Origin of the sequence: Aeromonas sp. QDB34 (assembly GCF_027705405.1) — a bacterium.
Taxonomy (GTDB): Bacteria; Pseudomonadota; Gammaproteobacteria; order Enterobacterales; family Aeromonadaceae; genus Aeromonas; species Aeromonas hydrophila.
In genome coordinates, this window is record NZ_JAPDBT010000005.1 from 114,545 (window position 1) to 170,750 (window position 56,206).

At 61.2% G+C, this 56,206-nt stretch carries 55 protein-coding genes and 2 tRNA genes (1 of these 57 only partly in view); 24 read left to right on the forward strand and 33 right to left on the reverse strand.

The features are described 5' to 3' along the window. Positions 1-10 precede the first annotated feature (10 nt). The 13 genes from truB to rlmE form a co-directional block, all read right to left on the reverse strand. Entirely contained in the window at positions 11-970 is a 960-nt protein-coding gene (truB, locus tag OKC29_RS09450; RefSeq protein ID WP_016351717.1) for a tRNA pseudouridine(55) synthase TruB, read from the reverse strand. Position 971: 1 nt separating this feature from the next. Then, positions 972-1,406: a 30S ribosome-binding factor RbfA gene (gene rbfA / locus OKC29_RS09455; protein WP_011707073.1), complete on the reverse strand. Its 435-nt coding sequence runs from the start codon at positions 1,404-1,406 to the stop codon at positions 972-974. Positions 1,407-1,461: 55 nt separating this feature from the next. Then, a complete protein-coding gene (infB, locus tag OKC29_RS09460) occupies positions 1,462-4,155 on the reverse strand; it encodes a translation initiation factor IF-2 (protein WP_016351718.1) in 2,694 nt (897 codons plus the stop codon). Positions 4,156-4,175: 20 nt separating this feature from the next. Next, entirely contained in the window at positions 4,176-5,678 is a 1,503-nt protein-coding gene (nusA, locus tag OKC29_RS09465) for a transcription termination factor NusA (RefSeq protein ID WP_011707075.1), read from the reverse strand. Between the two features lie 14 nt (positions 5,679-5,692). Further along, the gene (gene rimP / locus OKC29_RS09470; protein WP_016351719.1) at positions 5,693-6,151 is read right to left on the reverse strand and encodes a ribosome maturation factor RimP; all 459 of its coding nucleotides are present in this window, start codon (positions 6,149-6,151) and stop codon (positions 5,693-5,695) included. 167 nt (positions 6,152-6,318) lie between these two features. Beyond that, a tRNA-Met gene (locus OKC29_RS09475) sits at positions 6,319-6,395 on the reverse strand. Between the two features lie 92 nt (positions 6,396-6,487). Continuing rightward, a tRNA-Leu gene (locus OKC29_RS09480) sits at positions 6,488-6,572 on the reverse strand. 7 nt (positions 6,573-6,579) lie between these two features. Then, a complete protein-coding gene (secG, locus tag OKC29_RS09485; protein ID WP_010633113.1) occupies positions 6,580-6,906 on the reverse strand; it encodes a preprotein translocase subunit SecG in 327 nt (108 codons plus the stop codon). Then, positions 6,907-7,671: a triose-phosphate isomerase gene (tpiA, locus tag OKC29_RS09490; RefSeq protein ID WP_029299295.1), complete on the reverse strand. Its 765-nt coding sequence runs from the start codon at positions 7,669-7,671 to the stop codon at positions 6,907-6,909. Positions 7,672-7,802: 131 nt separating this feature from the next. Continuing rightward, positions 7,803-9,137 (reverse strand): phosphoglucosamine mutase, encoded by a 1,335-nt coding sequence (gene glmM, locus OKC29_RS09495; RefSeq protein ID WP_016351721.1) that lies wholly within the window; start codon positions 9,135-9,137, stop codon positions 7,803-7,805. A 16-nt stretch (positions 9,138-9,153) separates the two neighbouring features. Then, positions 9,154-9,999, reverse strand: a complete 846-nt coding sequence (gene folP, locus OKC29_RS09500) for a dihydropteroate synthase (protein WP_073351372.1) — start codon at positions 9,997-9,999, stop codon at positions 9,154-9,156. Positions 10,000-10,061: 62 nt separating this feature from the next. Continuing rightward, positions 10,062-12,011: an ATP-dependent zinc metalloprotease FtsH gene (ftsH, locus tag OKC29_RS09505; protein WP_011707080.1), complete on the reverse strand. Its 1,950-nt coding sequence runs from the start codon at positions 12,009-12,011 to the stop codon at positions 10,062-10,064. Positions 12,012-12,056: 45 nt separating this feature from the next. Then, a complete protein-coding gene (gene rlmE, locus OKC29_RS09510) occupies positions 12,057-12,686 on the reverse strand; it encodes a 23S rRNA (uridine(2552)-2'-O)-methyltransferase RlmE (protein WP_011707081.1) in 630 nt (209 codons plus the stop codon). A gap of 97 nt (positions 12,687-12,783) precedes the next feature. Between rlmE and yhbY the strand changes: the two genes are divergently transcribed. Then, positions 12,784-13,080 (forward strand): ribosome assembly RNA-binding protein YhbY, encoded by a 297-nt coding sequence (gene yhbY, locus OKC29_RS09515; protein ID WP_005298134.1) that lies wholly within the window; start codon positions 12,784-12,786, stop codon positions 13,078-13,080. 104 nt (positions 13,081-13,184) lie between these two features. Then, on the forward strand, positions 13,185-13,778 hold the full coding sequence (locus tag OKC29_RS09520) for a hypothetical protein (protein ID WP_024944268.1): 594 nt from the start codon (positions 13,185-13,187) through the stop codon (positions 13,776-13,778). Between the two features lie 47 nt (positions 13,779-13,825). On the opposite strand, the gene greA is transcribed toward OKC29_RS09520, so the two are convergent. The 3 genes from greA to pomA form a co-directional block, all read right to left on the reverse strand. Then, entirely contained in the window at positions 13,826-14,302 is a 477-nt protein-coding gene (gene greA / locus OKC29_RS09525) for a transcription elongation factor GreA (RefSeq protein ID WP_011707083.1), read from the reverse strand. A gap of 154 nt (positions 14,303-14,456) precedes the next feature. Next, the gene (locus OKC29_RS09530) at positions 14,457-15,356 is read right to left on the reverse strand and encodes a flagellar motor protein MotB (protein WP_011707084.1); all 900 of its coding nucleotides are present in this window, start codon (positions 15,354-15,356) and stop codon (positions 14,457-14,459) included. Positions 15,357-15,364: 8 nt separating this feature from the next. Next, positions 15,365-16,123: a flagellar motor protein PomA gene (gene pomA / locus OKC29_RS09535; protein ID WP_011707085.1), complete on the reverse strand. Its 759-nt coding sequence runs from the start codon at positions 16,121-16,123 to the stop codon at positions 15,365-15,367. A gap of 220 nt (positions 16,124-16,343) precedes the next feature. Between pomA and xseB the strand changes: the two genes are divergently transcribed. Genes xseB through dxs form a run of 3 tightly spaced genes read left to right on the forward strand, consistent with a single transcriptional unit; the run spans position 16,344 to position 19,373 of the window. Further along, a complete protein-coding gene (gene xseB / locus OKC29_RS09540; protein ID WP_016351725.1) occupies positions 16,344-16,595 on the forward strand; it encodes an exodeoxyribonuclease VII small subunit in 252 nt (83 codons plus the stop codon). Beyond that, positions 16,596-17,486 (forward strand): (2E,6E)-farnesyl diphosphate synthase, encoded by an 891-nt coding sequence (gene ispA, locus OKC29_RS09545; RefSeq protein WP_073351374.1) that lies wholly within the window; start codon positions 16,596-16,598, stop codon positions 17,484-17,486. A 21-nt stretch (positions 17,487-17,507) separates the two neighbouring features. Then, a complete protein-coding gene (gene dxs / locus OKC29_RS09550) occupies positions 17,508-19,373 on the forward strand; it encodes a 1-deoxy-D-xylulose-5-phosphate synthase (RefSeq protein ID WP_073351376.1) in 1,866 nt (621 codons plus the stop codon). Between the two features lie 79 nt (positions 19,374-19,452). Here the strand turns inward: dxs and OKC29_RS09555 are convergent, their stop codons facing one another. The 8 genes from OKC29_RS09555 to ribH all read right to left on the reverse strand — a co-directional run bounded on the left by OKC29_RS09555 (position 19,453) and on the right by ribH (position 27,743). Continuing rightward, positions 19,453-20,394: an ABC transporter permease gene (locus OKC29_RS09555; protein ID WP_011707089.1), complete on the reverse strand. Its 942-nt coding sequence runs from the start codon at positions 20,392-20,394 to the stop codon at positions 19,453-19,455. 3 nt (positions 20,395-20,397) lie between these two features. Further along, positions 20,398-21,372, reverse strand: coding sequence for an ABC transporter permease (locus OKC29_RS09560; RefSeq protein WP_011707090.1), 975 nt, complete (start codon positions 21,370-21,372; stop codon positions 20,398-20,400). 99 nt (positions 21,373-21,471) lie between these two features. Next, a complete protein-coding gene (locus OKC29_RS09565) occupies positions 21,472-23,028 on the reverse strand; it encodes an ABC transporter substrate-binding protein (protein ID WP_011707091.1) in 1,557 nt (518 codons plus the stop codon). Positions 23,029-23,098: 70 nt separating this feature from the next. Beyond that, on the reverse strand, positions 23,099-24,823 hold the full coding sequence (locus OKC29_RS09570; RefSeq protein ID WP_011707092.1) for a dipeptide ABC transporter ATP-binding protein: 1,725 nt from the start codon (positions 24,821-24,823) through the stop codon (positions 23,099-23,101). Positions 24,824-25,333: 510 nt separating this feature from the next. After that, a complete protein-coding gene (locus OKC29_RS09575) occupies positions 25,334-25,828 on the reverse strand; it encodes a phosphatidylglycerophosphatase A family protein (RefSeq protein WP_073351378.1) in 495 nt (164 codons plus the stop codon). After that, complete coding sequence (gene thiL, locus OKC29_RS09580) at positions 25,825-26,784, reverse strand: thiamine-phosphate kinase (protein ID WP_029299287.1); 960 nt, start codon at positions 26,782-26,784, stop codon at positions 25,825-25,827. The genes OKC29_RS09575 and thiL overlap by 4 nt, the downstream gene beginning before the upstream one ends. A 60-nt stretch (positions 26,785-26,844) precedes the next feature. Further along, entirely contained in the window at positions 26,845-27,258 is a 414-nt protein-coding gene (nusB, locus tag OKC29_RS09585; RefSeq protein ID WP_011707095.1) for a transcription antitermination factor NusB, read from the reverse strand. 14 nt (positions 27,259-27,272) lie between these two features. After that, complete coding sequence (gene ribH / locus OKC29_RS09590) at positions 27,273-27,743, reverse strand: 6,7-dimethyl-8-ribityllumazine synthase (protein ID WP_016351731.1); 471 nt, start codon at positions 27,741-27,743, stop codon at positions 27,273-27,275. 197 nt (positions 27,744-27,940) lie between these two features. Between ribH and OKC29_RS09595 the strand changes: the two genes are divergently transcribed. Beyond that, complete coding sequence (locus OKC29_RS09595; protein WP_073351380.1) at positions 27,941-29,137, forward strand: S1 family peptidase; 1,197 nt, start codon at positions 27,941-27,943, stop codon at positions 29,135-29,137. Positions 29,138-29,200: 63 nt separating this feature from the next. On the opposite strand, the gene ribBA is transcribed toward OKC29_RS09595, so the two are convergent. The 6 genes from ribBA to glyA form a co-directional block, all read right to left on the reverse strand. Beyond that, positions 29,201-30,310, reverse strand: coding sequence for a bifunctional 3,4-dihydroxy-2-butanone-4-phosphate synthase/GTP cyclohydrolase II (gene ribBA / locus OKC29_RS09600; RefSeq protein ID WP_073351382.1), 1,110 nt, complete (start codon positions 30,308-30,310; stop codon positions 29,201-29,203). 141 nt (positions 30,311-30,451) lie between these two features. Further along, positions 30,452-31,105 (reverse strand): riboflavin synthase, encoded by a 654-nt coding sequence (locus tag OKC29_RS09605; protein ID WP_073351383.1) that lies wholly within the window; start codon positions 31,103-31,105, stop codon positions 30,452-30,454. A gap of 54 nt (positions 31,106-31,159) precedes the next feature. Then, positions 31,160-32,269: a bifunctional diaminohydroxyphosphoribosylaminopyrimidine deaminase/5-amino-6-(5-phosphoribosylamino)uracil reductase RibD gene (gene ribD, locus OKC29_RS09610; protein WP_073351385.1), complete on the reverse strand. Its 1,110-nt coding sequence runs from the start codon at positions 32,267-32,269 to the stop codon at positions 31,160-31,162. Positions 32,270-32,365: 96 nt separating this feature from the next. Further along, positions 32,366-32,815, reverse strand: a complete 450-nt coding sequence (gene nrdR, locus OKC29_RS09615) for a transcriptional regulator NrdR (RefSeq protein WP_010675395.1) — start codon at positions 32,813-32,815, stop codon at positions 32,366-32,368. Between the two features lie 134 nt (positions 32,816-32,949). Beyond that, on the reverse strand, positions 32,950-33,384 hold the full coding sequence (locus OKC29_RS09620; RefSeq protein WP_164470749.1) for a hypothetical protein: 435 nt from the start codon (positions 33,382-33,384) through the stop codon (positions 32,950-32,952). Positions 33,385-33,512: 128 nt separating this feature from the next. Then, positions 33,513-34,766 (reverse strand): serine hydroxymethyltransferase, encoded by a 1,254-nt coding sequence (gene glyA / locus OKC29_RS09625; protein WP_011707102.1) that lies wholly within the window; start codon positions 34,764-34,766, stop codon positions 33,513-33,515. Positions 34,767-35,199: 433 nt separating this feature from the next. On the opposite strand from glyA, the gene OKC29_RS09630 reads away from it, so the two are divergent. From OKC29_RS09630 to OKC29_RS09660, 7 genes are all read left to right on the forward strand, one after another. Then, entirely contained in the window at positions 35,200-35,487 is a 288-nt protein-coding gene (locus tag OKC29_RS09630; protein WP_017409302.1) for a hypothetical protein, read from the forward strand. A 23-nt stretch (positions 35,488-35,510) separates the two neighbouring features. Then, on the forward strand, positions 35,511-35,915 hold the full coding sequence (locus tag OKC29_RS09635) for a GFA family protein (protein WP_024944278.1): 405 nt from the start codon (positions 35,511-35,513) through the stop codon (positions 35,913-35,915). Between the two features lie 148 nt (positions 35,916-36,063). Then, positions 36,064-36,708, forward strand: a complete 645-nt coding sequence (gene torD, locus OKC29_RS09640) for a molecular chaperone TorD (RefSeq protein ID WP_073351389.1) — start codon at positions 36,064-36,066, stop codon at positions 36,706-36,708. 7 nt (positions 36,709-36,715) lie between these two features. After that, the gene (locus OKC29_RS09645; protein ID WP_016351742.1) at positions 36,716-37,084 is read left to right on the forward strand and encodes a hypothetical protein; all 369 of its coding nucleotides are present in this window, start codon (positions 36,716-36,718) and stop codon (positions 37,082-37,084) included. 169 nt (positions 37,085-37,253) lie between these two features. Continuing rightward, the gene (locus tag OKC29_RS09650; protein ID WP_073351391.1) at positions 37,254-38,393 is read left to right on the forward strand and encodes a hypothetical protein; all 1,140 of its coding nucleotides are present in this window, start codon (positions 37,254-37,256) and stop codon (positions 38,391-38,393) included. Next, on the forward strand, positions 38,383-39,015 hold the full coding sequence (locus OKC29_RS09655) for a hypothetical protein (RefSeq protein WP_162275762.1): 633 nt from the start codon (positions 38,383-38,385) through the stop codon (positions 39,013-39,015). The genes OKC29_RS09650 and OKC29_RS09655 overlap by 11 nt, the downstream gene beginning before the upstream one ends. A gap of 106 nt (positions 39,016-39,121) precedes the next feature. Next, a complete protein-coding gene (locus tag OKC29_RS09660) occupies positions 39,122-41,572 on the forward strand; it encodes a sensor domain-containing protein (RefSeq protein ID WP_073351394.1) in 2,451 nt (816 codons plus the stop codon). 46 nt (positions 41,573-41,618) lie between these two features. Here OKC29_RS09660 and OKC29_RS09665 read toward each other — a convergent pair whose 3' ends face one another. Continuing rightward, positions 41,619-41,915: a hypothetical protein gene (locus OKC29_RS09665; RefSeq protein ID WP_073351396.1), complete on the reverse strand. Its 297-nt coding sequence runs from the start codon at positions 41,913-41,915 to the stop codon at positions 41,619-41,621. 168 nt (positions 41,916-42,083) lie between these two features. On the opposite strand from OKC29_RS09665, the gene acs reads away from it, so the two are divergent. From acs to OKC29_RS09700, 7 genes are all read left to right on the forward strand, one after another. Then, entirely contained in the window at positions 42,084-44,030 is a 1,947-nt protein-coding gene (gene acs / locus OKC29_RS09670; protein WP_073351398.1) for an acetate--CoA ligase, read from the forward strand. 266 nt (positions 44,031-44,296) lie between these two features. Further along, positions 44,297-44,746, forward strand: coding sequence for a type II 3-dehydroquinate dehydratase (gene aroQ / locus OKC29_RS09675; protein WP_016351748.1), 450 nt, complete (start codon positions 44,297-44,299; stop codon positions 44,744-44,746). Positions 44,747-44,782: 36 nt separating this feature from the next. Further along, entirely contained in the window at positions 44,783-45,238 is a 456-nt protein-coding gene (gene accB / locus OKC29_RS09680) for an acetyl-CoA carboxylase biotin carboxyl carrier protein (protein ID WP_073351400.1), read from the forward strand. A gap of 15 nt (positions 45,239-45,253) precedes the next feature. Beyond that, complete coding sequence (gene accC, locus OKC29_RS09685; protein WP_011707113.1) at positions 45,254-46,594, forward strand: acetyl-CoA carboxylase biotin carboxylase subunit; 1,341 nt, start codon at positions 45,254-45,256, stop codon at positions 46,592-46,594. A gap of 112 nt (positions 46,595-46,706) precedes the next feature. Beyond that, entirely contained in the window at positions 46,707-46,985 is a 279-nt protein-coding gene (locus OKC29_RS09690; RefSeq protein WP_016351749.1) for a YhdT family protein, read from the forward strand. After that, positions 46,975-48,453, forward strand: a complete 1,479-nt coding sequence (gene panF, locus OKC29_RS09695; RefSeq protein WP_017409311.1) for a sodium/pantothenate symporter — start codon at positions 46,975-46,977, stop codon at positions 48,451-48,453. Before OKC29_RS09690 ends, panF begins: the two co-directional genes overlap by 11 nt. A gap of 77 nt (positions 48,454-48,530) precedes the next feature. Further along, the gene (locus OKC29_RS09700; protein ID WP_073351402.1) at positions 48,531-49,958 is read left to right on the forward strand and encodes a PTS transporter subunit EIIC; all 1,428 of its coding nucleotides are present in this window, start codon (positions 48,531-48,533) and stop codon (positions 49,956-49,958) included. A gap of 2 nt (positions 49,959-49,960) precedes the next feature. Here the strand turns inward: OKC29_RS09700 and OKC29_RS09705 are convergent, their stop codons facing one another. Beyond that, positions 49,961-50,833, reverse strand: coding sequence for a LysR family transcriptional regulator (locus OKC29_RS09705; protein WP_016351752.1), 873 nt, complete (start codon positions 50,831-50,833; stop codon positions 49,961-49,963). A gap of 100 nt (positions 50,834-50,933) precedes the next feature. Here OKC29_RS09705 and OKC29_RS09710 point away from each other — a divergent pair, with 100 nt between their 5' ends. The 4 genes from OKC29_RS09710 (at position 50,934) to OKC29_RS09725 (ending at position 55,150) form a co-directional block, all read left to right on the forward strand. Next, entirely contained in the window at positions 50,934-51,950 is a 1,017-nt protein-coding gene (locus OKC29_RS09710; protein WP_073351404.1) for a zinc-binding alcohol dehydrogenase family protein, read from the forward strand. 527 nt (positions 51,951-52,477) lie between these two features. After that, complete coding sequence (prmA, locus tag OKC29_RS09715) at positions 52,478-53,356, forward strand: 50S ribosomal protein L11 methyltransferase (RefSeq protein ID WP_010675412.1); 879 nt, start codon at positions 52,478-52,480, stop codon at positions 53,354-53,356. 194 nt (positions 53,357-53,550) lie between these two features. Continuing rightward, on the forward strand, positions 53,551-54,528 hold the full coding sequence (locus OKC29_RS09720; protein ID WP_073351406.1) for a D-2-hydroxyacid dehydrogenase family protein: 978 nt from the start codon (positions 53,551-53,553) through the stop codon (positions 54,526-54,528). A 73-nt stretch (positions 54,529-54,601) separates the two neighbouring features. Next, positions 54,602-55,150 carry a sugar O-acetyltransferase gene (locus OKC29_RS09725; protein WP_045789140.1) on the forward strand — a complete coding sequence of 183 codons (549 nt, stop codon included), beginning with the start codon at positions 54,602-54,604 and terminating at the stop codon, positions 55,148-55,150. A 20-nt stretch (positions 55,151-55,170) separates the two neighbouring features. Here the strand turns inward: OKC29_RS09725 and OKC29_RS09730 are convergent, their stop codons facing one another. Further along, on the reverse strand, positions 55,171-56,206 hold the 3' portion of the coding sequence (locus OKC29_RS09730; RefSeq protein WP_073351407.1) for a methyl-accepting chemotaxis protein. Its footprint extends 44 nt past the window's final position; the window shows 1,036 of its 1,080 coding nt (coding positions 45-1,080); its start codon lies beyond the right edge, outside the window — the gene reads right to left on this strand; its stop codon occupies positions 55,171-55,173.

Here is a 56,206-nt window from a genome sequence, read left to right on the forward strand (position 1 = left end):
CGCCTGAGGATCACTCCTCGTCGTGTTCGTCGTGATAACGCACCAGACGCTTGGGTGCCACGCGCCCCTCGTCGTCGATCTCGCCCACGCCGATGAACTCGCGCTCCGGACCGACCGTCATGCGCACCTGACCGCTCTGCGGCGCCCCGGCGACCTGCACGGCCTGGCCCTGGTTCACATAGGCGGCCACGGCGGCCAGCATGTTCACCTCGGGCAGGCTTGCCACGGCGGTGTCCATCGGCAGCAGCAGCGGATCCAGCTGCTCGCGCGGCGGAATGCTCTCGGCCTTGGCCTGCTCGAAGATGCACTCGAGCTGTTCCAGGGTCAGCATCCGCTCATAGGGATAGCTGGCCACCTGGGTACGGCGCAACTGGGTGACGTGCGCGCCGCAGCCCAGCACCTCTCCCAGATCGTCCACCAAGGAGCGGATGTAGGTGCCCTTGCTGCAGTGCACCTCCAGCTTGACCTCGTCCCCTTCAAAGCTGATCAGCTTGAGCTCGAACACCGTGATGGGGCGGGCTTCCCGCTCGATCTCGATGCCTTCACGGGCGTACTCGTAGAGCGGGCGACCGTTGTGCTTGAGGGCGGAGTACATGGACGGCACCTGCATGATGGGGCCGCGGAACTGGTCCAGCGACTCGATCAGGGTACCCACGGCCACGTTCACCGGCCGGGTGGAGACCACCTCGCCATCGGAGTCGCTGGTATTGGTGCGCTCGCCCAGCTTGGCGGTCACCTCGTAGCGCTTGTCCGCTTCCAGCAGATACTGGGAGAACTTGGTGGCTTCGCCGAGGCAGATCGGCAGCATGCCGGTTGCCAGCGGGTCCAGGGCGCCGGTGTGGCCGGCCTTGGCGGCGTTGTAGATCCGCTTGACCTTCTGCAACACATCGTTGGAGGTCAGCCCGGTCGGCTTGTCCAGCAGCAGGATACCGTGCACGTCACGGCCCTTGAAACGACGTCTACGAGACATCTCAGGCGTTATCCTCAGTAGTTTCATCCGGCGCGGCATCGTCTTCTTCACGACCGGATTCGGCCATGCGACGCTTGTCTTCACGGATGGTGTTGGTCACCAGGTTGGAGAGACGCATCCCCTCGACCAGGGTCTGGTCGTAGAAGAAACGCAGCTCGGGCACCACGCGAAGACGCATGGCGCTGCCCAGCAGGCTGCGGATGTAGCCAGCGGCTTCCGTCAGCGCCTTGAGCCCTTCCTTGATGCGCTCGGCATCATTTTCCAGCTGCAAGAAGGTGACATACACCTTGGCGTAATTGAGGTCACGGGACACTTCCACATCGGAAACGGTCACCATGCCGATGCGCGGATCCTTGACCTCGCGCTGCAGAATGAGCGCGATTTCACGCTGGATCTGCTGTCCGACCCGACGGGTCCGGCTAAATTCTCTGGCCATATTCTATCCTGCGATAAAAGGGGGCCGCGGCCCCCTATTTAATCTGACTCCAGCCTTACAGAGTCCGTTGAATTTCAACGGTCTCGTAAACTTCGATCTGGTCGCCTTCGCGTACGTCGTTGTAGTTCTTGACCGCGATACCACACTCGTAGCCGTTCTTGACTTCGTTGACGTCATCCTTGAAGCGACGCAGGGATTCCAGCTCGCCTTCATAGATAACCACGTTGTCGCGCAGAACGCGAATGCGGTTGGAACGCTTGACCACACCTTCGGTGACCATACAGCCAGCCACGGCACCAAACTTCGGTGACTTGAACACGCTGCGCACTTCGGCCAGACCGATGATTTCCTGACGGTACTCGGGGGCCAGCATGCCGCTCATGGCCTGCTTCACTTCGTCGATCAGGTCATAGATGACGGAGTAGTAACGCAGATCCAGGCTCTCGGCCTCGATGACCTTGCGTGCAGAAGCATCGGCACGGACGTTGAAGCCCACCAGGATGGCGCTGGACGCGGCAGCCAGGGTAGCGTCGGTCTCGGTGATACCACCCACGCCGGAACCCACGATCTTCACCTTCACTTCGTCGGTGGAGAGCTTGACCAGGGCATCGCAGATCGCTTCCACGGAACCCTGTACGTCGGCCTTGATCACCACGTTCACTTCGGACACTTCGCCCTCGGTCATGTTGGCGAACATGTTTTCCAGCTTGGCCTTCTGCTGGCGAGCCAGCTTGACTTCGCGGAACTTGCCTTGACGGTAGAGCGCCACTTCACGGGCTTTCTTCTCGTCACGCACGACAGTGGCTTCGTCACCGGCAGAGGGAACGCCGGACAGGCCGAGGATTTCCACCGGCAGGGACGGACCCGCTTCCTTGATCTCGCGACCCAGCTCGTCACGCATGGCACGGACACGACCATATTCCAGGCCGCACAGCACGATGTCGCCCTGACGCAGGGTACCTTCTTGTACCAGTACGGTTGCAACCGGGCCACGACCCTTGTCCAGGAAGGACTCGATCACGACGCCGTTGGCCATGCCGTCAACCACGGCTTTCAGCTCCAGTACTTCGGACTGGATCAGGATGGCTTCCAGCAGGTCATCGATGCCCTGGCCGGATTTGGCGGAGACATGGACGAACTGGCAATCGCCACCCCAGTCTTCAGACATGACGTTGTAACGGGCCAGCTCGGTCTTGACGCGATCCGGATCTGCTTCCGGCTTGTCGATCTTGTTGACCGCCACCACCAAGGGCACTTCAGCGGCCTTGGCGTGCTGGATGGCTTCGATGGTTTGCGGCATTACGCCATCATCGGCAGCAACGACCAGCACCACGATATCGGTGGCCTTGGCACCACGAGCACGCATGGAGGTAAACGCCGCGTGACCCGGGGTATCCAGGAAGGTGATCATGCCACTGTCGGTTTCGACGTGGTAAGCACCGATATGCTGGGTAATTCCACCGGCTTCGCCCGCGGCAACCTTGGCCTTGCGGATGTAGTCCAGCAGCGAGGTCTTGCCGTGGTCGACGTGACCCATGATGGTCACGACCGGCGCGCGCGGCTTGGCTTCGGAGGTCTCGTCACGATCGGACAGTACCGCCTCTTCCAGCTCGTTCTCGCGGCGCAGCACCACCTTGTGACCCATCTCCTCGGCGACCAGCTGAGCGGTCTCCTGGTCGATCACCTGGTTGATGGTGGCCATGGCACCCATCTTCATCATCACCTTGATGACTTCAACGCCCTTGACGGCCATCTTGTTGGCCAGGTCGGCCACAGTGATGGTCTCGCCGATCACCACGTCGCGGTTCACCGCGGCCGCCGGCTTGTTGAAGCCGTGCTTCATGGCGTTCGGAGTGGCAACCTTGCCACGCTTGCCCTTGCGAGCACGCGGGTTGCGCGCATCGCGATCGTCTTCACGACGACCGGCCTTTTTCGGGCCCTTGGCAGCAGCGGCAGTGCGGCGGCTGGTCTCTTCCTTACGATCCAACTCATCTTCAGCCGCCTGAGCGTGCTTGTTGGTGGTCAGATGGTAATCGCTGCTCTCTTTGGCGCGAGCGGCTTCTTCTTCAGCCCAGCGGGCTGCGTTCTGTTCCGCCATGACACGAGCCTCTTCGGCTTTCTTCGCGGCGAGTTCCTCAGCCTTGGTCAAGGCTGCTTGTTCTTGTTGGCGCTTCAGTTCTTCTGCTTCGCGCTTGGCCATCTTTTCTGCCTCTTGCTGAGCTGTGCTACCGGCTGCTTTGGCGGGCTGTTGAGCCTGTCGAGCCTTTTGTTGTGCCTCGATCCGCGCCTTTTCCTCAGCTTCACGACGAGCCTGCTCAGCCTCACGGCGAGCCTTCTCTTCAGCGTCGAGACGGGCCTTCTCTTCGGCCTCGCGACGAGCTTTTTCTTCTGCTTCCAAACGCGCTGTTTCCTCGGCTTCCGCCTGGCGCTGTTCATCTTCCAGCGCCGAACGTCTTACATAGGTGCGAGACTTGCGCACTTCTACCTGCACTTCCTTGTTCTTGCCGCCAGTCCCCTGAACACTGATGGTGCTCTTGGTCTTGCGCTGCAAGGTCATGCGGGCAGGTGCGGCGACCTCGTCACCTCCATGCTGTTTCTTCAGATGGGCCAGCAGTGTCTGTTTCTCAGACTCGCTGACCATGTCGTCGGCCTTGCTCTTGCTGATACCGGCATCGACAAACTGCTGGAGAAGACGATCAACCGGTGTGTCGATGTCAGTGGCAAGTTGTTTGACTGATACTTCTGCCATTCATTTTCCTCCGTTTGATCTTACTCAGACTGCTCTTCTCCGAACCAACAGATATTACGAGCAGCCATAATCAGCTCACCGGCTTTCTCTGCCGTCAGCCCTTCAATATCAGCAAGGTCATCGATGCCTTGCTCTGCCAAATCTTCCAGGGTACCGATGCCGCGAGCGGCCAGTGCGTACGCCATTTCACGGCCAAGGCCGTTCAGATTGAGCAGTTCTTCGGAAGGTTCTACACCTTCAAAGGATTCTTCTTTGGCCAAAGCCTTGGTGGTCAGGGCATCCTTGGCGCGTTTGCGCAGCTCTTCCACCATGTCTTCGTCCAGGCCATCGATGGCCAGCAGCTCGTTGACCGGCACGAAGGCGATCTCTTCCAGAGTGGAGAAACCCTCTTCCATCAACAGGCTGGCGAAATCGTCATCGATGTCCAGAGTGCTGGTGAACAGCGTCAGGATGCGGTCGTTCTCGGCCTGGTGCTTGGCACGCATGTCCTCGACGGTCATCACGTTCAGCTCCCAACCGGTCAGCTGGGAAGCCAGACGCACGTTCTGACCGTTGCGACCGATGGCCTGGGCCAGGTTGGCGGCTTCCACGGCGATGTCCATGGTGTGGTTGTCTTCATCAACGATGATGGAGGCCACATCGGCAGGCGCCATGGCATTGATCACGTACTGGGCCGGGTTGTCATCGTACAGCACGATGTCGGCGCGCTCGCCGCTCAGCTCGGCGGAGACCGCCTGAACGCGGGCACCACGCATGCCGATACAGGCACCGATCGGGTCGATACGACGATCGTTGGTCTTCACCGCGATCTTGGCGCGGGAACCCGGGTCACGGGCTGCGCCCATGATTTCGATCATCTCTTCACCGATTTCCGGCACTTCGATGCGGAACAGCTCTTTCAGGAAGTCCGGGCTGGAACGGCTGACGAACAGCTGGGAACCACGGGCTTCCGGACGCACGGCGTAGAGCAGACCACGGATGCGGTCGCCCGGGCGGAAGGTCTCGCGCGGCAGCATGTCGTCGCGGAAGATCACGGCTTCGGCGTTGCTGCCCAGATCCAGGATCACGTTGTCGCGGTTGCTCTTCTTGACCACGCCGCTGATGATGGTGCCTTCCTTGTCCTTGAACTGGTCAACGACCTGGGAACGCTCGGCTTCGCGCACTTTCTGCACGATGACCTGCTTGGCAGTCTGGGTGGTGATGCGGTCGAAGGTGACAGAGTCGATCTGATCTTCAACGTATTCACCGATCTGGATTTCTGGCTGCTCGATCTGGGCAGCTTCCAGGGTAATCTCGGCGTAGGGGTTTTCCATCGCAGCTTGATCTGCAATGACGACCCAGCGGCGATAAGTGTCGTAGTCACCGGTCTTGCGATCGATCTCGACCCGAACTTCAATCTCGCCTTCGTATTTTTTCTTGGTCGCTGTCGCCAACGCGGTTTCCAGAGCCTGGAAAATCTTCTCGCGGGGTACCGCCTTCTCGTTGGAAACTGCGTCAACGACCAGCAAAATCTCTTTATTCATATCCGATAGCCTCGTTAACCAAAGTTCGGCACTATGTTCGCTTTTTGGATATTGGTGAAAGCCAACACTTCGTCCTTACCATCTACCGTCAGGGTGATCATGTCGCCCTGCACGGCTTTGATTACGCCTTTGAACTTGCGGCGGTTGTTTGTTGCCATCCGAAGCGTTACCGCCGCCTCTTGGCCAACGTATTTTTCGAACTGGGCAACCTTGAACAGGGGACGATCCAGACCCGGGGAAGACACCTCGAGGTAATACTCCTCGGTGATGGGATCTTCGACATCCATGATGGCGCCAACCTGATGGCTGACCTCAGCACAGTTCTCGACGCTCACGCCATGCTCGCCGTCGATATAGACGCGCAAGGTGGAGTGTTTACCCGCACGGATAAACTCAATACCCCACAGTTCAAAGCCCAAGGCAACGACAGGAGCCTCGAGCAGATCGGTCAAACGTTGTTCCAACGTAGCCAAAGTCACCCTCCGAAAAAACAAAAAAAGGGCATAAAGCCCAGATAGAAATTGGTTCAGAGTAAATTGCACATAACAAAAAGCCCCGATGTCAAATCGGGGCTTGGCGCTTTACCCTGATTGTCGCCTCGCAGCGACCGCCTTCCTGAGCGTAGGAAATGCGTGAAATTTGGTTGCGGGGGCCGGATTTGAACCGACGACCTTCGGGTTATGAGCCCGACGAGCTACCATGCTGCTCCACCCCGCGTCCGAAATCGTGCGAGATTATAGCCACTTCACTCTCGTCACACAAGACTGACTGGCTATAATACACCCGGTCACCCGGGCTCACTGCTTAATTGGTGCCGTGGGCGGGACTCGAACCCGCACACCCTAGAGCACTACCCCCTCAAGATAGCGTGTCTACCAATTCCACCACCACGGCAAAACTCTTACTCGGGAACGTCAGTGTCTTTCTTGACTGGCGCTTTGCTCTGCTCAACCTGTTGGGTTTGTTGCAGATTTTCCCATTCACTACCCTGTTTGACCTTGTTGCTGGACATAGAGCCGAGCACCAAGCTAATCAAGAAGAACAGAGTAGCCAAAATCGCTGTTGTGCGGGTCAGGAAGCTGCCTGATCCACCGGAGCCGAATACGGTATTCGATGCCCCTGCGCCGAAGGAGGCGCCCATGTCAGCCCCTTTACCTTGCTGAATCATCACTAGACCAATCAGAGCCAGTGACACCAGCAGATAAACGACCAAAAGAATCTCGTACATTTAACTTGCACCCTTTGCCGCTTCAACAATTCCTAAAAACGTCTGGTCATCGAGACTTGCTCCACCAATCAGGCCGCCGTCAACGTCGGGCTGGGCAAACAACTCTCTTGCATTGGCCGGCGTCACGCTCCCACCATAGATGATTCTGACTTTCTCACCTATGACCGGAGTATCCTCCGCCAAGCGACCACGTATAAAGGAATGAACCTCTTGTGCCTGCTCGGGTGTGGCGCATTTACCTGTACCTACAGCCCAAATCGGCTCGTAGGCGATGATAGCATTATCGAAAGCCATCGCGCCATTTTTCTCTATGACGATGTCCAGCTCTTCGGCGATCACCTCGAAGGTTCTTCTCGCCTGCCTCGCTGCCCCTGATTCACCCAAACAGAGGATGGGAATCAGACCTGCCGCTCTGGCTGCCGCAAACTTCTCTGCGACGATAAAACTGGTCTCACCAAAGAGACGCCTGCGCTCGGAGTGCCCTACCAGTACGTATCGACACCCTGCCTCGACCAGCATCTGACACGAGATTTCCCCCGTGTAAGCGCCCTGTCTGTGCTGGCTCACATTCTGAGCCCCCAACTTCATTGTCCGCTGCTCACCGAGCAGTGCGGCCGTAAAGTCGAGATGCACATGGGATGGACACAAGACCACGTCTACTCGTTCATCAACGTCCTTCAGACATTGACCAGTAAACTGCTCTAACTGCGACCTACTACCGTGTAACTTCCAGTTGGCTGCTACAAACGGCTTGCGATGTCCCATCGGCAACTCCCTTGCGAAAGCGGGGCTGATAATATCCAGAGGATTGTCAGCTGACAAGCGCTATTTTCAAATTTTCGAATCGTTTGAACAAGATACAACCAGGGCGGCTTAAAAGCCGCCCTTTTTGTTCATTAAAACGCCGATTCGACCTGTTGTGCGATGCGTTGGGCCATATCACGCACCTGCTGTTCATGTTCCCCTTCCACCATCACGCGGATCAGGGGTTCGGTGCCGGATTTGCGCAGCAGCACACGGCCACGACCGGCCAGCTCCTGTTCCACCTTGGCCACTTCCTGCTGCACGGCGTCGGCCGCCAGCGGGTCCTTGCCTTCGGCAAAGCGCACATTGACCAGCACCTGCGGGAACTTGTTCATGCCGGAGCGCAGCTTGGCCAGCGGCATCTCGGCGGTGCAAATGGCTGTCAGTACCTGCAGGGCGGCAACGATACCATCCCCGGTAGTGGTCTGATCCAGGCAGATGATGTGACCGGAATTCTCGCCGCCGATGCGCCAGCCCTTCTCGTTCATCATCTCCAGCACGTAGCGGTCACCCACCTTGGCGCGGGCGAACGGGATGCCCAGCGTCTGCAGCGCCAGCTCCAGACCCATGTTGGCCATCAGGGTGCCCACCACGCCGCCCTTGAGGCGACCGTTGCGCAGTGCATCGCGGGCAATGATGTAGAGGATTTCGTCGCCGTCGATGATATAGCCGGTGTTGTCCACCATCACCAGACGGTCGCCATCACCATCGAAGGCCACCCCCAGATCTGCCTTGCACTCCAGCACCTTGGCCGCCAGGGCTTCGGGGGCGGTCGAACCGACACCGTCGTTGATGTTGAGACCATCCGGGCTGCAGCCGATGGCGATCACTTCTGCCCCCAGCTCGCGGAACACGGAAGGCGCAATGTGGTAGGTCGCACCATGACCACAGTCCACCACCATCTTCAGCCCTTCCAGGCTCAGATTGGAGGGGAAAGTGCTCTTGCAGAATTCGATGTAACGACCGGCAGCATCGTCGATGCGCAGTGCCTTGCCCAGCTCGGCGGACTCCACGCACTTGAGTTCGTGGTCCAGCTCGGCTTCGATGGCCATCTCGACTTCGTCAGGCAGCTTGGTACCGTCGGCGGAGAAGAACTTGATGCCGTTGTCGTAATAGGGATTGTGGGAAGCGCTGATGACGATGCCGGCTTCGGCCCGGAAGGTGCGGGTCAGGTAGGCGACGGCCGGGGTGGGCATGGGGCCCATCAGAATGGCCTTGAGACCCGCGGCGGACAGACCCGCCTCCAGTGCGGACTCCAGCATGTAGCCGGAGATGCGGGTATCCTTGCCGATCAGCACCTTGCGAGTACCCTTCTTGGAGAGCACCTTGCCCGCAGCCCAGCCCAGTTTCATCACAAAATCCGGGGTGATCGGGTATTCACCCACCTTGCCGCGTACACCGTCGGTGCCAAAATACTTTCTTGCCATTGTCTGTTCTCGTTTTTTATTTGGATATGAAATCTTGTCCCGTCATGACCATCCAGCCGGTACGCAAGGCATCCATGGTCGCTCGCACATCGTGCACCCGAATGATCCGGGCACCGCGCTGCATCCCGATGAGCGCACAGGCCAGACTGCCGGCCAGCCGTTCATCAACCGAACGGCCGAGCAGGTTGCCTATCATAGACTTTCGCGACATACCGACCAAGAGCGGAAGCTGGTAATCGAGCAACTTCTCCTGCTGCGCAAGCAGCTGATAGTTGTGTGCGAGCGTCTTGCCAAAACCGTAACCGGGGTCCAGCAACAACTGCCCCCTCTCTATTCCCGCTGCCAGGCAGGCGACGATCCGCTCGTCGAAGAAAGCCCTCACCTTCCCCAGCAGATCGTCATAATGCGGCTCTGCCTGCATGGTTCTGGGCTGCCCCTGCATGTGCATCAGGCACACCGGAACATTGGCAACGGCGGCCGCGGCCAGGGCCCCCGGCTCGAGCAGGGCTCGTACGTCGTTGATAAGATGGGCACCCGCCGCGCAGCCTTCCCGCATCACCGCCGCCTTGGAGGTATCCAGGGAGATCATCACCTCCAGCTCGGCGACCATGCGCTCCACCACGGGAATGACTCTGTCCAGCTCCTCCTGCTCGCTCACATCGGGAGCACCGGGGCGGGTCGACTCGCCACCGATATCGATAAGGGTCGCCCCCTCTGCCACCATCTGGCGCGCATGGGTCATCGCCCGCTCCAGCTGATTGAAATGACCACCGTCGGAGAAGGAGTCCGGTGTCACATTGAGGATCCCCATGACGTGGGGACGTTCTAGGGAGAGGCTGAGCCCCTTGCTGGTTAGCTGCATCGTTACTTCCGTTGACATAAAGAAAAACCCCGGGGCCAGCCCGGGGTTTGTATCATCACGATTTATTTGGCCGGCAGATCGTTGGCCTTGTCGATATCGACATCAGCCACCTGCTCGGTCTCGGCTACCGCCGGCTTGGCCTCTGCTGCAACCGTGGCACCGCCTTGCGGGGTATCACCGTGCTCATCATGCCAGTTGCTGGGGGCACGCACTTCGCGGCGAGCCATCAGATCGTCGATCTGCTTGGCATCGATGGTCTCGTACTTCATCAGCGCATCTTTCATGCTGTGCAGCACGTCCATGTTGTCCAGCAGGATCTGCTTGGAGCGGGCATAGTTGCGATCGATGACCTGCTTGACCTCGGCATCGATGACGCGCGCAGTATCATCGGACATGTGCTTGGCCTTGGCCATGCTGCGACCGAGGAACACCTCGCCATCTTCTTCCGCATAGAGCATGGGACCGAGACGCTCGGACATGCCCCACTGGGTCACCATCTTGCGGGCGATGTCGGTGGCACGCTCGATGTCGTTGGACGCACCGGTCGATACCTTCTCGGCACCGTAGATCAGCTCTTCCGCCAGACGACCGCCGTACAGGCTGGAGATCATCGATTCCAGATGCTGCTTGGAGTGACTCCAGCGATCCTGCTCCGGCAGATACATGGTCACACCCAGCGCACGACCGCGCGGAATGATGGAGACCTTGTAGACGGGGTCATGATCCGGCACAAGACGACCAATGATGGCGTGGCCGGCTTCGTGATAGGCCGTCATCTCCTTCTCGGACTCTTTCATCACCATGGAGCGACGTTCCGCGCCCATCATGATCTTGTCCTTGGCCTTTTCAAACTCGGCCATGGAGACCACACGACGGCTCTCGCGGGCCGAGAACAGAGCGGCTTCGTTGACCAGGTTGGCGAGATCAGCACCGGAGAAACCAGGCGTGCCGCGGGCAATCAGCGCCGGATTGACATCATCTGCCAACGGCACCTTGCGCATGTGCACTTTCAGGATCTGTTCGCGACCACGGACATCCGGCAGACCGACCACGACCTGGCGGTCGAAACGACCCGGACGCAGCAAGGCGGGGTCCAGTACGTCAGGACGGTTGGTAGCGGCGATGACGATGATACCTTCATTGCCTTCAAAGCCATCCATTTCGACCAGCATCTGGTTCAGGGTCTGCTCACGCTCGTCATGACCACCGCCCAGACCGGCGCCACGCTGGCGGCCGACCGCATCGATCTCGTCGATGAAGATGATGCAGGGAGAAGACTTCTTGGCCTGCTCGAACATGTCGCGTACCCGGGAGGCACCGACACCCACGAACATCTCGACGAAATCTGAACCCGAAATGGTAAAGAAGGGCACCTTGGCCTCGCCCGCAATGGCCTTGGCCAGCAGGGTCTTACCGGTACCGGGAGGACCAACCAGCAGAACGCCGGTCGGGATCTTGCCGCCCAGTTTCTGGAACTTGCTCGGATCGCGCAGATAGTCGACCAGCTCCTTCACCTCTTCCTTGGCCTCGTCACAGCCGGCCACGTCGGCAAAGGTGGTCTTGATCTGATCTTCACTCATCAGGCGAGCCTTGCTCTTGCCGAACGACATGGCACCCTTGCCACCACCGCCCTGCATTTGACGCATGAAGAAGACCCAGACACCGATCAGCAACAGCATCGGGAACCAGGAGATGAAGATGGACGTCAGCAGAGACGGCTCTTCCGGCTTCTCGCCCATCACTTTGACATTGTGATTGAGCATGTCGTTGAGCAGCTGGGGATCCGGCGCCGGGATGATGGTGGTGAAGCGTTCACCGGTGCGCTTGACGCCATTAATGACCTTGCCATCCATCCGCACTTCACGGATCTGCTCTTGGGTCACTTCTTTAACGAAGCTGGAATAGTCCAGCTGGCGACTGGTGGTATCGCTGGGGCTGAAGCTATTGAACACCGACATCAACACGACGGCGATGACCAGCCACAGGATTAGGTTTTTCGCCATGTCACTCAAATCAGTAACCTCGCAGACTGACAGTTAACGATGAAGGTTAGGGTACTACAGTTTAAAACCGGTAGCCACAATGTAGACTTCTCGTGAACGGGCACGAGACGAGTCTGGTTTACGAATCTTGACAGCAGTGAAAAGTTTACGGATTTCATTGAGATAGATATCAAACCCCTCCCCCTGGAACACCTTGACCACGAAGCTGCCGTTGGCCCGCAGGACCTGGTTGCACATGTCCAGTGCCAGTTCGACCAGATACATGGAACGGGCCTGATCCACCTGCTGGGTACCGCTCATGTTGGGCGCCATGTCGGACATGACGACGTCAACCTTGTCCGGACCTACCCGTTCAAGCAGGGCGCCCAGTACAGTTTCCTCCCGAAAGTCGCCCTGAAGGAAATCGACACCGGCGATGGAATCCATCGGCAGAATATCGCAGGCGATCACCCGGCCCTTGTCACCGACCTGGTCGATGGCAAACTGGGACCAGCCACCGGGGGCCGCCCCCAGATCCACCACCGTCATGCCCGGCTTGAGCAGTTTGTCCTTGCCCTGGATCTCGTCGATCTTGAACACGGCACGGGATCTCAGTCCCAACTTCTGGGCTTTTTTGACGTATTGATCGTCAAAATGCTCTTTTAACCAGCGGGTTGAACTGGGGGAATGTTTTTTCTGGGTCATGATCGTCGACTTTAAAAAACCACAAGGGTTATTAGTATTAAGGGCTAAGTGGGGGTAGAATACGCCCCTTTCAACCCTGACTTATGAAGAAATTGCCATGATTCTCAACAATAAACAGAAACAGTACCTCAAGGGCCTTGCCCACAGTCTGAAGCCGGTCGTCCTGCTGGGACAACACGGTCTGACCGAAGGTGTGCTGGCCGAGATCGATCTGGCGCTCAACCACCACGAGCTGATCAAGGTTAAGGTTGCGTCTGAAGATCGTGAGATGAAACAGCTGGTTATGGATGCCATCGTCCGTGAAACCGGCGCGGTGAAAGTACAGAGCATCGGCCACGTGCTGACCATCTATCGTCAAGCCAACGAGCCGAAAATCCAACTGCCCCGCAAGTAACAGGAAAGAGCATCGCTCTTTCCTTCATTTCCCCTCTTCCCAAGTCGCTTGCCAAAGTAGTCGCCAGGCCCTTAACCTGCGATGAATACTCGTGGATACCCGCTATGGATCACCATCAGATTCTCACCGAAGATGAACTGGCCATGCTACGGGACTTGGGAAGCGATCAGGAGACGGCCGCCGGTCAATCCCTGAGCGGTTATCTCGCCACTCCCCTGCTAGGCCTGCTGCAACGTGCCGACCAGCTGGTGCTGGAAGCCCGTTTTGCCGGACATCAGCTCCGTTTTCCGCTGCGCTTCACTCAAGGGGATGATGGCTTTGTCGAGCCACGCATCGCCGCCCCCGTCATCAAGGAGCTGGGCTATCCCCATCCGCGCACCTGGCGGCTGGACGAGCAGGCCAGCTTCAGGATGGGTGAGCACGAGTATCTGGTGCACAGCCTGTCGCTCGATGGTCTGGTTGTCGAGGGCCTGCCGCCCGGACTGGCCGTCGGCGCCACCTTGACGGGCAGCCTGCTCATTGAGGATCTCGCCCCCCTGCCGCTCAGCGCAGAGCTGGTCAGACACATTCATCGTCGCAACGGCATCCAGGGCTGGGCACTGCATTTCCAGATGGCCAAAGCGGACCTTGAACTGCTGCGCAACTGGATGTTTCAACGTCATCAGGACGCCTTCACCCAGGCTTACCAGCCCCGCTAAATACAAACAGGGGAGCCGGGGCTCCCCTGTTCTGGCATCAAGCTACCTTAGAGGTAGGCAACTTCCAGGATCTCGTACTCCACATCGCCTGCCGGCGTCTTGACGATGGCCACATCGTCCACTTCCTTGCCGATCAGAGCACGGGCGATGGGGGAATTCACGGAGATCATGTTCTGTTTGATGTCCGCCTCGTCGTCGCCCACGATACGGTAGACCACCTCTTCTTCCGTCTCGCTCTTGAGCAGAGTCACGGTTGCCCCGAAGATGACGCGGCCATTGTTGGTCATCTTGGTGATGTCGATCACCTGGGCGTTGGAGAGCTTGCTCTCGATTTCCTGGATACGGCCTTCACAGAAGCCTTGCTGCTCGCGGGCAGCATGGTATTCGGCGTTTTCTTTCAGATCACCATGTTCACGGGCATCTGCAATCGCTTCGATAATCTGCGGACGCAGCTCGGTCTTGAGATATTCGAGCTCTTCACGCAGCTTTTCAGCGCCGCGAACAGTCATCGGAGTATGATTCATAGTCGAAACCTGGGTTGCTTGAAAAGAGAAGCTGCGGCTATCAGAGAGAGCCGCAGCTGTCGGTTCGGATGAGGCATCTTAATATGAAGCCGGCACAAAATCCATGTCAGTCCCTGCGAGCGGGATCGCGCTTTCTCATCAGAATTTGCCGGAACTATTTCTGCTCCTGCGCGCTGATCGGGGCTGACACCGTCGGTTTGCCCTGCATGATGGAGATCTCCACCCGCCGGTTCATGCGCCGGTTTTCCGGGCTGGTATTGGGCACCAGCGGCTGGGAATCAGCCATGCCCTGTACCACCAGCCGGCCGCCATCGAAGCCCGGCACCTTGATCATCTGGTGGGCTACCGCCACCGCCCGCTGGGAGGAGAGCTCCCAATTGGACTGGAACAGTTCATCCTCGGTGGCGGCATCATCGGTGTGACCCGAAATGGTGATCTCGCCGGGCACATCCTTGAGCAGGGCTGCCACCTTGCGCACCACCGGCCAGAACTGGGGCTGCAGGAAGGCGGACCCCGCCGGGAAGGCCGCTTTTTCCCGGATCCGGATGATGATCTGCTGGCCAAGCGCCTCCACTTCAATGGCGCCATCCTGGATCTGCGCCTTCATCTGATCCGCCAGCGCCTTGGCCAGCGCGTTGGATTGCTCCTGCTGCTGTTGTTTCTGCGCCTCCTGCTGGGTGTCGCCCCCTACCAGCTTCTCTTCGCTCTTGTCATGACCGCCCGCCTGATCGGCATCACCGGGCTGAAAATCCAGCTCGGTCTGGGTCATGTCCATGGTCTGCTGCATGATGGTATCGATGGGGGTCGGCTCTGGGCGACCCGGCCTGAACTCCTGAGCGATGACGGAGGTTCCCTTGGGAATGTCCTTCACCTCGAGAATATTCTGCACCCCGAACGCCTTCTCCATGGAGCCGGCGATCTGCTTGAACTTCTGCACGTCCATCTCGGCAAACGAGAGCAGCAGCACGAAGAAGCACATCAACAGCGACATCAGGTCGGCGAAGGTTCCCATATAGCCGGGCAGACCGGGAGGTGGGCATTTGCACTTTGCCATGCGCGCTCCTATTCGGTCCCGTTGTTGCGTTTGGACTGGTTCAGGTAGTTCTGCAGCATGGCCTGGATCACTCTCGGGTTCTGGCCATCCTGAATGCCCATGATGGCGTCGAGGATCAGGGTACGGCTCAGCTGCTCCTCACCACTGCGCAGCTCCAGCTTGTCGGCGATGGGGATGGCGATCATGTTGGCCTCGATCGCCCCGTACAGGGTGGTCAGCAAGGCCACCGCCATGGCAGGGCCGATGGATTTGGGATCGCTCATGTTAGCCAACATGGCCACCAGGCCCACCAGGGTACCGATCATCCCCATGGCGGGGCCAAGATCCCCCAGGGAGCGGAACACCTTGACGGCGATGACGTGGCGCTCCGAGGTCAGCTCGATATCCTTCTCCATCACGGCCCGCACCACGTCGGCGTCATGGCCGTCCACCAGCATGTCGATGCCCTTCTTCATGAAGGTATTGGGGATCTCCGCCGCCTCCAGGGCCAGAAAGCCCCCCTTGCGGGCCGCGTCCGCCAGCTCCACCGCCTTGGCAATCAGGTCATCGAGCTTGTCCCCCTTGTACATGAATGCCTTGCCGGCCACCTTGAACGCCATCAGAAACTGGCCGAGGTTGAACTTCATCATGCAGATGAACAGAGAACCCAAAATGGTGATATAGACCGAGGGCATATCCACATACATGCTCATGGGGCCACCCAGCAGCATGCCGTACACCACCACCCCGAACCCCAGCACTATGCCTATCAGACTGCCTAAATCCACATCCCTACTCCTGTCAGCTGAAATTTGTTGTATCTGCAGTTTGTTGAATTTTCTGCTATTGGCTCATCAGCGGCAAGGGTTGCCACAATTTTCCCCGTTCGGAAGATGGCTTATTATCGGCCACTTTTCCGAGAGTTTAAGCCGACGGCATTTTTCTGCCTCCCCCCTGCCCGTCGTCGATGTTAAGATAAGCCGTTTTTTTCAATCCCCGAGGATGGACATGGCCAGTAAAAAAATCGACCGCCTGAGTTTTGATGCCACTCTGGAAGAGCTGGAAACCATAGTTCATCAACTGGAACAGGGCTCCCTGCCGCTGGAAGAGGCCCTCAAGCAGTTTGAGCAGGGCATTCATCTGGTGCGGGCCGGCCAGCAGAAGCTGGAGCAGGCCGAGCAGAAGATCCAGATCCTGCTGACTCAGGCCGATGGCAGCGAGCAAGCCGTCCCCTTCCAGCCAGAGCAAGGAGAGGAGTGAGTGACGCTGGACGATTTTTCCCGCCTGCATCGGCAACGTATTGACGACTGTCTGTCTGCACAACTTGAATCCTTGCCCGCAATGGCTCCCCGCCTGCGCGATGCCATGCGTTACGGCCTGCTGCTGGGCGGCAAGCGGGTACGCCCCTTCCTGGTCTACGCCGTCGGCGAGATGCTGGGCGTAAACAACGAACTGCTGGACGGCCCGGCCGCCGCGGTGGAGTGCATCCACGCCTACTCCCTGCTGCACGACGACCTGCCCGCCATGGATAACGACGATCTGCGTCGCGGTCAGCCGACGGTGCACAAGGCCTTCGATGAAGGCACCGCCATTTTGGCTGGTGACGCCCTGCAGACCCTGGCCTTCACCATTCTGGCCGATCACCCGATGCCGGACTCGCTGCTGGCCAACCGGGTACGGATGCTGAGCCGACTGGCCCGCGCCTCGGGTTATCTCGGCATGTGCGGTGGCCAGGCACTGGATCTGCAGGCGGAGGGGCGCCAGATTTCCCTCGCCGAGCTGGAACAGGTACACCGTCACAAGACCGGGGCTCTCATCGAGTGCGCCGTGGCGCTTGGCGCCCTGTGCAAGGCCGACGTGGATGACGCCACCCTGAGTGCGCTGCAAACCTATGCCGCCGCCATCGGTCTCGCCTTCCAGGTGCAGGATGACATCCTCGACATAACGGGCGATACCGCCACCCTCGGCAAGCGGCAAGGTTCCGATCTGGCGCTGGAAAAGAGTACCTATCCGGCGCTGCTGGGGCTCGACAATGCCCGTGAGCTGGCTCGCGAACTGCATGGTAAAGCCTTAACAGCCTTGCAATCTTTGCCCTACAATACCGACATTCTGGAAGCGTTTGCCGATTACATCATCGAGCGAACCCACTAAACGCTGGATAACAGTAACAATATGAGCGTTGATATAAGCAATTTCCCCAACCTGGCCCTCGCGGATACGCCGGTCGAGTTGCGATCCCTGCCCTTCGAGCGACTGCCCGTACTGTGCAACGAACTGCGTGAATATCTGCTGCGTTCGGTGAGTCGCTCCAGTGGCCATCTTGCCTCCGGGCTCGGCACCGTCGAACTGACGGTGGCGCTGCACTACGTCTACAACACCCCGTTCGATCGGCTGGTGTGGGACGTGGGCCACCAGGCTTATCCCCACAAGATCCTCACCGGTCGCCGCGATCGGATGCAGAGCATCCGCCAGAAAGACGGTCTGCACCCCTTCCCCTGGCGCGGCGAGAGCGAATATGACGTGCTCTCGGTCGGCCACTCCAGCACCTCCATCGGGGCGGCGCTCGGCATGGCCGTGGCAGCCGAGAGCGAAGGGCTGGGCCGCAAGGTGGTAGCGGTGATCGGCGACGGTGCCATTACTGCCGGCATGGCGTTCGAGGCGCTCAATCACGCCGGCGATGTCCACAAGGACATGCTGGTGGTGCTCAACGACAACGAGATGTCCATCTCAGAAAATGTCGGGGCACTGAACAACCACCTGGCCCGCATCATGTCTGGCAAGCTCTACACCACCATCCGCGAGGGTGGCAAGAAGGTGCTGGCCGGCCTGCCGCCGGTCAAGGAGCTGGCCAAGCGGGCCGAGGAACACCTCAAGGGAATGGTGGTGCCCGGTACCCTGTTCGAGGAGTTTGGCTTCAACTACATCGGCCCCATCGACGGCCATGACATCAACGCCCTGGTCGAGACCCTGCGCAACATGCGCAACCTCAAGGGGCCGCAGCTGCTGCACGTCAAGACCAAGAAGGGCAAGGGCTACGAGCCTGCCGAGAAGGACCCCATCGGTTATCACGGCGTGCCCAAGTTCAACCCGGACGAGTGCACCCTGCCCAAGGCGAGCGGCGGCAAGCCGAGCTTCTCCGCCATCTTCGGTCAGTGGCTGTGCGACATGGCGGCCAAGGATGAGCGGCTGGTCGGCATCACCCCGGCCATGCGCGAAGGCTCCGGCCTGGTGAAGTTCAGCCAGCAGTATCCGGATCGCTACTTCGACGTGGCCATCGCCGAGCAGCACGCGGTCACCTTCGCCGCCGGTCTCGCCATCGCCGACCGGAAGCCGGTGGTCGCCATCTACTCGAGCTTCCTGCAGCGGGCCTACGACCAGCTGATCCACGATGTGGCGCTGCAAGAGCTGCCGGTACTGTTCGCCATCGACCGGGCCGGTCTGGTGGGAGCCGACGGTCCCACCCATCAGGGGGCGTTTGACATCAGCTTCCTGCGCACCGTGCCCAACATGGTGATCATGACCCCGTCCGACGAGAACGAATGCCGTCAGATGCTCTACACCGGCTACCAGTGCAACGGGCCGGCGGCGGTACGCTACCCCCGCGGCAGCGGCACCGGCATCCAGGTTGAGAGCGAGATGCAGGCGCTGGCACTCGGCAAGGGCCGGATCATCCGTCAGGGCAAGGGCACCGCCATTCTGGCGTTCGGCACCCTGCTGCAACAGGCCAAAGCGGCAGCCGAGGCGCTCGATGCCACCCTGGTGGATATGCGCTTCGTCAAACCGATGGACGAGGCGCTGGTGCTTTCCCTGGCCGCGACTCACGATCAGTTCGTCACCCTCGAGGACAACGCCATCATGGGCGGTGCGGGCTCTGCGGTGAACGAGCTGCTGATGCGCAGCAAACAGTGCAAGCCGGTGCTCAACCTCGGCCTGCCAGATCGCTTCGTCGAACAGGGTACCCAGGAGGAGATTTACGCTCTGCTGGGGCTCGATGGCACCGGCATCCAGCGCAGCATCGAGCAGTGGCTGCAGGCTTGACCCCCTCAGCACACACAGTAAAAGGGCGCCGTTATGGCGCCCTTTTTGTTTCTCTGTCTTGTTCATTTATCTGTGGCCATCAGCCCTTGTAGAGCTTGGGATTGAACACATCCCGCAGCCAGTCACCCAACAGGTTGATGACCAGCACCAGCACCACCAGGCAGATGCCCGGGAAGGCGGTGATCCACCAGGAACCAGAGAAGATGTAGTTGAAGCCCACGCTGATGAGCGAGCCCAGCGACGGCTGATCCACCGGCATCCCCAGACCGAGGAAGGAGAGCGCTGCCTCGCTCATGATGGCGTTGGCCACCTGCACCGTGGAGATGACCAGGATCGGCGACAGGCAGTTGGGCAGAATGTGGCGGAACATGATGCGCGGGGCGCGAAAGCCCATCACCTTGGCCGCTTCCACATACTCCTTCTTCTTCTCCGCCAGCACAGAGGCGCGCACGGTTCGGGCGTACTGCGGCCACTCGGCGATACCGATGATCACCACCAGCATCAGGATGGCGAACTTCGAGTAGAACTCGGAACCAAACGTCGCCTGGAAGATGGCGGAGATGATGATCGCCACCATCATGGTGGAGAACGACAGCTGCACGTCGGCAAAGCGCATCAGCAGGCTGTCGATGCGGCCACCGAAGTAACCGGCCATCAGCCCGATGACGATGCCGAGCACCAGCTGCAGCGCCACCGCGAACAGACCTATGGTCAGCGAGATGCGGGCGCCATAGAGGATGGTGCTCCAGATGTCGCGACCCTGGTTGTCGGTACCGAGCCAGAAGCGCTCTTCGCCCCCTTCCAGCCAGGAGGGCGGCAATTCGGCATCCATCAGATCGAAGCTGGTCTGGTCGTAGACGTTGTACGGGGCCAGCCAGGGTGCCAGCAGCGCCGCCAGCACGAACACCACGAACACCGCAAAGCTGAACATAGCTACCTTGTCCCGCAGGAAGTAGTAGACGATGTCGGAATTTTTAAAACGAGCCCAACGGCTTGGGCTTGCAGTTACAGCATTAGTCATCTGTTACCCCTTGGCGGTCAGGTTGACGGTCGGGTTGATCAACCCGTAAAGCAGGTCGACCAGGGTATTGGTCACCACGAAAATGAGCCCGACGAAGATGACGTAGGCGGTGATGAGAGGCGTATCGACCCGGTGGATCGCCTCAAGGAACAGGAAGCCGGTCCCCGGCCACTGGAACACGCTCTCGGTCAGGATGGTGTAGGCCACCATGGTGCCGATCTGCACACCACCGACGGTAATGACCGGCAGCATGGTGTTCTTCAGAGCGTGGCTGTAGTAGACCTTGTTGTTGTCCAGCCCCTTGGCACGGGCGAACTTGACGTACTCGGAGGAGAGCTGCTCCAGCATCTCGGAGCGCACCAGCCGGATGAACAGCGGCAGCATGATGGAGGAGAGTGCCACGCAGGGCAGGATCAAATGCTTGATGCCGTCCCAGGTGAAGAAGCCCGACTCCCAGCCCAGCAGGTTGTAGGTCTCGCCGCGGCCATAGGCCGGCAGCCAGCCCAGCTGGATGGAGAAGAGGTACATCAGCATGATGGCGGTCAGGAACACCGGGATCGAGATGCCGATGCTGCTCCCCGCCATGATGATCTTGGTCGGTATGCTGTGCGGGCGGATCGCCGAGTAGACCCCAAGCGGAATGGAGACCACCACGATGATCAGCGCAGCGCCAAACACCAGCTCAAGAGTAGCCACCAGCTTGTCGAGGATAACCTCGAGGGCTGGTCGCTTGAAGAAGTAGGAAGTACCCAGATCCCCGTGTACCGCGTTCTTCAAGAAACGGCTGTATTTGACGAGGAAAGGATCGTTGAGGCCCATCTTCTCGCGCAATTCGTGGCGCTGGGCTTCGGAGACCGATTGTCCCACCAGCTCGCGCAACGGATCCCCCAGGTTGTCCTGGATGGAGAAGGCGACCAGGCTGATGACGAACATCACTATCACGGCCTGATAGAACCGTTTCAGCAGGAATGTAAACATGCTTGTCCTTCTACGTGGCCTGTGTCATGGCACAGGCTTCTGTTAGCAGGCGGGGTGGCCGGCTGACCACCCCGCCCCGTCCTTCCTTGCAACCTTCGCTTACTTGCCGACCACCAGGTCGCCGAAGTAAGGGAAGTTCATCACGTTGACCACCGGCTTGATGTCGGCGTTCTTCTTGGCGCCGTAGGCCAGATCTTCCCAGTGCAGCGGCACATAGGCAGCGTCGTCGATCAGCATGGCTTCGACCTTCTTCAGCATCTCGGCACGCTTGGCCGGATCGGTCTCGGCGTTGGCCTGCTCGACCAGCTTGTCAGCCTCGGCGTTGGCATAACCGGCGCAGTTGTACTGACCCATGCCAGTCTTGGCATCCTTGGTGAAGGTCAGGAACTCGAAGAAGTTCGCACTGTCTTCGGTGTCGGAGTGCCAGCCGATCAGCTGCATGTCCGCGGCGCACTTGTCAAACTCAGGCCAGTACTGGGCCACCGGCATGGTCTTCAGATCCACCTTGATGTTGATCTTGGCCAGCATGGCGGAGACGGCCTGGGCAATCTTGACGTCGTTGACGTAGCGGGCAGCCGGGGAGATGAAGCTCATCTTGAAGCCCTGCTCATAGCCGGCTTCCTTCATCAGCTGCTTGGCCTTGGCCAGATCATACTGGGGCTTGAGCGCCTCGTTGTGACCGGCATAGCCTTTCGGGCTCAGCTGGCCGGCAGGGGTACCGAAGCCTTTGTTGATCTTCTCGACGATACCCACCTGGTTGATGGCGTAGTTGATCGCCTGACGCACGCGCTTGTCTTTCAGCGCCGGGTTGGTGTTCTGGTTCAGCTCGATGATGATGGCGCGGGTACCGGACAAGGTCACCAGCTGGGTGTCCTTGCCGTTCTTCACGCGCTCCAGATCGTTCGGCGCAACCGGGTAGATCACGTCCACGTCGCCACCCAGCAGGGCCGCCACGCGGGTGGCGTCTTCCTTGATGGGCACCACAGTCAGGTTGTCGACGTTGCCCTTGGAGGCCTTGTCCCAGTAGTTGGCGTTGCGGGTGTACTCCAGCTTCACGCCCTGCTCGCGGAACTTGACGCTGAACGGGCCGGTACCGGAGACATGGGTGGAGGCGTAGGAGTCGCCGTTCTTGACGATCTCGGCCTTGTCTTTGCCCGCCTCGGTCTTGCCGGTATAGAACTTGGAGTCCATCGGGAAGATATAGGTGACGGTCTGCAGCACCAGCGGGAACGGCTTGGCGGTGACGAGATCGACGGTGTACTCATCGACCTTCTTCACTTCGGCAATGGGGTCGAAGATCGCCTTGAAGTCGACGGAGGATTTCAGACGGTTGACGGTCCACACCACGTCGTCGGCGGTGAAGTCGTTGCCGGAGTGGAACTTGACGCCCTTGCGCAGGAAGAAGCGCACGGTCTTGTCGTCGATGCGCTCATACTTCTCGGCCAGACGCGGCTCGAATTTCAGGTCCTGGGTGTAACGCATCAGCGGATCGAACACCAGGTGGGACATCTCCAGGGTCTGACCGGAGAGCTGCTCCTGCGGATCCAGCGAGGTGGCGTCGGAGGCGACGGCGACCTTGATGTCGACGGCGGAAACGTTAAAAGCGAAACCGGCGGCAAACAGCGCCAGGGCAATCTTGGATAATCCTTTCTTCATGTCTTTCTCCATGCTTTTGGCTTTTTATTGACACTTTTTTTGACAAGCAGAGCGGCGGGCCGCCCCTTTCCTAGCTTGCGATTTCCAGCCCCTCGCGGGACATTCCCTTGAACTCCGGCATGAGGGAGATCAGCTTGCGGCTGTACTCATGCTCGGCATTGGTAAAGAGTTTCTCGGTCTCCGCCACTTCCACCAGATGACCGTGCTGCATCACCCCGATGCGATCGCACATCTGGCGGATCACCGGCAGATCGTGACTGATGAACAGCATGGTGAGGCCAAGCTCCTGCTGCAGATCCTTGAGCAGGTTGAGGATCTGGGCCTGCACCGAGACATCCAGCGCCGAGGTGGGCTCGTCGCAGATGAGGAAGCGGGGCCGGGTCGCCAGGGCGCGGGCAATGGAGATGCGCTGACGCTGGCCGCCGGAGAATTCGTGGGGATACTTGACCCCGGCACCACGGCCGAGACCGACGTGATCCAGCAGATCCCCCACGATCCCCTCGATCTGGCTCTCGCTGCCGGCCAGCTTATGAAAACGGATCGGCTCTGCGATGATGTCGCGCACCTTCATGCGCGGGTTCATCGAGGAGTAGGGGTTCTGGAACACCATCTGCATCTGGCGGCGCAGGGGGCGGCGCTCATGCTCGCCCTTGAGCGCGGTCAGATCGATCCCCTCGAAGAAGATCTTGCCGGTATCGGGCGGATAGAGGCCGGTGATGGCGCGAGCGATGGTCGACTTGCCGGAGCCAGACTCCCCCACCAGGCCGAAGGTTTCACCCTCGAAGATCTCGAAGCTGATGTTGTTGCAGGCGCGCACGTACTGACGGCGGCTCGGGAACAGGGAGTCCTTGGTGACGAACTTCAGATCCACGTTCTCCACCCGCAGCAGCGCCCCTTCATAGGCGCGCTCGTCCTGACTCTGGCCGAGCCAGTGGGTCTTGAGATCGATGCTGGTATCCGCCGCACCGGCGTCCTCGATGTAGGAGACCAGCGGGAAGCGCACCAGCTTCACATCCGAGCGGGGCACCGCCGAGATGAGGCTCCGGGTATAGGGGTGGTTGGGGCGACCCAGCACCTGTTCGGTGGTACCGAACTCCACCAGATCGCCGCGATACATGACCGCCACCTTGTCGGTGACGTTGGACACCACGCCCATGTCATGAGTCACCAGCATGCAGCCCACCTGCCGCTCTTTGCAGAGGTTGCGGATGAGCTGAAGGATCTGATCCTGGATGGAGACGTCCAGCGCCGTGGTCGGCTCGTCGGCGATGATGAGCTCGGGATCGCCGGAGAGGGCGATGGCAATGACCACCCGCTGGCGCATGCCGCCGGAGAACTGGTGTGGATACTGCTTGATGCGCAGCTCAGGCTGCGGGATCCCCACCGCCGCCATCAGGGAAAGCGCCTTGGCAAAGGCCGCCTCACGGGTGAGGTCGGTATTGGCCAGAATGGTTTCAACCAGCTGCCGTTCGACGGTGAACAACGGGTTGAGGGAGGTCATGGGGTCCTGGAAGATGAAGCCGATGCGCGACCCTCGAATGGCCCGCATCTCGTTCTGGCTCTTGCCGGAGATGAGTTCGCCATTGAGATAGATGTCGCCACGGGCAATACGGCCAGGGGGGCTCAGCAGGTCGATGACGGCGTTGCCTATGGTGGACTTGCCGGCACCGGACTCGCCTACCACACCGACTATCTCCCCCTTTTCAACGGAAAAAGAGAGATCCTTCACTGCGGCCAGCACCCCGTAGCGGGAGGGGTACTCGATCCGCAAGTTTTTCACTTCGAGCAAGGACATGTTTACCTCTGCGGGGGACATCCGTCCCAAATAATTCGTCCGTAAATCGGCCGCAGATGCCGGTCGTGCCTTGGGGTGATCTTGAGTGCTTGATATGACTGCAAAACGCTCAATCCATGAGACAACGAAACCAGCGATCCGGGCGGGTTTTTTGCATTTTTTTGGAATAACCCGCGAGTAACTTAGACGGTTTGGCGGCGAGTGTAAATGATCGGGTTATACAATTTCGCAATACTTTGCTCAGTTAGCAGCCAAGTCAGCAGTCATAAATCATGACTCCTATCACATATACAGACTATATGACCGACAAAATGCATGACTAGTGCTTTTACTTTCAACAATGGCGTAACAGGCGGGAATATTCACTATTGACCTAATAGTCTTAAGCTTCGAATGAGTAGTGAATATTTATGTGAAATGATTTTTTAACGGCAGCATATGCCGGTGAATGAAAACTAAACAGAGATATATAGGGGGATGCCAGCATGGCGCTCCCCCTTGCTGTCACCCTCAACCCAGCCAGTATGCCAGTGATTGCATACAAAACAGGGCGAACAGGCCGGCGATGAGATCGTCCAGCATGATGCCGAGGCCGCCATGGATGCGGCGGTCAAACCAGGAGATGGGCCAGGGCTTGAGGATGTCGAACAACCGGAACAGCACGAAGCCGGCCAGCACCCACTCCCAGCCGGCCGGCGCCGCTATCATGGTGACCCCAAAACCGATCACCTCGTCCCAGACGATGGCGCCGTGATCCGGCATGCCGATGGCATCGGTGGCGCTCTGGCAGATGCGGATACCCGCCATGAAGCCCAGCACCAGCAGCGCGATGAACCAAGGCGTCGACAGACCGCTCACCAGCAGGTAAAGGGGGATGGCGGCGAGCGTCCCCATGGTACCCGGCGCCTTGGGCGAGAGGCCGGAACCAAAGCCCACCGCCAGAAAGTGCAGCGGATGCTTCAGGTTCAGCCGCTTCAACTCGGGCTTTATCGTGAACAGGCTCATGCGAAGTGGTCCCACCCTTTCAGCTCCAGCGCCACCGTTTGTTCGCCCCGCAGATAGTCGATGCCCGGCTCGCCGGCAACGATGCGGCCGATGCGGGTAAACTTGACGCCGCAATTGGCCAGCGCCGTGTCCAGCGCGCCGCGATGTTCCTCCGGCACGGTGAAGCAGAGCTCGTAGTCATCGCCACCGGCCAGTGCCAGCTGCCAGGCATCCTGTTCGCTCACCGCATCCTGCAGCACCGGCGAGAGCGGCAGCAGATCCAGATCGATCTGGGCCCGCACGCCGGAGGCCTTCAGGATATGGCCGAGATCCGAGGCCAACCCGTCGGAGAGATCCAGCGCGCTGCCGGCCAGCCCGCGCAGGGCCTGTCCGGCCAGAATACGGGGATGGGGATGGTCGAGGCGCGGCAACACGGCCGCCAGCTGGTTCTCGTTGAGGGTTCGCTTGGCCAGCAGATGGGAGAGCGCCAGGGCAGCATCGCCCAGGGTGCCGGTCACGTAGACTCCGTCCCCGGCCTTGGCACCGCTGCGCAGCAGGGCACGGCCAGCCGGCACCGACCCTTTCACCGACACCGTGATGGAGAGCGGGCCGCGGGTCATGTCGCCGCCTACCAGCGCCACGTTGTAGTATTCGGCAAGCTCCAGGAATCCTTCGGCAAAACCGGCTACCCAGGCCTCGTTGATGGTGGGCAGGGTCAGTGCCAACGATACCCAGCGCGGCTCAGCGCCCATGGCAGCCAGGTCGGAGAGATTGACCGCCAGCGCTTTGTAGCCAAGATCCACCGGATCCATGTCGGGAAAGAAGTGGACGCCGCTCACCAGGGTATCCGTGCTCACCGCCAGCTGAGTGTCGGGGGGCAGGGTCAGCAGGGCACAATCATCTCCAGGGCCCATCACCACGTCCTTGCGGGCGTGGGGGACCTTGAAGTACTTATCAATCAGCTCGAATTCACCCATACAGTAAAAAGCCAGCAATAAGCTGGCTCCTCTCTTAGATGCTGTTGACGGACAGCAGGATCAACGCTTGTTCAGCGACTTGATCACCTTGTCCAGTACACCGTTGACAAACTTGTGGCTGTCATCGGCAGCAAAGGATTTGGCCAGCTCGATCGCTTCGTTGATGGCCACGCGCGGCGGCACATCATCACGACGAGTCAGCTCATAGGTCGCCAGACGCAGGATCGCCTTGTCCACCATGTCCACTTCTTCCAGCGGACGGGAGAGGAAAGGTGCGAAGACCTTGTCCAGCTCGTTGCAGTGGAGGGCTACCCCGAACAGCAGATCGCGGAAGTAGTTCAGGTCCACCCCCTTGGTGTCCTGATCGATCTTGAACTGCTCTTCGATGTCGCCCACGTTGGCCTTGGTCATCTGCCACTGGTAGATGGCCTGGGTGGCACAATGGCGGGCCTTGCGGCGCTCGGACGGTTTCAATGCATTTCTCCTCGTTACACGTCCAGCTGTTTCAGGACGTTGATCATTTCGAGCGCGCTCAATGCTGCCTCTGCACCCTTGTTACCCGCCTTGGTACCGGCACGCTCGATGGCTTGTTCAATGTTTTCAGTGGTCAGTACGCCGAAGGCAACCGGAATTTCATATTCCATCATTACCTGGGCCATGCCCTTGCTGTTCTCGTTTGCTACCAGATCGAAGTGATAGGTGCCGCCACGGATGACGGTGCCCAGCGCCACGATGGCGTCATATTGACCACTCTTGGCCAGCTTCTTGATGGCCAGGGGGATTTCGACTGCGCCCGGCACTCGCACCAGGGTCAGGTTGCTGTCCTGGACTTGACCTTGACGCTTCAGTACGTCTACCGCACCGTCCACCAGGCTTTCGTTGATGAAGCTGTTGAAACGGGCAACGACAATAGCAACGCGCGCCTCAGGAGCGGCGATATTTCCTTCGATAACCTTCATGGGAAATCCTGTCTCTGTGCAATCAAAAGGGGCCGGAGTCAAAAGTGCGCACATTCTAGCACAAAGGGGAATCGGACAAAAACATGCATCACAATTCTGGCAACGACAGCGCAATTGACTTTTGGCTTAACTGATCCGACCTGATAATAATACGCCACCCTACTACGGGTTAAAATAATAACACCAAGGAGTTCAGTATGTTGGATTTCAAACGCAGCAGCGTCGCACTCGCATGCCTGCTGCCGCTGGCTGCTCAGGCCGATGCTGGCAGCGCGCGCATCATCGGTGGCAGCGCCGTCACAGCCCCCAGCTGGATGGTGGCCGTCGGCGAAGTCGTCAACGGCAATTGGAGCAATTTCTGCGGCGGCACCCTCATCGACAAGCAGTGGGTACTCACCGCAGCGCACTGCGTCGCCGAGGCCCAGTCCGGCCCCATGGAAGTGGCCATCGGGGTGAGTGATCTCAGCCGTCCTCACCTTCGCAGCAAGGTCGACCAGGTGCTGATGCACCCGGAGTATTACGTCAACCTGCTGACCAATCTGGGTTATCGCGACACCCCGAACGCCTCGGATGTGGCCCTGCTGCACCTTGCCACGCCCGTTACCCAGGCACCGATCGCCATCGCCGACCCCATCATCAAGGATACCTGGCAGCAGAACACGACCATGCTGCATGCCCTGGGGTACGGTGGCATCGACCCCAGCGCGACCAAAGCCAGCCCGCAGCTGCTGGCGGTGGATCTCGCCTATCGGGGAGACCGGGACTTCTGGTACGGTGACCCGACCACGACCCATATCTTCGCCGGCAAGCTGGCCGGTCAGGATACCTGCAAAGGGGACAGCGGTGGTCCGCTCACTTATGGTAGACAACTGGTCGGCGTGACCAGCTACGGGGCCTTCCCCTGCGCCACCGGCAGCGCCGGTGGCTATGTCTACGCCCCTGCCTTCAGTGACTGGATCGCCGAGCAGCAGCAAGGCGTCACCCTGACCACGGTCCGCGGCCTGATCCTGCCTTCAGGCACCAGTGGCTGGGCCGACTACCTGCTGGCCAACCGCAGCAACCAGGCAGTCACCCTGAGCGGCATCTACAGCGATGCCCCCGCCATGAGCAACGGCTGCGCCGCCCGTCTGGAAGCGGGTCAAACCTGCACCCTGCGGCTTCGCGCCGATGGCAACAATACAGTCGGTACCCTGCGCGTGCAGGGCGTTGAACTCACCGCCACCAATGAACAGGGGGCGAGCCAGCGTCTTGAAGGGGCCTTGATCAGTCTTACCAGCGAGCCCACCAAGACTCCGGATACCACCACGACCACTTCAAGCAGTGGCGGTGGTGGCGCCACCGGATTCGCAGCCCTGCTGCTGCTGCCGCTGGCCTGGTTGCGCCGGCGCCGCTGAGGCAAAACAGCAAGGGATGACCGAGGTCATCCCTTGCTTCATATTCATTTCATCACATCAGGCTTATTCGCCGACGTACTCCACCACTTCCAGGCCGAAACCGCCGAGGGCGTGGTACTTCTTCGGCGAGCTCAACAGGCGCATCTGGCCGACCCCCAGCGCCTTGAGGATCTGGGAACCGACGCCGACCCGGCGCGAGGTACCCTGCCACTTGGCCCCTTCCGGTGCCAGCCCCTTGTCCGCCGCCTCGAATCCCTTGACCCGGGCCAGCAGCTCGGCGCCATGGGCTTCCGCCCCCAGGATCACCAGCACCCCGCCTTCGTCGGCGATGCGGGCCATGGATTTGGGCAGCGGCCAGCTGCGGGCGCTGTGGCGATCGGTCAACAGCAGATCGCTCAGCACGTCGTGCAGATGGACCCGCACCAGGGTTGGCTGCTCGGCCTGAACCTCACCCTTTTTCAGGGCGAAGTGCACCTGGTTGTCGATGGTGTCGCGGAAGGTGATGAGGTCAAACTCGCCAAACTCGGTGGGCAGCTTGCACTCGGCCACCTTCTCCACCGTGGTCTCGTGCTGGTTGCGGTATTCGATGAGGTCGGCGATGGTGCCGAGCTTGATGCCGTGCTGCTCGGCGAACAGCTCCAAATCCGGACGGCGCGCCATGGTGCCATCTTCGTTGAGGATCTCGACGATGACGGAAGCCGGCTCGTAACCCGCCAGCCGGGCCAGATCGCAACCGGCCTCGGTGTGGCCGGCGCGAGTCAGCACGCCACCGTCCTGCGCCATCAGCGGGAAGATGTGGCCGGGCTGCACCAGATCGGCGGCCTTGGCATTGGGCGCCACCGCCGCCTGCACGGTGACGGCGCGGTCGGCGGCGGAGATGCCGGTGGTTACCCCTTCGGCCGCTTCGATGGTCACGGTGAAGGCGGTGGAGAACTGGGCATTGTTGCGATCGACCATCAGCGGCAGCGCCAGCTGCTTGCAGCGATCCCGGGTCAGGGTCAGACAGATGAGCCCCCGGCCGTAGCGGGCCATGAAGTTGATATCTTCCGGGCGGACACAGGAGGCGGCCATGATGAGGTCCCCTTCGTTCTCCCTGTCTTCGTCATCCATCAGGATCACCATCTTGCCAGCCTTGATATCGGCAATGATTTCCTGGGTCGTGCTTAGCGCCATGGGCTACTCCATCAACATGCTGCGGGGATTGAGCCAGTCGGCTCGGCTTGATACTGCCTATTGTGCTCTAGATGGGGCACAGGGGGCCCCATTTCAATCGGCGCGGGATCACAGAAAAGCGTTTTTCCCACCGAGGGTCCGTCACAGGAAGCCGGACTGGGCCAGCTTTTCCAGGGTCAGGGTGGAGGCGTTGCTCTCCTCGCGCTTGCCCGTCATCAGCCGCTCCAGATAGCGGGCAATCTGATCCACCTCGAGATTGACCCTGTAGCCAGGTTTCCACTGGGCTATGGTGGTCTCTTGGGCGGTGTGGGGCACTATGGTCAGCCGGAACAGATCCCCCTGCACCGCGTTGACGGTGAGGCTGATGCCGTCCACCGCGATCGAGCCCTTCTCGGCGATGTAGCGGGAGAGCTCCCCCGGCGCCTTGATCCAGTACTCGATGGCGCGGCCGCTGGCGGACTTGCTCTTCACCTCGCCGATGCCGTCCACATGGCCGGAGACCAGGTGGCCACCGAGGTGGGAAGTGGGCATCAACGCCTTCTCGAGGTTGACCCGATCTCCCACCCTGGCGGTGGCGAAACCGGTGCGGGAGAGGGTTTCCAGCGACACGTCGGCGGTATAGCTCTTGTCGCCCAGCGCAATCACGGTGAGGCAGACGCCGTTGGTGGCGATGGAGTCGCCCAGCTTGACGTCGCTAAAGTCCAGAGTCGGTGCGTGCACGGTGAGGGCCATGTCCTCCCCCTGGCGGCGCAGCTCGGCCAGGGTTCCCACCGCTTCGATAATTCCGGTAAACATGCAGATCACCTTGCTGATGACGGGGGCGGCACGGCCCCCTTTAACATTGATAAATCAGGCCAGTCTGGCCGTAATGCGGATATCCGGCCCCACCATGCGCACATCCTTGATGTTGAGCTTGGGCGCCTGGAACAGCCGGGTCAGCCCTGGCAGGTGGAACAGGCCGCGCCCCTCATCCCCCATCAGTTTGGGCGCCTGATAGAGCACCAGCTCGTCCACCAGCCCCTTGTCCAGCAGGGCGCCGCACAGCCGCGGCCCCGCCTCCACCAGCACAGAGTTGACGTTCTGCTTGGCCAGCAGCATGAACAGGCTGACCAGATCCAGCTTGCCACCCAGCAGCGGCACTTCCAGCTGCTGCACCCAGGCGGGCCACTCACCGGATGCCTTGTGGCGGGCCAGCAGTACCGGGCCCTCGCTCTGGAACAGCGGCAGATCCGGGGTGAGCCGGTTTTGCGAATCGACGATGACCCGCAGCGGCTGGCGCAGAGTCTCTTTGGGATAGACGGCCTTGACCGAGGCAGGCAGCGCGTCCCAGCGCACGGTGAGGGAGGCGTTATCCGCCAGCACGGTTTCGGCGCTGGAGAGCACCGCATCGTGGCGAGCCCGCAGCCGCTGCACGTCGCGACGCGCCTCCGGGGAGGTGATCCACTGGCTCTCGCCGCTCGCCATGGCGGTACGGCCATCCAGGCTGGCGCCGAGCTTGACCGTCACCTGCGGAAACGCGGTACGCATCCGCTTGAAAAAGCCCGGGTTGAGCGCCTCGGCTTCGCTTGCCAGCAGGCCGAAATCGGTCTTGATGCCGGCCTCGGAGAGCATGCGCAGGCCGCGCCCGCCCACCTGAGGGTTGGGATCCACCATGGCGGCGACCACACGGGTCACCCCGGCCTTGATCAGTGCCTCGGCGCAGGGCGGGGTGCGACCGTGATGGGAGCAGGGTTCCAGGGTCACGTAGGCGGTGGCGCCGCGGGCGTTGTCACCGGCGGCATGCAGGGCGTACACCTCGGCATGGGGCTCGCCCGCGCGCTGGTGCCAGCCCTCTCCTACCACCACGCCGGCTTTCACCAGCACGGCGCCAACGCAAGGGTTGGGGGCCGTGGTGTAACGGCCACGGCGGGCCAGTTCGAGGGCCCGGCTCATCCATTGGTAATCGTCTTGACTAAACATCTGGGCTCCTCTGACAGCACATCCAGGCTTACGCAATATCGTAGGTTCGATTAGCGCAGCGTTATCGAACGCGGCAACCTGGTTTGGAAGAAAGACTTACTTCTCCAGCTTGGCGATCTCTTCGCCGAACTCACGAATGTCTTCAAAGCTGCGATAGACGGAGGCAAAGCGGATATAGGCCACCTTGTCCAGGCTCTTGAGCTCGTCCATCACCAGGTTGCCCACCAGCTGGGAGGCGACTTCGCGCTCGCCGGTGGCGCGCAGGCGGGACTTGATGTGGTTGACCGCCTTTTCGATGGCCTCCATGCTCACCGGTCGCTTCTCCAGCGCCCGCAAGATGCCGGCCCGCAGCTTGTCTTCGTTGAACGGCTCGCGCGAGCCATTGGATTTGATGACGCGGGGCATCACCAGCTCGGCCATCTCGAAGGTGGTGAAACGCTCGTGGCAGAGCAGACATTCGCGACGGCGGCGCACCTGATGGCCTTCGGCCACCAGACGGGAATCGATCACCTTGGTATCTACCGCACTACAGAAAGGGCAATGCATCGGACCTCCGGCGTTGACGGAAAAGGGCGCCGGCCCCGGGGGCTGGCTCTAGGCCGGCCAGTGTAGCACGGCCATCCGGAACCGGTAAAAGCCCGTGGAAACAAGGGACGGCATACACCCAGACGGCCCCTGGCTCAGTCGTCATAAGGCAGGGTATCTGGGTCGCAATCCTGATAATCGGGTTCGGGATCCACGGCAAAGCGACGCGCCTCGATATGGCTGTGGCCCAGCAGCAACGCCTTGCCCACCCGATGCATGCCATCCATCACCCGGCCGGTGCTGTCCAGCAGGATGGGATAGGCGAGATCAGCCGCCATCATCAACTGGCAGTGCGCCACCACGCTGCGCACCGTGGGACTGGCGGCGTCATGGCCGTACCAGTGCACCTGATCGAGCTCGGCAATCTCGCCAAGCGCCACCGCCTGCACCGGCAGATCGCGGCTCAGTCGTACCAGCCGGCGCACATCCCAGGCCAGCAGCCCCTGTTCGCCGGCGCGAAAGTGGTACTGGGCGCGGATCGCCTGCCTGAGCGCAGCCTCCAGCGCCTCGTCTTGCTGTTCACTGACCATGGTCAGATTGCCTTGCCCGCTATGCTCTTCGCCCTTCAGCGTCATCAGGCCCTCCTGTGTTGCCAAACGCCACAAAAAACAATGCCACCCGTGGGTGGCATTGGTCTCAAACCGGGTGAGGGCCGTTATCAGGCATACACCGGGAAACGACGGCAGATATCCAGCACCTGTTCACGTACGGTGGCCAGCACGGCATCGTTGTCGTGGTTGTCCAGCACATCACAGATCCAGTTGGTCAGCTGGATGGACTCGGCTTCCTTGAAACCACGGCGGGTGATGGCCGGGGTACCGATCCGCACGCCGGAGGTGACGAACGGGGAGCGCGGGTCGTTGGGCACGGAGTTCTTGTTGACAGTAATGTTGGCTTTGCCAAGGGCCGCATCGGCCTCTTTGCCGGTCAGCTCACGGCCGATCAGGTCAACCAGCATCAGGTGGTTGTCGGTACCGCCGGAGACGATCTTGTAGCCGCGCTCAATGAAGGTCGCTGCCATCGCCTTGGCGTTTTTCACGACCTGAGCCTGATAGGTCTTGAACTCGGGTTCCAGCGCCTCTTTGAAAGCCACCGCTTTACCGGCGATGACGTGCATCAGCGGACCACCCTGACCACCCGGGAAGACGGCGGAGTTGAGCTTCTTGTAGAGCTCCTCGTCGTCGGCGGCGGAGAGGATCAGACCACCGCGCGGACCAGCCAGGGTCTTGTGGGTGGTGGAGGTGACCACGTGAGCGTGGGGCACCGGGTTCGGGTAGACACCAGCGGCGATGAGACCGGCCACGTGGGCCATGTCGACGAACAGCCAGGCACCGACCTTGTCGGCGATTTCGCGCATGCGGGCCCAGTCAACGATACCGGAGTAGGCGGAGAAGCCACCGATCATCATCTTCGGCTTGTGTTCGACAGCCTGACGTTCCATGTCGTCGTAGTCGATCTTGCCGGACTCGTCGATACCGTAGGGGATGATGTTGTACAGCTTGCCGGAGAAGTTGACCGGAGAGCCGTGGGTCAGGTGACCGCCGTGGGCCAGGTTCATGCCCAGCACGGTGTCGCCCGGCTGCAGCAGGGCCATGTAGACGGCGCTGTTGGCCTGGGAGCCGGAGTGCGGCTGCACGTTGGCGTAGGTGGCACCGAACAGCTCTTTGGCGCGCTCGATAGCCAGGGTTTCAACCACATCCACATACTCGCAACCACCGTAGTAACGCTTGGAGGGGTAACCTTCGGCGTACTTGTTGGTCAGCTGGGAGCCCTGGGCTTCCATGACTCGGGGGCTGGTGTAGTTCTCGGACGCAATCAGCTCGATATGCTCTTCCTGACGACGGGTCTCGTCTGTGATGGCCTGCCACAGCTCTGGATCATAGCCGGCAATGGTCATGTCACGTTTCAACATCCGTTTCTCTCCTGAAAATCGTTTGCGCGATAGGTGAAGTGGGCAGGCGCATTGTAACGTGAGCTGGATCAAAGAGACAGTCCAACCACCCAAAAATTTGTTTAAAAAATGTAAAATGTGTCGCGAAATTCACAATGACCACGCTCCCCAATCGGCTGGACCGTCATCACCCGACACCCACGCCAGCCGTGCCATCCCCTGTTACCGCCCGGGCAACATGACCGGGCCCGGACTGGCCGAACTGCCAAAACCAGAGCCAGATCATGGATATAGCATTTACTAACAGATAACATCTTTAGCTGGCACAGCGGTTGCCCGGCATGCGCAGCAACGACGCGACCGGCAACAGAAGGGCCCTCTCATCGCATCCGGTCAACTGCTGCTCACGTCACCCCCTTGCCTCTTTGCACCGCAGACCTCACGGGAGTAAGCCATGCTGGATAACCTGATGCTGTTTCTGATTATTTCGGTATTCGCGCTGTTCTATTGGATCTACTATACCGGCACTCGCAAGAGTCCCTTTGTCACGCAGTGGGATCAACTGCCCACCCGCGAGCAGTATCTGGCAGCGCACCCGGAAGCCATCGATGGCGACATCATCTTCTGCATTCATTGCGGCCACCATCAGCAACTGGATGTGGGCCTGGTGCACCAGACCGATTTCCGGCGCCAGCATATCTGCACCCGCTGCAAGAAGACGCTCTATCGCGAGGAGCTCTGACCCATCAGCCAAGGATCCGCAAGATGACATCATTGACCGCCAGCTGCCTGTGCGGCGCCGTCGCCCTGAGCCTGCCCGACCGCTTCGACTATCTGGGCAACTGCCACTGTTCCGAGTGCCGCAAATTTTCCGGCGCCGATTACGCCCCGGTGGGCGGCCTGGATGGTGCGCTCGTCACCATCACTCGAGGAGAGGAGGCCATCAGCCGCTTCCAGAAATCCCCCGAGACCACCCTAGCCTTCTGCCGCCACTGCGGCTCCAGCCTGTTCAGCGAGAAGCGCAGCAGCGGCAAGCTGAACCTGCGCCTCGGCATTCTCGACACGGCGCCGAGCCAGCGACCAGGCTTTCACATTTTCGTCGGCTCCAAGGCCCCCTGGCACGAGATCACCGATGAGCTGCCGCAGTTCGAGACTCGCCCCACCGCCTGACACCGTCGCCGACATGCCCTGAAAAGGTCGCCTCTGGCGGCGTTTTTCCCGACTTGTTCGGCGGATTGTCACCTATGGGTTAACTTTTCCGCCAAAGCCGTTAGAATCGGGCTCAGTCTGCTTCCCGCTTGCCATCCACGGAGGAAAAATGCAGGAATTTCTGGCCACTAGCGAACGTCGGGCCGAACTTTACTGGTGGTTTGCCACCCTGTTTACCGCCCAGCTCAGCGACGAACAGATCGCCGAATACGACAGCTATGATGTGCGAAGCTTCCTGAAGAGCCTCTCCACGCTCGATCCCATGCGCCCGGCCGTGGCCGAGCTCAATGACGCAATCGCCCGCTTGCTGGTGCGCCCCGAGCGGGCCAACGCGCTGGCCGGCGACTTCCATGAGCTGTTCCTGGCCAACGACGCCGTCTCCCCCCATGAATCCGCCCACCAGGACGCCGCTGCGCTCGAGCGCATGCAGACGCGGCTGAGCCGGCTCAATATCGATGTCAGCGCCAAATACCAACAACCGGTCGATCATCTGGGGGTCGAACTGGATCTGATGGGCAATCTCATCATTCGCGCCGCCGAAGCCGCCAGCGCCGATCTGCGCGAACAGTGGCTCGGCGAGCAGGAGGCCTTGCTGCACGGCCATCTGCTGGCCTGGTTCCCCCATTTCGAGCGCGCCTGCCGCGCCGCCGATCCGTTTGGCTTCTACGGCGCCAGCGCCCGCCTGCTGGGGGTCTTCCTCACCATGGATGCCAACTACCTCAGCCTGGTCAAACCGGCGCCAGCCGCCGACTGAGTTCGACATGAAGACGGCCCTGCTGCTGATCGCCTGCTGGCTGCTGGCCCTGATCCCGCTGGATCAGGGCCTTACCCCCCTCGTGACCCTGCTGTTCAACCCGGACCGCGTCCTCTACGGCACCGCCCAGCTCACCGGTTTCGCCGGCATCCTGCTGACCCTCTATCTCGCCAATCTCGGGGTGGAGGTGGTGCTGCGCCGCCGCTTCCAGATAGCGGGCATGCTGGCCCTGCTGGCCGCCTGGGTCGACTTTATCAACAGCAGCGGCAGCGAGGCCCACTGGCTGCTGCTGCTCGCCCTGGCGCTGCCGTTTCACGGGCTCGGCCTGCTGGTGCTGGTGCGCGGCATCCAGGCCTTCGGCCGCCAGAAAGGCTGATAAACCGCCAAAACTATTACAAATCATGACAGCCCGATCCGCCCATCCGCCCTTGTCACAAGGGCAGACCCTCAATTGCTGGTAACATTCGCTTACATTCAGCTCCCGTTCAGTTTCGCCGCAACCGTTATAGTGCCGCTCCTTTTCCAACCAATGCAGGAGCATCAGCATGCCTCCACAGGATGCACGCATCACGGGTCTCGACCTGTTGCGAGGGCTCGTCATCTTCATGGCCGTCTTCGAGCACTACACCGGCTACCTCAACTACTGGTACATCGACTTCTTCAACCGGGAACACGCCCTGTGGGACAGCTTCTATCTGTCGCACAAGACGATGGCCGGCCAGCTGCTGCCCATGGATCACACCACGGCCCAGGTCTCGGCCTGGCTCATTCCCTGGGTCAGCCAGATCTATCTGGCGCTGGCCGCCTTCAACCTCAGCCGCCGCGATCAGGCCAGTTTCAGACCGCAACTGGGCGGCAAGCTGGTGCTGTTCGCCAGCATCATTCTGGTGCTCTATGTGGAAGGGCTGGTGATCGCTCCCAACTTCGGCGAGGCCATCTCGTTCTACCCGGTGATGCTGTGGATGTGTCTGCTGGCGCTCTTCTCGCTGGTCTACGCCTGGTTCGGCATCCGCGGCATGCTGCTGCTGACCCTGCTCAGCCTGCTGCTGGATCAGCTCGGCGTGCAGGATCTGCTCGGTCACATCGACGGCTGGATGAAGCTGCACGTGCACCCCGACTACGAGCTGGATGCCCGCCTCGACCTCTTCATGGCCAGCGGCTGCTTCGGCTTCCTCTACGGCTGGTGCTGGCATCAGCGGCCCCAATGGCGGGACCGCCTCAACGCCCTGGTGCTGACGCTCTCGCTGGTAGCGCTGGCCGTCTATCTCATGTTTGGCGAAACCAGCACGGTCGAGCTCAGCGACATCTACGCCAACGAACACGAACTGGCGATGGACATGGTCGGCCGTGCCGGCATCTGGGGCATGGAGTTTCTGGTGATCGGGGCCGTGCTCTGGCTGCATCAGCGCAACATCCGGCTGTGCTGGCGCCCGCTCAACTGGATCGGCATGTACTCGCTGACCGTCTTCATCTTCCACAAGAGTATCTTCGTGCACCTGTGGGGCCCGCTCTTGCTGTGGTGGACCGCCCGTCAAGGCACCATCTTGCCCAACAACTTCGGCCTCATCATGGCGCTCAGCGCCACCAGCGTGCTGCTCATCTACGCCTTCCAGCGCTCCGGCATCATCTGCCACCTGATGGGCATGCATCAGGACCGTGACTGGGCGCGGCTCTATGGCAAATAAGTGCTGGCTGCCGCTGCTGTTCCTGACCCTGCCCCTGTCGGCCAAAGAGCCGGACAACCAGTGGCAGCTGGGTGGTCAGTGGCAGCTCGGCAGCAATCAGGCGGGGGTCCGCGCCGATGCCAGCATGCAGTTCTGGCTCGCCTATGAGCGGGAAACCCAGGTCGGCCTGCTCTTCGCCGATGGCCAGAGCGCCGGGCTGGCCTTGCCGCTCTACAAAAAGAGCTTCTTTGCGGTCGGCGTCGCACCCATGCAGGTAGTCGATCGCAGCCGCTTCAGCGCCTTCTGGCGCCTCGGCTGGCAACTGGACGACGATCACCAGCTCACCCTGGGCCAGCTCTATGACGTCAGCGGCCGTTATGGCCAGCTCTGGTACATGGAGCACAGCCTGCCGCTGCCGGCCGAGATCTCCCTCAACCTCTGGCTGACCCGGGGCAGCCAGGCCCACATGGCCGCCTATGGAGCAGACGAGGGCCTGCGGGACTGGGGAGTCACGCTGGAACGCAGCTGGCGCTGGCAGCAGTGGCGCCTTGGCACCGAGTTCGGCGCCAAGCAGTGGCTCATCAAGGAGCACGACTGGCAACCGATGATCAACCTGACCCTGAGCTATCACTTCAGCTGGTAACACAGCCAAAAAGGGGGCGAATGACGCCCCCTCCCTTCCCTCCAGAATGCTTCATGCCATACTGACAGCAGCTTAAATGACAAAAAAGTCAATTCAGGAGCGCGCGATGGGCGAAGAGACTTTCAATGCCATGCCGGATCCACCGCTGGCGGGGCAATTGAACATGAACGAGCTGCAACAGCTGTTCGAACTGGCCCCGTTTGGCATAGGTGTGTTTGATCGCCACTTTCGCTGCCGCAGCGTCAACCAGACCCTGGCCGATCTCAACGGCCTCTCCCGAGAAGAGCACTACGGCAGATACCTGCGGGAAATCGTCCCCACGCTGGCTCCGGTGCTGGAACCCCTGTTCCAGCAGATCATCAGCAGCGGCGTCCCCCGGGTCGAGCTGAACCTGAGCGGTCATACCGCAGCCCATCAGGGTCGGCAGCGCCACTGGCAGGCCATTTACAGCCCCATGCTGGATGAACAGGGGGTGCCCGACCGCATCCTCACCATAGTGCGGGACGTCACCGAGCAGGTCGAAGCGCAGCAGCGGCTGCAACTGGCCATGAGTGCCGGCCAGATCGGGGTGTGGGAGTGGCATGTGACGGAGGACAGGCTGCAGTTTGACGGCCAGGTCGAGCGCCTGCTCGGCACCACGGCCAGCCAGTTTCAGGGGGGGATGGAGCAGTTCATCAAGCGCTTCGATCCGCTCTCTGGCGAGCAGTTCAGGGCGGCGGTCAACGGCACGGCCCCCATTCACCTCACCCTCGGCTATCTCGGGCCGGATCAGTTGCGGGGCTGGGTCGACATTCACGCCGATCACGTGGCGGCCACCGACCATCAGGGGCGGCGCATCACCGGAGTGATCCACGATGCCACCAGTCGCTGCAACCAGGAGGACAAGCTGCGCCAGGCCAACGTGGTATTCGAGACCGCTGCCGAAGGCATCATCATCATGGATGGCCAGCGCCAGATCATCTCGGTCAATCCGGCCTTTTCCAGCATGACTCAATATGAAGAGGCGGAGATCGTGGGCAAGTCGCCGGAGGCCATCATGCACCCGCGCCGCCACACCGACATCGATTATCCCTGGCATACCCTGCTGCCCGGCAGTCACGCCTGGCATGGCGAGATGATGTGTCTGCGCAAGGATGGCGGCTACTTCACCTCCTGGCAGCATGTCAGCGCCGTGCACGACAGTCGCCACAACACCACCAACTACGTCATCGCCTTCTCCGACATCAGCGCCATTCGCAAGGCCGAAGCACAGCTCAATCACCTCGCCTATCACGATCCCCTGACCGAGCTCGGCAACCGCAACCTGCTGCAGGAGCGGCTGGAGCTGGAACTCAAGACCGCCCAGCTCAACCACCAGCAACTGGCCCTGCTGTTCATCGATCTGGACGGCTTCAAGCTGATCAACGACACCCTGGGCCATCGCGCCGGCGACGAACTGCTCAAGCTGCTGGCCGAGCGGATCCGCCGCGTCCTGCGCCACAACGACGTGGCCGCCCGGCTCGGTGGCGATGAATTCCTGGTGCTGATCCCCTTCTTTGAACGGCCACAGGAGCTGGAACGGCTCGCCGAGCAACTGCTGGCCTGCCTGCGCGAGCCGGTCGAACTCGACCACGAGCGGGTGGCCGTCTCCGCCAGCATCGGCATCTCCCTCTATCCGGAACACGCCACCAGCCCGGATACCCTGGTCAGCGCCGCCGACAGCGCCATGTACGAGGCCAAGAACCGGGGCCGCAACGGCTATCTGTTCTATACCCCGGACATGACCGAGCAGACCCGGGAGCGAATGAGCATGGAGCAGGGACTGTTCAAGGCCATCGAGCAGCATCAGCTCTGCGTCCTCTATCAGCCCATGACGGAGCTCGCCAGCAACCGCATGAGCGGGCTGGAGGCCCTGCTGCGCTGGCAACACCCCAGCGAGGGCATGATAGGGCCCACCCGCTTCATCCCGGTGGCCGAGGAGTGCGGGCTCATCGAGCAGATCGGCGAATGGGTCATGCGCACCGCCTGTCGGCAGGGACAGGCATGGCTGGCCGCAGGGCTGGCGGTACCCAGGCTGTCGATCAATGTGTCGGTGCGGGAGATGCGCTCGGCAGGTTACGTGGAGCAGGTCGCCGCCATCCTGACCGAGACCGGCTTTCCGCCAGAGAAGCTGGAGATAGAGGTCACCGAGAGCATCATCCAGCGGGTCGATCAGAGCCTGCAGCTGTTCAGACGCCTGAAGGCGCTGGGGGTACAGATCGCCATCGACGACTTCGGTACCGGCTTCTCCTCCCTGAGCCTGCTCAAGAGCCTGCCCATCGATCGCATCAAGATTGACCGTACCTTCGTGCAGGCCCTGCCCGATGACAAGCACAGCCGGGAGCTGTGCCGCACCATCATCAACCTGGCCGACAGCCTGGGCATGGTGGTTACCGCCGAAGGGATCGAGACCCAGGCCCAACGTCAGTTTCTGCAATCACTGCACTGCCAGGAGGGGCAGGGTTATCTGTTCAGCCACCCGCTGGCCGAGCCCCATCTGGCCGAGCAGCTGGGCTCGCGCAAGGGCGCCTGGTGCTAGCGGTGTGCCGGGATCCGCACCGCGCCAGCGGCGCAGGTGACGCTCATCAGTTGAAGGTCAGCCTGGCATCCCACCCTTCGTCCTGCTGCCGGCGTGACTCTTCCAGCAACGAGTCCTGCGAATAGGAGGATTTTTTCTCTTCGAGGGTGACGGACACCGACGGCTTGCGCGCCAACCAGGCCTCGCTCAACTGACCGCTGATGTGGTCCCGCAGGGATGGCGAAACGGGCTGTGCCGGTGTCAACGCAAGGTCGTTGGCATGGGGGGCGGCCAATGCGGCCTCATCGGTGGCCTGCGGGGCCTCGAACTGCCAGAGGGAGGAGCACAATAGCAGGGTCAACATGGGACTATCTCCGTCGATAAAACGACGTTTTACCCAATCAGCGATGAATTGTCATCGACTCGACTGTAAGCGGATGTTGCCATCTATCCAAAAGTCTAATTGCCCTCCCTCGCCAAAGGTATAAGTTGTTACCTAATCATTACAAGAATGTATTCAAAGGAGTGACACATGAGCGAGAGCAAGGTCTACCCGGTCAAAGCCCACATCAGCAACGGCGCCCTGCTGGACAAGGCAGGCTATGAAGCCATGTATCGGGCCTCGGTGCAGGATCCGGATGCCTTCTGGGGCGAGCAGGGCAAGATCCTCGACTGGATGCAGCCCTACACCAGGGTCAAGAACACCTCCTATGATCCGGGCCACGTCTCCATCAAATGGTATGAAGACGGCCTGCTCAACGTCTCTGCCAACTGCCTGGACCGCCATCTGGCCCAGCGCGGCGACAAGGTTGCCATCATCTGGGAAGGGGACAACCCGGCCGAAGATCGCAAGCTCACCTACCGCGAGCTGCACACCGAGGTGTGCAAGTTTGCCAACGTCTTGAAGGCGCAGGGAGTGCATCGCGGCGACGTGGTCTGCCTCTACATGCCCATGGTGCCGGAAGCCGCCATCGCCATGCTGGCCTGTACCCGCATCGGCGCTGTGCACAGCATCGTGTTCGGCGGTTTCTCGCCGGAAGCCCTGGCCGGTCGCATCATCGACTCCGGCTCTTCCATCGTCATCACCGCCGATGAAGGGCTGCGCGGCGGCCGTCCGGTGCCGCTCAAGAAGAATGTGGATGAAGCGCTCACCAACCCGGAGACCAAGGTCAACAAGGTGATCGTACTCAAGCGCACCGGCGGCAACATCGCCTGGCACAACCACAGGGACATCTGGTGGCACGACGCCGTCGCCACCGTCAGCGCCGACTGTCCGCCGGAGGCGATGGGGGCCGAAGACCCGCTCTTCATCCTCTACACCTCCGGCTCCACCGGCAAACCCAAGGGGGTGTTGCACACCACCGGCGGCTATCTGGTCTATGCCACGCTCACCTTCAAGTACATCTTCGACTACCACGAAGAGGACATCTATTGGTGTACCGCCGACGTGGGTTGGGTCACCGGCCACTCCTATCTGGTCTACGGACCGCTTGCCAACGGCGCCACCACCATCATGTTTGAAGGGGTGCCCAACTACCCGGCCACCAATCGCATGAGCCAGGTGGTGGACAAGCACCAGGTCAGCATCCTCTACACCGCCCCCACCGCCATCCGGGCGCTGATGGCCAAGGGCAACGAGGCGGTAACCGGCACCTCCCGTTCGAGCCTGCGCATCATGGGCTCGGTGGGCGAGCCCATCAACCCGGAAGCCTGGGAGTGGTACTACCGCACCATAGGCGAGGAGCGCTGCCCCATCGTCGATACCTGGTGGCAGACCGAGACCGGCGGCATCCTCATCAGCCCGCTGCCCGGCGTCACCAATCTCAAGCCAGGCTCGGCCACCCGTCCCTTCTTCGGCGTGCAGCCGGCGCTGGTGGACAACATGGGCGAGCCGCTGGAGGGGGCCACCGAGGGCAACCTGGTGATCACCGACTCCTGGCCGGGTCAGATGCGCACCGTGTTCGGCGATCACGAGCGGTTCGAGCAGACCTACTTCTCCACCTTCCCCGGCCGCTACTTCACCGGCGACGGTGCCCGTCGCGACGAGGATGGTTACTACTGGATCACCGGGCGGGTGGATGATGTACTGAACGTCTCGGGCCACCGCATGGGTACCGCCGAAATTGAATCCGCGCTGGTCTCCCATCCCAAGATCGCCGAAGCGGCAGTGGTGGGCGTGCCGCACGAGATCAAGGGTCAGGGCATCTATGCCTATGTCACCCTGATCGCCGGTGAGGAGCCGAGCCGCGAGCTGCATAAAGAGGTGAAGGAGTGGGTCCGCAAGGAGATCGGCGCCATCGCCACCCCGGACGTGATCCACTGGGCCGAGGGGCTGCCAAAGACCCGCTCCGGCAAGATCATGCGGCGAATTCTGCGCAAGATCGCCACCGGCGAGACCGACAGCCTGGGGGATATCTCCACCCTGGCGGATCCGGGCGTGGTGGACAAGCTGATCCGCGAGAAGTCGGAAGCAGCCTGATCCTGACTGCGTTCCAGCCTCCAAAGCCGGCCTCGAGCCGGCTTTGTCGTCTTTGCTACTGAGCGTTTCAACAACGCACCAATTAGCGCAAAAAATAGACAGATGTAGAGATTAGACCAGTAAAATGCTGCTAATTTTCACGAAATCAATATAATTGCGAAATCTGTGTGCCAGTGCACACCGATTTGCGCAGAAAATGACTAGATTTCTGATAGTCCACAAGATGGCTGACAGATAGCAGCATTATCATCGAGGATGTACTCAATATGTCGCAAAAACACCGAATTCTCCTGCTCAACGGGCCGAACCTGAACCTGCTGGGCAAACGGGAACCGGGCATCTACGGCAGCAAGACGCTCGATGAGATCGTCGCCGATCTGACGCACAACGCCGGCGAACTCGGGGTCACACTGGAACACCTGCAATCCAATGCCGAACATGAGTTGGTCGGCCGCATCCACCAGGCCATGGGTCAGGTGGATTTCATCATCATCAACCCGGCCGCCTTCACCCACACCAGCGTCGCCATCCGCGACGCGCTGCTGGGTGTGGCCATCCCCTTTATCGAGGTTCACCTGTCCAACGTCCATGCCAGGGAACCCTTCCGTCATCACTCCTATCTGTCTGATGTCGCCAAGGGGGTCATTTGTGGGCTGGGGGCCGATGGCTACCAATTCGCTTTAACCGCGGCCGTGCACCAGTTGCGCGCGGCTTGATAATCACTGATCAGATAAAGAAGAAAGAGAATGCTAATGGATATCCGCAAAATCAAGAAGCTGATTGAACTGGTTGAAGAGTCCGGCATCGCCGAACTGGAGATCTCCGAAGGTGAAGAGTCCGTTCGCATCAGCCGCAACTTCTCCGGTCAGGTGACCGCTGCTCCGCAGATGATCATGCAACAAGCTGCCGCCCCGGTTGCCGCTCCTGCCGCCGCACCGGCTGCTGCTACCCCGGCTGCCGACGCCATCCCGAGCGGTCACCTGATGCGCTCCCCGATGGTTGGCTCCTTCTACCGCTCCTCCAGCCCGGAAGCCAAGCCGTTCGTGGAAGTCGGTCAGCACGTCAATGTCGGCGATACCCTGTGCATCGTCGAAGCCATGAAAATGATGAACCAAATCGAGTCTGACAAGGCCGGTGTGATCAAAGCGATCCTGGTTGAAAATGGTCAGGCCGTCGAATTCGACGAGCCGCTGTTCATCATCGAATAAGGGAAGTCGCCACCCATGTTGGACAAAGTAGTCATCGCCAACCGCGGTGAAATTGCCCTGCGGATCCTGCGCGCCTGTAAAGAGCTCGGGATCAAGACAGTGGCCGTTCACTCCACCGCCGACCGGGAGCTCAAGCATGTGCTGCTGGCCGACGAAACCATCTGTATCGGCAAACCGGCCAGTACCGACTCCTACCTCAATGTGCCGGCCATCATCGCCGCCGCCGAGGTGACCGGTGCCGTCGCCATCCACCCGGGTTACGGTTTCCTCTCCGAGAACGCCGACTTCGCCGAAGTGGTCGAGAAATCCGGCTTCATCTTCATCGGCCCGCGCGCCGAGACCATTCGCCTGATGGGTGACAAGGTTTCCGCCATCGAGGCGATGAAGAAAGCGGGCGTGCCCTGCGTACCGGGCTCCGACGGTCCGGTCGACAGCGATGCCAAGCACAACGCCGCCATCGCCAAGCGCATTGGCTACCCGGTGATCATCAAGGCCGCCGGTGGCGGTGGTGGTCGCGGCATGCGCGTGGTGCGCAGTGAAGCCGAGCTGTCTGCCGCCATCGCGCTGACCAAATCCGAAGCAGGCCAGTTCTTCAAGAACGACATGGTCTACATGGAGAAGTACCTGGAGAACCCGCGCCACATCGAGATTCAGGTGTTGGCAGACGGCCAGGGCAACGCCCTCTACCTGGGCGAGCGCGACTGCTCCATGCAGCGTCGTCACCAGAAGGTGGTCGAAGAGGCGCCGGCACCCGGCATCACCGAAGAGATGCGCAAGTTCATCGGTGAGCGCTGCGTGCGCGCCTGTATCGAGATCGGCTACCGCGGTGCGGGCACCTTCGAGTTCCTGTACGAGAACGGCGAGTTCTATTTCATCGAGATGAACACCCGTATCCAGGTTGAGCACCCGGTCACCGAGCTGGTCACCAGCGTGGATCTGATCAAGGAGCAGCTGCGCATCGCCGCCGGTCAGCCCCTGTCGATCACCCAGCAGGACATCCGCATCCGTGGCCATGCCATCGAATGCCGGATCAACGCCGAAGACCCGGCCACCTTCATGCCGTCTCCGGGCCTGATCCAGCGCTTCCACGCGCCGGGTGGTCTGGGCGTACGCTGGGATTCCCACATCTACGCCGGCTACAAGGTGCCGCCCTACTACGACTCCATGATCGGCAAGCTGATCTGTTACGGTGAAAACCGCGACGTCGCCATCGCCCGCATGCGTCAGGCGCTGGACGAGCTGGTGGTGGAAGGGATCAAGACCAACGTCTCCCTGCAAAAAGAGATCATGAAGGACGAAAACTTCCAGCACGGTGGGACCAACATCCACTACCTGCACAAGAAGCTGGGTCTGTAAGGATCCTTGACGAAGACCGCCATGTCGGTGGACGTCGGCTCCGCAAGGAGCCTCTATTGAAAAAGGGCCATGGCGACATGGCCCTTTTTTGTTATCCTTGCGCCCCTCAAAATTGTCGGAGGCCAAGGTGAATCGTTTCGCGCTCGCTCGCCGGGAAGCAGCCCTCTGCCTGCTGCTGACCCTGCTCTACTTCCTTGCCTGGTATGGCACGGCCTATTTCATCCCCGCAGAGATCGAATGCTGGGACATGCCGCTCTGGTTCCTGCTCAGCTGCATCCTGATGCCGCTGCTGTTCATCGTGCTGTGCGGCCTGATGGTGGATCGCCTGTTCGTGGACATCCCCCTCGACTCCCCTCCCCTCGATGCCAAGGAGCCTTCCCATGAATCTTGAGCTGATGCTGCCGCTCATCATCTATCTGGTGCTGGTGCTGGGAGTCGGCTTCTGGGCCAGCCGCCATCGGGTGGGCGGTGACTTCGTACAGGAGTACTTCATCGGCAACCGCAGCATGGGCGGGCTGGTGCTGGCCATGACCCTGGTGGCCACCTACACCTCGGCCTCCTCCTTCATCGGCGGGCCGGGGGCTGCCTACAAGATCGGGCTGGGCTGGGTGCTGCTGGCGATGATCCAGCTGCCCACCGTCTGGCTCACCCTGGGGGTGCTTGGCAAGAAGTTCGCCATCATCGCCCGCCGGGTCAATGCGGTGACCATCAACGACATGCTGTGGGCCCGCTACCAGAGCAAGGCGGTGGTGGTGCTGGGCTCGGTCACCATCATCCTCGCCTTCATCGCCACCATGGTGGTGCAGTTCATCGGCGGCGCCCGTCTGCTGGAGACCGCCACCGGCCTCAGCTACCAGCAGGGGCTCCTGCTGTTTGCCAGTTGCGTGCTGCTCTACACGGTGATCGGCGGCTTTCGCGCCGTGGTGATGACCGATGCGCTGCAGGGGATCATCATGCTGATCGGCACCGGCGCCCTGCTGGCGGGCATTCTGGTGGCCGGTGACGGCCTGCCCAACCTCATCCACCAGCTCAAGGTGATCGATCCCAAGCTGGTGAGCCCGCAGGGGGCCGGCGACCTGCTGACCCAGCCCTTCATGCTGAGCTTCTGGGTGCTGGTCTGCATCGGGGTGGTGGGGCTGCCCCACTCGGCGCTGCGCTGTTTCGGCTATCGCGACAGCAAGGCGCTGCACCGCGGCATCCTCATCGGTACCATCGTCAGCGCCTTGCTGATGTTCGGCATGCACCTGGCCGGCGCACTGGGCCGCGCCATCCTGCCCGGCATGGACAGCCCGGACAAGATCATGCCCTCCCTGATGATGGAAGTGCTGCCCCCCTGGCTGGCCGGGGTCTTCCTGGCGGCGCCCATGGCGGCCATCATGTCCACCATCGACTCCCAGCTGATCCAGGCCTCCGCCACCCTGGTGAAGGATCTCTACCTCAACTACCTGAGTCCGGAGAAGGCCGGCCAGGAGAAGCTGGAGGTACGGGTGCCGCGCCTCTCCCTGCTCTGCACCCTGATCCTGGGCACGCTGGTGCTGCTGGCGGCGCTGCAGCCCCCCGAGATGATCATCTGGCTCAATCTGCTCGCCTTCGGCGGCCTGCAGGCGGTGTTCCTCTGGCCACTGGTGCTCGGCCTCTACTGGTCGCGGGCCAACGGCCCGGGGGCCCTGGCCAGCATGGTGTGCGGCATCCTCTGCTACGCCATCCTGAGTCAGTGGGAGATCAAGCCGGCCGGTCTGCACGCCATCGTGCCGAGCCTGGGGCTGGGGCTGATTGCCTTCGTGCTGGTCAGCCTGCTCACCCCGGCTCCGAGCCAGCATGTGCGGCGCTTGTTTGAGCCGCAATCATCGATGGATTAATAAAGGGTTCCGAAACTATCCCAAAATGGGTGTTTTACGGGTAAACTGTGCGCCATGTCACAAAATGCCGTGCCCTTATGCCCGTACAGAACGCCAGACAGATCCTGACCCAAGCCCTGCAGCGACTCGGTTACGCCCTGTTGCTGCCGGTCTCCATCCTGCCGCTGGCCGCGCTGCTCTATCGGCTCGGCCAGCCGGACGTGCTGGATCTGGCGGTGCTCTCCCTCACCGGCCGCGCCCTGTTCAGCCAGATGCCGCTCATCTATGCGGTGGCCATCGCCTTCGGGCTGAGCCGCCAAGGTGAAGGCACTCAGGCGCTGGCCGGTGCAGTCAACTTTCTGCTGCTGAGCTCGGCGCTCGGCACCCTGGCCCCCGGCCTGCACAGTGACATGATCTGCGGCCTGCTGGCGGGATTGACCACCGCCATCGTCTACCCCTGGCTCAAACGCCACCCCATGCCCCACTGGCTACGGCTGGTCAACGGCGACTTCACCAGCCTGCTCGCCTCGGCGTTCACCTGTCTGCTGCTGGCCTTCCCCCTCGCGCTACTCTGGCCGCTGCTGGAACAGGGCATCACCCTGCTCGCCTCCGAACTGCTCACCACCCCGTTCGGCGCCTTCTGCTACGGCGTGCTGAACCGGCTGCTGATCCCGCTCGGTCTGCATCAGGTGCTGGGCAGCCTCATCGGGCTGGGGGAAAGCAACCTGCAGGCACTGGCCAGCGCCCAGCCGCTGCACGAAGGCTATGTGGCCGGGCTCTATCCCATCATCATGTTTGGCCTGCCGGGCGCCTGCTTCGCCATCTGGCTGCACCGCCAGCGCATGCAGCGACTGCCGCAGGGGGGATTGCTGCTCACCCTGGCGCTCACCTCGGCGCTGGTGGGCATCACCGAACCCATCGAGTTTCTGTTCGCCTTCACCGCCCCCTGGCTGTTTCTAGCCCATGCCCTGCTGACCGGCCTGTCGCTCGCCACCTGCAGCGCGCTCGGCATCAAGGTGGGCAGCTACTTCTCCGCTGGCCTGCTGGATCTGGTGCTGAGCTACCACGCCGGCGAGCACAGCTTCTGGCTCATTCCGGTCGGCATCCTGTTCTTCGTCGCCTACACCCTGCTGTTCTATCAGCTGCTGGAGCGCACTCCCCTCAGCCTGCCGAGCAAGCCCATCGCGCCGGAGCACCCGCGCCTTGCCAACGTCGCCCCCTCCGACCCCCAGATGCTGGCGATCCAGTACCTCAAGGTGCTGGGGGGCATGGACAACCTGCAGGCGATGAGCGTCTGCCTGACCCGCCTCAGCCTGCGGGTACGCGACATCTCGCTGGTGGATCAATCCCGCCTGCTGGGGCTGGGCTGCCTCTCCTGGATCCAGCTCAACGACCATCAGCTGGTACTGGTGCTGGGCCCCAACGCCAGCCTGATCGAGGGGCAGATCCGCATGCTGGCGGAGCGCCAGTCGGTACCGCTCGGCCTCAAGCCCAATCAGGAGTCCGCCGGCCAGAGCGGCTGGTAGCCTCAGGCAAACGGCAACCGCTCGGCGACAAAGTCCATCAGGCTGCGCAGGGCGGGCGCCAGGTGCTCCCGGCTCGGATAGATGAGGTAGAAGGGGTTGGCCGGAATGGGGTGGCTCGGCAGCACCTTCTGCAAGCGTCCCGCCGCGAGATCCCCCTCGCAGACGTGATGGGGCAGCAGGGCAATGCCTCCCTCGTTGATCGCCAGCTCCCGCAGCGCCAGCAGGCTGTTGCTCAGACAAGCCCCTTGCGGCCGCCAGCCTCCCTCCTGCAACGGCCACACCGGCAGCGACGTGTGCACCAGACAGGCGTATCGCCCCAGCTCGCTCAGCTGTTGCGGCGTGCCGTGGGCCGCCAGATAGGCGGGCGCCGCCACCAGATGGCGCGGCACCTGACCGATACGCCGGCAGATCAGGCTGGAATCTTTCAACGGCGCCGCCCGCAGCGCCAGATCATAACCCTCCCCCACCAGATCGAGCTGCTCATCGCAGAGGGTCAGCTCCAGCACCACCTCGGGGTAGAGGGCCCGAAACTCGGCCAGGATCCGGCCAAGCAGCAGGGTGCCGGTGGCCTCCGGCGCGGTGATCCGCACCCGGCCGGCCGGGGCCGCGCGCAGTCTCGCCATCGCCAGATTGGCGCTGCGGGCCAGCGCCAGCAGCGCCCGGCACTGCTCCACATAGACCTCCCCCTGCGGGGTCAGGCTCAGCCGGCGGGTGGTGCGCTGCAACAGGCGCACCCCGAGCTGGGATTCGAGCCGCGAGATCTTCTGGCTGACCGAGGATTTGGGCATGCCGAGCAACTCGGCCGCGCCGGTAAAACTGCCCTGCTCCACCACGGTGGCGAACAGCCCCATCAGCTCCAGTTCGACATTGTTCATATATTCAAACAGTCTTTACCAATTACCCACCTTAATCTGAATAATCAACCAGACTAGAGTGGCTGGCAATCCCCATCCAACCGATTTGAAAGGAACTGCCATGAAAGCCATCGCCCTGACCCACTATCTGCCGAGCGATCACCCCCACTGCTTCATCGAAGCCAATCTGGCCGACCCGACACCGGGCCCGCGCGACCTGCTGGTGCGGGTCAAGGCCACCTCCATCAACCCGGTCGATACCAAGGTGCGTGCCCCCAAGGCCAAGGTCGAGAGCAGCCCGCGAGTGCTGGGCTGGGATGCGGTGGGCGAAGTGATCGCCGTCGGCCGCGAGGTGACCCTGTTCAAGGCGGGCGACCGGGTCTGGTATGCCGGCGACATCAGCCGCCCCGGCAGCAACAGCGCCCTGCAACTGGTGGATGAGCGCATCGCCGCCCTCGCCCCCACCAGCCTGAGCGACGTGGCAGCCGCTGCCCTGCCGCTCACCGCCATCACCGCCTGGGAGACCCTGTTCGAGCGCATGGGCCTCACCCGCGAGAGCAGCGGCAAGCTGCTGATCATCGGCGGCGCCGGCGGGGTCGGCTCCATCGCCATCCAGCTGGCCCGCCAGCTCACCGGCATGGAGGTGATCGCCACCGCCTCGCGCCCCGAGACCCGGGCCTGGTGCCTGCAGATGGGGGCCCACCAGGTGGTGAGCCATCACCAGTTGCAGGAGGAGCTCACTGCCCTTGGCATCACTCAGGTGGATGCCATCTTCTGCACCAATGCCACCGAGCAGCACTGGGATGCCATGGCCAGCCTCATCAGCCCGTTCGGCCATATCTGCACCATCGCCGAATCGAGCGTGCCCTGGGACCTCTCCCTGCTCAAGAGCAAGAGCGTCACCTTCAGCCAGGAGTTCATGTTCACCCGCTCCCTGTTCCAGACCCCGGACATGATCGAGCAGCACAACCTGCTGGGGCTGGTCGCCGCCCTGGCGGATCAGGGCGTGGTCAAGACCACCCTCAGCAAGGTGGTGGCCGAGCTCACCCCGAGTACCCTGGCTCAGGCCCATGCCGAGGTGGAAGCCGGCCGCATGGTGGGCAAACTGGTGATCGACATGAGCCAGTTCGGAAACTAATCCCTTATAGGTAAAAACTGCACCATCATGGGGTGAACTCACCAGTGACAAGCCCCATCACAGCACAGCTCACCTCAGGCAACAGACAGTCACCACGCAGCATCACCATAAAAAGAGCCAAAAAAAGGGGCCATCCCGCCGGGATGGCCCTAAATACCTGAACGTTGGGGTAACAATCACACACATATCCTTATGCAGGACCTCCGTATCTTTGCAGCTAGTGTGCCAATCCCGCCCGCCTCCCCGCTTACTTGCCACATTGCCCCCTGCCACCGGGGTATGCAGCCCCCGGCCACTCTGCGGGCAAAAAAAAAACCACCCGAAGGTGGCTGAAAAAGATGACGGAACTTTCCTAGAGCAAAGCATTCAGCGGGAACAGGTTGCTTCCCGTCACCCAATGAGGAATACATTAACCGTGCCAACTCGGCAAAGTCCGTATCCTCCACCACACTGCATGGGCAAACCACGACAGCACACGCCCATGATGATAGAATCCCGCGGTTTCACATTTATGAAGAGTCGACGCCATGCCCTGGATACAAATTCGAATCAACGCCACTGCCAAGACCGCAGACAAGGTGAGCAACATGCTGCTGGGGCGTGGTGCCCAGGCGGTGACCTTTATGGATGCCAAGGATGTGCCCGTCTATGAACCCATGCCGGGTGAAACCCCGCTGTGGGGCGAGACCGAAGTGATGGGGCTGTTCGACGCCGAAACCGATCCGGCACCCACCATCGCCTTCTTCCAGCAGATCTTCGGTGAAGACGTGGGCTACAAGGTGGAGCAGCTGGAAGACAAGGACTGGGTGCGCGAGTGGATGGATCACTTCCACCCCATGCAATTCGGCGAGCGCCTGTGGATCTGCCCGAGCTGGCGCGACGTGCCAAACCCCGATGCGGTCAACGTCATGCTGGATCCGGGTCTGGCCTTCGGTACCGGTACCCACCCCACCACGGCGCTCTGCCTGCAGTGGCTGGACGGGCTGGATCTGGCCGGTAAAACCGTGGTCGACTTTGGTTGCGGCTCCGGCATCCTCGGTATCGCCGCCCTGAAGCTGGGGGCGGCCCGGGTCATCGGCATCGACATCGATCCGCAGGCCATCCAGGCCAGCCGTGACAACGCCGAGCGCAATGGCGTCGCCGATCAGATCGAGCTCTACCTGCCGGCGGATCAGCCGCAAGATGTCGAAGCGGACGTGGTGGTCGCCAACATCCTGGCCGGCCCGCTGCGCGAACTGGCGCCGCTTATCGCCGGCCACGGCAAAGCGGGCAGCCTGATGGCCCTCTCCGGCGTGCTGGAAAGCCAGGCACCGGAGCTGGAAACCATCTACGGCCAGTGGTTCGAGATGGACCCGACCGCCGTGAAAGAGGAGTGGTGCCGTCTCTCCGGCCGCAAACTCGGCTAAGTCATCGACACAAAGCTGCCAACGCGGCTCCCACATGGGAGCCCCGTCTGTTTTCAACCCACTGGCAGCCACCTCTCTGGTGCTGTTGCCCAGCGCATCCATACCCGCACTGCAATCAGTGCTCATTTGACCACACAGCTCACCCCGTTTCCGGTAGGATAGGTCGCCAGTCCCCCTTGCGACACGGAGTGCTTATGCGGATTGCCATACTGGATGACTATCAGGATCAGGTACGTCATCTGCCCTGCTTTACCCGCCTGGCGGGCCACGACGTCACCATCCTCACCCAAAGCGAACCTGACCCCGAGCGCCTTGCCGCCAAGCTGGCAGGGGTGGAGGCGCTGGTGCTGATCCGCGAGCGCACCCGCATCGACGAGGCGTTGCTGCGCAGACTCCCCTCCCTTCGGTTCATTAGTCAGACCGGCAAGATCAGCCAGCATATCGATCCCCTCCTGTGTCAGCGCCACGGGGTGGCCGTCGCCGAAGGCATCGGTAGCCCGGTGGCGCCCGCCGAGCTCTGCTGGGCGCTCATCATGGCCGCCTCCCGCCACCTCCCGGCCTATTGTCATGCCCTCGCCCAGGGACAGTGGCAGCAATCCGGCACACTGGGGCTGGGCCGTACCTTGCAGGGGCTGACACTCGGCATCTGGGGCTACGGCAAGATTGGCAGACTGGTGGCCGGTTACGGCCGGGCCTTTGGCATGTCGGTGCTGATCTGGGGCAGCGAGGGCTCCCGCCAGCAGGCCGAGCGGGATGGCCATGCCAGCGCCTCCGACAAGGAGGCCTTCTTTCGTGACGCCGACATCCTCTCTTTGCATCTGCGCCTGCACGAGGCAACCCGTGGCTGTGTGACCCGCACCGATCTCGCGCGGATGAAGGCCGACTCCCTGCTGGTCAACGTCAGTCGGGCGGAGCTTCTCGAGCCGGGCGCCCTTTATGCTGAACTCGCCGCCAACCCCACCCGGCGCGCAGCACTCGACGTGTTCGATGCAGAGCCGGCCACGGCGCAAAGCGAGCCTTTACTACGCCTGCCCAATGTGCTGGCCACGCCCCATCTCGGCTATGTGGAGTGCAACAGCTACCAGCTCTACTTTCAGGTCGCCTTTGACAACCTGATTGCCTTTGCCGAGGGCAGGCCGACCAATCTGGTGCTGCCCGTAGCGGGCCGCTGATCACGGTTATCCGGCGGCCGGACCGCTAACATATGAACCCCATGCGCCACCAAGGCACGCCACAGGAGCAGCCATGACCGAGTACGACAAGATGATCGCCAGCCAGCCTTACAACTGCATGGCACCGGAACTGGATCTGTTGCGCCGGGAGACGGCCCGCCTGTACCGCCGCTTCAATCGCAGCGACGAGGAGGATGAACAGCTGGCGCTGCTGCAGCAGATCGTCGGCGAGCTGGCCCAGGGTGCCTTCATCTGCCCGCCCCTCTACTGCACCTATGGCCGCCACATCCACCTTGGCGAGCGCAGCTACATCAACATGGGGGCCACCCTGCTGGACAACGCCCCCATTCGCATCGGCGCCGAGGTGATGATTGGGCCGAACGTGCAGATCTACACCGCCGCCCACGCGCTGGACGCCGATGAACGGATCCAGGGAGTCGAGACCGCGCTGCCGGTCACCATTGAAGACAGGGTCTGGATTGGCGGCGGCGCCATCCTGTTGCCCGGTGTCACCATAGGGCGGGAAGCTGTCGTGGGCGCTGGGGCCGTGGTCACCAAAGATGTGCCGGCCGGCGCCAGGGTGGTGGGCAACCCGACCCGGCTTTTGCCAGTCAAAGACTAAGCAGAGGGCCCGAGGCTCGCTCAGGCGCTCTCCAGCAAGCGGTCGATGCAGTGCACCACCTGCATGCTGGCGTTTTCCATGGTCTTGAGCTGCTCGACCATCCCTTTGATATCCCCCTGCTCGCGCGCGTGCAGGGCGGCCTTGCCGCTCTCGTGGACCCGTTTGTGGGGCCCGTCCAGTTCACGAAAGCCCGGCTTGTGGGCGAAGAGCTCGGCCCCCTGCCCTTCGAAATACCATTTACCCAGCCTGCACTGAGCATGGTCGCTCACCGACTCGTGAAAATGCTGCTGATCGATGAGCCGATAGATGGTGTTTTTCCAGACGGCGTGATCCAGCTTGGTGGTATTGAGGAAGGAGGTGGTGGCCGCGCTGTGGATCACCTGCTGCATCCGGCCAGATTGTGCCAACACCTGGGTCACCACCACATCGATCTGGGAGGAGGAGGTCGCCACTTCGGCGGCACTGGCCTGGTTGTCATCGATGATGGACTTGATCTCCTGTGCCTGGGCCACTATCTGCCTGACCAGCACCTCGATCTGGCTGCTGGCCTCATGGGCCTTGCTCGCCAACTGACGCACCTCATCGGCGACCACGGCGAACCCTCGACCAGCTTCACCAGCCCTGGCCGCCTCGATGGCCGCATTGAGTGCCAGCAAGTTGGTCTGCTCCGAAATCCCCTGGATGGCGGTCACAAACTGGTTGATGGCGGATGTGCTGGCATCGAGCTGGTGGACGGCCGTGAGACTGCGAACAGCCTCATCCGTGATGGCATGGGCACGATTGGAAAGACGGGTGATGGCGCCCCTGGTCTGGGCAAAGAGCTGATCCAGCTCGCAGAGTGCTCCCTTTTCCGCCATCAGGTGCTCGGCACTGCCGGCCAGTGCTTCCCGCACGCTCTGCAACATCTCTCCCCCCTGGTTCTGGCAGGAGATCACCTGATTGAAGAGATCGCCATGCTCCCGACTGGTGCGCTGCATGTGCTCGTACTCACCGATGGTGGCTCGCAATTCGGCCAGCTCGCTCTGGTGCTGCTGCTCTTTGAGAAGCAACGCCTCC

What these genes read in the sequence shown, in the direction of transcription:
- xseB (WP_016351725.1), top strand. Translation starts at nt 16,344, where the DNA reads ATGGCCAGTAAAAAAATCGACCGCCTGAGTTTTGATGCCACTCTGGAA.
- acs (WP_073351398.1), top strand. Translation starts at nt 42,084, where the DNA reads ATGAGCGAGAGCAAGGTCTACCCGGTCAAAGCCCACATCAGCAACGGC.
- prmA (WP_010675412.1), top strand. Translation starts at nt 52,478, where the DNA reads ATGCCCTGGATACAAATTCGAATCAACGCCACTGCCAAGACCGCAGAC.
- accC (WP_011707113.1), top strand. Translation starts at nt 45,254, where the DNA reads ATGTTGGACAAAGTAGTCATCGCCAACCGCGGTGAAATTGCCCTGCGG.
- OKC29_RS09655 (WP_162275762.1), top strand. Translation starts at nt 38,383, where the DNA reads ATGGCAAATAAGTGCTGGCTGCCGCTGCTGTTCCTGACCCTGCCCCTG.
- OKC29_RS09645 (WP_016351742.1), top strand. Translation starts at nt 36,716, where the DNA reads ATGAAGACGGCCCTGCTGCTGATCGCCTGCTGGCTGCTGGCCCTGATC.
- OKC29_RS09720 (WP_073351406.1), top strand. Translation starts at nt 53,551, where the DNA reads ATGCGGATTGCCATACTGGATGACTATCAGGATCAGGTACGTCATCTG.
- ribD (WP_073351385.1), bottom strand. Translation starts at nt 32,269, where the DNA reads ATGTTTAGTCAAGACGATTACCAATGGATGAGCCGGGCCCTCGAACTG.
- OKC29_RS09630 (WP_017409302.1), top strand. Translation starts at nt 35,200, where the DNA reads ATGCTGGATAACCTGATGCTGTTTCTGATTATTTCGGTATTCGCGCTG.
- ribBA (WP_073351382.1), bottom strand. Translation starts at nt 30,310, where the DNA reads ATGGCGCTAAGCACGACCCAGGAAATCATTGCCGATATCAAGGCTGGC.
- OKC29_RS09705 (WP_016351752.1), bottom strand. Translation starts at nt 50,833, where the DNA reads ATGAACAATGTCGAACTGGAGCTGATGGGGCTGTTCGCCACCGTGGTG.
- glyA (WP_011707102.1), bottom strand. Translation starts at nt 34,766, where the DNA reads ATGTTGAAACGTGACATGACCATTGCCGGCTATGATCCAGAGCTGTGG.
- greA (WP_011707083.1), bottom strand. Translation starts at nt 14,302, where the DNA reads ATGAATCATACTCCGATGACTGTTCGCGGCGCTGAAAAGCTGCGTGAA.
- OKC29_RS09520 (WP_024944268.1), top strand. Translation starts at nt 13,185, where the DNA reads ATGGATCACCATCAGATTCTCACCGAAGATGAACTGGCCATGCTACGG.
- dxs (WP_073351376.1), top strand. Translation starts at nt 17,508, where the DNA reads ATGAGCGTTGATATAAGCAATTTCCCCAACCTGGCCCTCGCGGATACG.
- OKC29_RS09660 (WP_073351394.1), top strand. Translation starts at nt 39,122, where the DNA reads ATGGGCGAAGAGACTTTCAATGCCATGCCGGATCCACCGCTGGCGGGG.
- rlmE (WP_011707081.1), bottom strand. Translation starts at nt 12,686, where the DNA reads ATGACCCAGAAAAAACATTCCCCCAGTTCAACCCGCTGGTTAAAAGAG.
- OKC29_RS09650 (WP_073351391.1), top strand. Translation starts at nt 37,254, where the DNA reads ATGCCTCCACAGGATGCACGCATCACGGGTCTCGACCTGTTGCGAGGG.
- thiL (WP_029299287.1), bottom strand. Translation starts at nt 26,784, where the DNA reads ATGGGTGAATTCGAGCTGATTGATAAGTACTTCAAGGTCCCCCACGCC.
- OKC29_RS09725 (WP_045789140.1), top strand. Translation starts at nt 54,602, where the DNA reads ATGACCGAGTACGACAAGATGATCGCCAGCCAGCCTTACAACTGCATG.
- nrdR (WP_010675395.1), bottom strand. Translation starts at nt 32,815, where the DNA reads ATGCATTGCCCTTTCTGTAGTGCGGTAGATACCAAGGTGATCGATTCC.
- nusA (WP_011707075.1), bottom strand. Translation starts at nt 5,678, where the DNA reads ATGAATAAAGAGATTTTGCTGGTCGTTGACGCAGTTTCCAACGAGAAG.
- secG (WP_010633113.1), bottom strand. Translation starts at nt 6,906, where the DNA reads ATGTACGAGATTCTTTTGGTCGTTTATCTGCTGGTGTCACTGGCTCTG.
- OKC29_RS09595 (WP_073351380.1), top strand. Translation starts at nt 27,941, where the DNA reads ATGTTGGATTTCAAACGCAGCAGCGTCGCACTCGCATGCCTGCTGCCG.
- ribH (WP_016351731.1), bottom strand. Translation starts at nt 27,743, where the DNA reads ATGAAGGTTATCGAAGGAAATATCGCCGCTCCTGAGGCGCGCGTTGCT.
- yhbY (WP_005298134.1), top strand. Translation starts at nt 12,784, where the DNA reads ATGATTCTCAACAATAAACAGAAACAGTACCTCAAGGGCCTTGCCCAC.
- aroQ (WP_016351748.1), top strand. Translation starts at nt 44,297, where the DNA reads ATGTCGCAAAAACACCGAATTCTCCTGCTCAACGGGCCGAACCTGAAC.
- truB (WP_016351717.1), bottom strand. Translation starts at nt 970, where the DNA reads ATGTCTCGTAGACGTCGTTTCAAGGGCCGTGACGTGCACGGTATCCTG.
- OKC29_RS09605 (WP_073351383.1), bottom strand. Translation starts at nt 31,105, where the DNA reads ATGTTTACCGGAATTATCGAAGCGGTGGGAACCCTGGCCGAGCTGCGC.
- OKC29_RS09575 (WP_073351378.1), bottom strand. Translation starts at nt 25,828, where the DNA reads ATGAGCCTGTTCACGATAAAGCCCGAGTTGAAGCGGCTGAACCTGAAG.
- folP (WP_073351372.1), bottom strand. Translation starts at nt 9,999, where the DNA reads ATGCAGCTAACCAGCAAGGGGCTCAGCCTCTCCCTAGAACGTCCCCAC.
- rbfA (WP_011707073.1), bottom strand. Translation starts at nt 1,406, where the DNA reads ATGGCCAGAGAATTTAGCCGGACCCGTCGGGTCGGACAGCAGATCCAG.
- OKC29_RS09555 (WP_011707089.1), bottom strand. Translation starts at nt 20,394, where the DNA reads ATGACTAATGCTGTAACTGCAAGCCCAAGCCGTTGGGCTCGTTTTAAA.
- OKC29_RS09530 (WP_011707084.1), bottom strand. Translation starts at nt 15,356, where the DNA reads ATGGCAAAGTGCAAATGCCCACCTCCCGGTCTGCCCGGCTATATGGGA.
- OKC29_RS09560 (WP_011707090.1), bottom strand. Translation starts at nt 21,372, where the DNA reads ATGTTTACATTCCTGCTGAAACGGTTCTATCAGGCCGTGATAGTGATG.
- OKC29_RS09635 (WP_024944278.1), top strand. Translation starts at nt 35,511, where the DNA reads ATGACATCATTGACCGCCAGCTGCCTGTGCGGCGCCGTCGCCCTGAGC.
- OKC29_RS09700 (WP_073351402.1), top strand. Translation starts at nt 48,531, where the DNA reads ATGCCCGTACAGAACGCCAGACAGATCCTGACCCAAGCCCTGCAGCGA.
- infB (WP_016351718.1), bottom strand. Translation starts at nt 4,155, where the DNA reads ATGGCAGAAGTATCAGTCAAACAACTTGCCACTGACATCGACACACCG.
- accB (WP_073351400.1), top strand. Translation starts at nt 44,783, where the DNA reads ATGGATATCCGCAAAATCAAGAAGCTGATTGAACTGGTTGAAGAGTCC.
- OKC29_RS09710 (WP_073351404.1), top strand. Translation starts at nt 50,934, where the DNA reads ATGAAAGCCATCGCCCTGACCCACTATCTGCCGAGCGATCACCCCCAC.
- tpiA (WP_029299295.1), bottom strand. Translation starts at nt 7,671, where the DNA reads ATGGGACATCGCAAGCCGTTTGTAGCAGCCAACTGGAAGTTACACGGT.
- OKC29_RS09570 (WP_011707092.1), bottom strand. Translation starts at nt 24,823, where the DNA reads ATGTCCTTGCTCGAAGTGAAAAACTTGCGGATCGAGTACCCCTCCCGC.
- torD (WP_073351389.1), top strand. Translation starts at nt 36,064, where the DNA reads ATGCAGGAATTTCTGGCCACTAGCGAACGTCGGGCCGAACTTTACTGG.
- OKC29_RS09665 (WP_073351396.1), bottom strand. Translation starts at nt 41,915, where the DNA reads ATGTTGACCCTGCTATTGTGCTCCTCCCTCTGGCAGTTCGAGGCCCCG.
- panF (WP_017409311.1), top strand. Translation starts at nt 46,975, where the DNA reads ATGAATCTTGAGCTGATGCTGCCGCTCATCATCTATCTGGTGCTGGTG.
- glmM (WP_016351721.1), bottom strand. Translation starts at nt 9,137, where the DNA reads ATGGCAAGAAAGTATTTTGGCACCGACGGTGTACGCGGCAAGGTGGGT.
- OKC29_RS09565 (WP_011707091.1), bottom strand. Translation starts at nt 23,028, where the DNA reads ATGAAGAAAGGATTATCCAAGATTGCCCTGGCGCTGTTTGCCGCCGGT.
- OKC29_RS09620 (WP_164470749.1), bottom strand. Translation starts at nt 33,384, where the DNA reads ATGGTCAGTGAACAGCAAGACGAGGCGCTGGAGGCTGCGCTCAGGCAG.